Here is a 54,824-nt window from a genome sequence, read left to right as displayed (position 1 = left end):
CAGTCGTTCTTGAAGCTGACGCACCAGCCGCGCGACCAGTAGTGCAAGTTACCGTGCGCGGCCAGCTGGGCGCTCTGGAACTGCTGGCTGATCTTATATCCCTCCATCGCGGCGACCGGATCGGCCAGATAGCGTCCAGGATATCGGCGTGATCGCCCACAACATAGCGAAAGATCGACGAGTTGCCGACAGAATGCAGAAAGCGGTCACGTTCGGCGTTGATCCGGCGCAGGGGCTTAGGCCGGAACAGGTCGTCGTCGCGGATGGTGTGAAAAGCACCTTGCAGGTCGAAAAACGGCAAAATATCATTGACCACCACCAAGTCCAAGTCAAGAAACAGCGCCGCCATGCCGGCAAAGCCGCCCAGATCGCGGTGGAATAATGCCAGCTTGCGCCAGCGCGTGTCGCCATGGCCTTTGGGCAAGCCCAGCTCGGGCAAGGGCAGCGCTTCTACGCCCGGATCAATGCCCGCACTGTCGTCGGTAAAGCAGATGAACCGGTGCGGCCGGACCAAATGGCGGCGAACCTGTCGATACAGCCGGTTCACGTCATTGGCGCCGTAAAGCGTGCCCCACTTCATCGTCAGAATCAGAACAGGTTCGGTCATAAGGCCAATCATCAGAATTTTGCCGATAGCTTGAAGTTCACGCTGCGCGGCTCGCCGTAGAAGTTGAAGACCGAGGTTCCGCCGACGCGCTCGTAATAGGACTTGTCGAAGAGGTTGTTGACCGTCAGCGACGCGGCCACCTGATCGGTGATGTCATAGCTGGCCATCAGATCGACCACGGCATAGCCTGGTGCCTTGACTGCGCTGGATGTCCCCGCTGTCGTGCGTGTCACGTTCCTGAAACTGCTGAACGCCTTGATGCCGGCGCCGAGCTGCAGCCGATCCCAGCCGGGCTGCTGGAAGCGGTATTTCGACCAGATCTGCAGCATATGCCGGGGCGAATAGAATTCGGACCCGGCCGCCGTCTCGGTATCCTCGAATTCCGAGTCGGTATAGGTATAGCCCGCCGTCAGCTCCCATCCCGGCAGCGGCGAGCCGCTGGCCTCGAGCTCCAGCCCGCGCATATGCGCCTTGCCTTGCGCCAAGTAATAGCCGCTGTTCTCGGTGTCGGAGACGGCGCGGTTTTCGTCCTTGAGATCGAAATAGGCGGCCGAGGCGTTCACGCCGGGCAGGATTTCCGATTTCACACCGATCTCGTATTGTCGCCCGCTGCGCGGCTTGAGCATGTCACCCGAAGCATCGGTGACGTTCTGCGGCTGGAAGATCTCGGTATAGCTGGCATAGGCCGAGGTGGTGGCGTTGATGTCCTTGATCACGCCGAGATAAGGAGTGAACTCGCCCTTCTCCTCGACCTTGCTGGTCTCGACTGCACCGCTTGACAGAGTGGTGGTGCGCACCTCGCCCTCATACCAGCTGAGACGCCCGCCGGCGATCAGCGTCCAGCTCTCGGAGGGCTTGACCCGCCATTGCGCGTAAAGCCCGGTTTGCCGCACATCGCTGTCCTGCTTGCTGGAGAAGCTGGCATCCGGGCGCGCGACCGAGCTGTTCCAGTCGTCAAGGTCGAAACTCCCCGAGATCAGTCCCGAGCCGTTATACATGGTGCTGTCGTCGCGGTGGTGGTCGATGCCGACGATCAGGTTGTTTTCCAACCCGAACCACTGGAACGGTTTGCTGAGATGGGCATCCAGCGACAACGCGTTCTGATCGAAATCGCGGTAGAGATAGCGCATGCCGCTGACGGTGCCGTCCGTCGCGGCCCCGGCAGCATAGCCATAAAGGAAATCCGCATCGACCGTCGAATACAATGCCGAAACCTTGACGTGGCCGCCATCCTGGAAACGGTGCTCCAGTTCGGCGATGTAGTCGGTGACTTCATTCTCGAAGCGGTTCCAGTCCGCCCCGGTATAGGTCGAACGCGAGACATCCTGCAGGTTGCCGTCCGCATCCGTTGGCAGGCCGTTGAATGGGGTGATGTCGCGGGCGCGGTGGTTGATCGAGAAACTCGCGGTCGTGTCCGGCGTCAGGTCGGCAGCAAGGGTGCCGTAGAGCACGCGGCTTTCGTTCGTCACGCCATCGACCCAGGAATCCTTGTCGCCATAGGCGGCGACCAGGCGGCCGCGGACCGTGCCGCTGTCGTTCAGCTTGCCGGTCACGTCGGCCTCGACGCGGCGGTTGCTCCAGGATCCGACCTCGGAACTGAAGCGAAAGGCGCGCTCCTCCTGCGCCTGTTTCAGGCGCATGTTGATGGCGCCCGCCGGCTCGCCCGAGCCGGTGAACAGACCCGAGGGACCACGCAGGATCTCGACATGGTCAACCGTCGCCATGTCGGCCTGTGTGCCGTAGATGCTGGTCAGCGGCGTCGGCAACCCGTTGAGATGGAGCGAGTCGAACTCGAACCCGCGCGAATAGAGCGACGAGCGCCCGTCATCATTGGTCATCACCACGATGCCCGGCGTCTTGCGCATCGCGGTGTCGAGCGAGGTGAAGCCGCCGTCCTCGAGCCGCTCGCGGGTCAGCACGGTGGTCGATTGCGGGATCTCACGCGGGGCGCGGGTGTCCTTGTCGCCGACGCTGATCTGCTCGGTGGTGTAGCTGTCGGTGCCCTCGGTTTCATAGGTGGCCCGCAGCGTGACCGGATCCAGAACGACTTCCTCCGTGCCCTGGGCGCTGGCCTGAAGGGCTGCGACCATGCAGGTGCTTGCCAGAATGGAGGCATATGCCCGCGAAGAACCGGTGCGCGTCATGGAAATAATCCCGCTTGGTGATGGGTGAAGGGCGAACAGCCGAGTTTTTTTGTCGCCTACACCCGGAGAACGATGGAGATCAACCAGCCGACCCCCCTCATATCGCGGGTTATCCCCCGTTTTTACCTTTGGATACGTCCAGCAATATCGGGAAACATTGTTCGGGCTCACGCAGCCAGCGGCAGGCGGATCTCAACCTGAAGCCCATTCCGGGAGGAAAGCGCAAAGTCCATCCTCCCGCCGTTCAGCGCCACGATCTCCTGGGCGATACCCAGTCCCAACCCGTTGCCCCCCCGGCTGCGCTGATCCAGCCGGAGCGGCACGGATGACAGCGCATCAAGATCGGCAGCGGTCAACTTGCCGCTGTCGTCGGAGATCAGCAGCCGCGCCAGTTCGCCTTCGCGCCGACAGAGGATGCGGACCTCCCTCGCCGCCCATTCCGAGGCGTTTTCCAGAAGGATGCCGAGCAGCTCCACCAGGTCGTTGCGATCGATGTCGAGCCGCAGGCCTTCGTCGCAATCCACCTGCCAGGACAGGGGCTCGCCGCGCGCGGTCCGACTGACCACGGCAACGATCCGGGCCAGCACCTCCTCAAGGCCGGTATCCAGCATCTGACCGCGTCCGCGCTGGCGCAGCCGCGACAAGCGCAGCTGGTAGTCGATCCGTTCGCCCATCTCGGACGCCAGGTCGTCGATCAGGTCGGCATTCTTGTCGTCGCCCAGAGCGTGGAACTGGTCCGAGAGCGTGCCCAGCACGGCCAGCGGTGTTTTGAGCCCATGGGCCAGGTCCGCCGCGCGCCGGCGGGCGAACTCGATGAGACGCTGCTGAGAGGCAAGCAGCGCGTTCATTTCCCGCACCAGCGGCTGGACCTCGGCGGGATAGCCGGCATCCAGGGCAGGGCTGTCGCCGCGCCTGACCGTTTCGACATCGCGGCGCAGCGCCCGCAGGGGCCGCAAGCCCAGGCTGACCTGGGCGATGGCCGCCACGACCAGCGCAAGTCCCAGCACCAGCAAGGCGATCACCATGTCCCGGCCGAAGCGGGCGATCGACTCGTCTAAAACCGCGCGATCCTGCGCCACGATGATTCGGTAGGCGCGCGGGCCGCCCTCGACCTGGAACTTGACATCCAGCGCCATGGCCGAAAGCGACTGCCCCTTCGGGCCGGCGCCGATGAAATGCACAGCGCCGAGCGGCTTCGGCGGCGGATCATAGGGGATGGTGGAATCCCAGAGCGAACGCGATCGGATCACGTCCTTGCCGCCGCTTTCTTCGGCAGTGCCGATCTGCCAGTAGAAGCCACTGAGAGGCAGGTCATAACGCGGGTCCGGCGGCTGGCCGGTCAGTTGCACGCCCACGGCCAAAGGATCGATCAGCGCCGTCAGCAGGGCAGCCCCGGCCTCAAGATCAGCGCGAACTGTGCGTTCAACGGTTGCCACGAACAGATAGAGGATGGCCATGCCGGTCAGGATAAGTGCAAGCAGGATCCACAAGGCGCCTCCGACCAGCAACCGGACCCTGAGTGAATTCGCCCTCATTCCGCGTTGGCGTCCAGAACATAGCCGAAACCGCGGCGAGTCTGGATGATATCCGGTCCGATGCGACGGCGGACGCGGCCGACAAGCACTTCGACCGAGTTCGATTCACGTTCGTAATCCTGTGCATAGAGGTGCTCGACGATCTCGAGCTGCGACACGACTCGTCCCTTCTGATGCGCCAGATAGGCCAGCAGACGGTATTCCTGCGGCGTCAGGGGCAACGGTACGCCGTTGCGCTTGACCTGCATTAGCCGCGTGTCCAGCACAAGGCCGTGCCCTATGTCGATGCGGAAGGTGATTTCACGGGCGGCGCGGCGGATCAGGGCACGGATTCGGGCGACAACCTCTTCCATCCGAAAGGGCTTGACGACGTAGTCATCGGCACCAACCTCGATGCCCTCGACACGCTCTTCCCATTGGCTGCGAGCCGAGAGGATCAGTACGGGAGCCGGCCGCCCCACCTTACGCCACTCCTTGAGCACCGTCAGTCCGTCAAGCGTCGGCAGGCCCAGGTCCAGGATGATGGCATCGAAATCTTCGGTATCGCCACGGTGCCAGGCATCCTCGCCGTCACTCTCGGTTTCGACGACGAAGCCGGCGGCGGACAGGGCGGCGTCGAGCCGCTTCGCGATTCTTGGATCGTCCTCAGCGAGAAGAATGCGCATCGTCACTTCAACTCCACTGCTTCGCCGGTGCCGGCGACGAAATCCATTTCTCTCACCTCGCCCGAGGGTTCTAGTACGGTCAGGCGATAGTAGAGCACGCCCTTGTAGCGGACGAGGGCGGCATTGACGATCTGCCCTGCCGAATGCAATCGCAGCGAGGCGATGATGCGCTCCAACGGCAGCGCCTCGCGTCGCTCGACCGCGCGGCGCGCTGTGTCCTGATCGGAAAGTCCGCGCGGCCCAGGGAAGCGCGACTCCGGCCCCATCGATCCTGGCCCGTCGAACCTGCCCGGCCCCATGCCACCGCCCGGCCCGCTGCCTCCTCCGCCCGGACCACCGCGGCCCTGCGCGTATGCCAGACCGGGCGCGAGCAGTTGCGCCGCCAGAAAAAGCAGGACGAGAATCTTGCGAGACATGGACATGCTTCATCTCATAGCCGTGTGAAGATGAAAATTCGCTGACAGCGCGTTCAGCGATCGGTCAGGTTGCGTGGCCTATAGGGTGATTCGAGATCGACCGCAAAGGTCGCCGGTCAGACAGGATCATCCATGCCCTTCATGTCGAGAAGCATCTCCCAGGACTGCAGCCCGGCGCAGGATCAGTCGAACCGCATCGGCTATGACAACCGCATGGCAGGCCGGATCGGGCAGCTGCACCTGACGCTGCCTCTGGGCGACAGGCGCATCCGCTATGCCTATATCCGCAAGAACGGCTGTTCCTGCTTCAAGGCCGCCCTAGGATATCACCCCGCTACCAACGTCTCGGAGATCGCGCGACGGCATCGGTCGCACTGGTATCATCGGGTCGATGCATCCATTTTCGTCTGGCGGGATCCCGAGACACGGCTGGTCAGCCTTTATCGCAACAAGATCTTGGATGGTCGGAACAACGAAGATCTTCTGCGCCGCTACCGTGCCACCATGGGCGAGGAGCCTTCCAGTTTCGAAAGGTTTGCGGAGTTTGCAGCATTCGCGACCGATCCCCATTGCCTGCCCCAGACTGATCACCTTTATCCGATCGTCTATACGCATGCCATCCCGCTGCACGGTCTTCACGACTGGATGCAGCGTATCGTCGGAACTCGCGCCGCACAGCCCTTCGCAAGGCGCATCAATGATTCCGCCAGCGCGTCGGTCGAAGTGACCGCCCGCGCCCGGTCCCTGATCCGGTCGGTTTATGCCGCCGATTACCGGATGATCGAGACGCTGGTCTGAGCCTTGGCCCGGTTCTCGATCCCCGAGCAGTTCCCTGAAAACAACAAGGAAAGGTCAGCACATGACCCGATATCTTGCACCCCTGTGCACCGCCGCCCTACTGGCTTCTGGCCCCGCGCTCGCCCAGTCCGAGACCACAACCGGCGCGAACGTCTCGGGCCTGTCGGCTATTAACGAGCGGATGAACGACGTTGAGGACATCGTGCGCGACGATTTCGCCCGTTCAGCCGACCCGTCGCGCTTCGGCAATCCCAATTTACGGCAGGGGCTGTTCGGCTCGGTCGCGCTGACCTATTCGGGACGCACCGGCAATAGCGAGAACCAGGATTTCAGCCTGGCGGGACGGCTGAACTATAACCAGGGCCAGTTTGCGCAATCCCTGGGGCTGCTGCTGGAGTACGGCGAGGATGACGCAGGCGACGCCGATACGAAGGACACCTATGTCATCTACGAGGGGCAGTATTACTTCGACGACAACTTCTATGCCTTCGCCCTCGGGCGGCTGACCACGGACGGGCTTGCCGGCGATACCGCCGGAACGACCAGCGCCGAGATCGCGGACCAGGACGGCCGGCTGAAGCGCGATGCGTTCCTGGGTTTCGGGCCGGGCTATCGGCTGGTGAACACCGACGACACGACTTGGCGCCTGCAGGCGGGTGCCGGCATCCGCTACACCAAGGCTGTGCAGGTGGATGCGACCCAGGCCGTCAGCTACGATTCGAATACCGAGGCGGGCTATATCCTGTCCTCGCGCTTCTATCGCAAGCTGACCGACACGGTCTTCCTGACCAACGACACCGATTACCTGACCTCGGACACCAATGACACCGCGACCAACGAGCTAGGACTGAACTTCCGGGTCTCGGACAGGCTGGCCACGCGGATCTCCTACAAGACCGAATATGTCTCTGACCGCGCGGTGCGCACCGACAATACGCTGGGCGTGTCGCTGGTCTACGGCTTCTGAACCGCTTACCCCATCTCGCAAGCGAAGGCGTCCCGTTGGGCGCCTTCACAACCTCTGATCCTCCGAGGAAACATATGGATTCAGCCCTTTTCATCCTTCTGGGCCTGCTCGGCATCGTCGGGATCGGCGAACTCATGTCGGCCAATGACGACGATGAGGAAACCTATGAGGTCGACGACGATCCCTATGACGGGCGTGCGGTCACCGAGGGCACATCGGACGACGACACCATCACCGGAACCGACGAGGACGAAGCGATCCAGAGCTATGCCGGCGACGACTACGTCGATGCCGGAGCTGGCGATGACCTGGTATGGACCGGTTACGGAGCGGACACGGTGGTGGCCGACGCGGGCGACGACGAGATCTATCTCGGCTACGGCGACGATCTTTACGGAGCCTCTGACGCCGATGCCGAGGAGGGGAACGACACCATCCATGGCGGCTATGGCGACGACACGATCATTGTCAACACCGGAAAGCACACCCTCTATGGGGGTTATGGCGATGATCGTATCGAGGATTATGGTGGTACGATTTACGCCGAGGGCGGACGCGGGGACGATCTCATCCTGTCCTCGGACGATTCCGGCGAAGATGCCGCCGACACACTCTTGGGCGGCAAGGGCGAGGACACGATCTACGCGGGTGGGAATGACGTCGTGGACGGCGGTGCTGGCGACGACACCATCATTCTGAGCAGTTCCGCCACTGGCATAACGCAGATCACCTATGACAGCGACGATACCATCACCATTACACTCGAGACCGGCTACGACGGCGACGGCGCACTGACGCTGGTGCAGGTCGATGACGATGTGCAGGTCCTACTGGACGGCACTGTGGTGGCGCTGCTGCTGGATGCGGATGCCGACGATGTCACCACTGTAGGCGTCCGCTGGGCAGACAGCTAAAATACAAGCGTTATAGGTATGAACCGCGCAGAGTTTATCGGAGCTCCAGCTCCTGATGATGGAGGCTGTTTCCCCGCACTGGTGTTCTCAATGTCAGAAGGTTTCTGCCAATGGGAAATGCGCTGCGCAAAGTCTCGCAGGCCCACCGGAAACAATTTATTACAAAACTTTGCGTGCTTCCGGATGAGAGTGGGACAACATGGTCGTGGCTGGCTGCAAGACGCCGGGCCAAGATAGATGGTAAGGACAGGATCATGACCATCAATACCCTGGCCGAAGCCAGGCAACGCATGACGCTTTGCGTACCGCGGAATGACACCATCAGCGCCGGCGTACGGAAGATGGAACCGGTCTCGTTCAGCCTGATCGAGTTCGAGGGTGAAAGTTTGGTCTTTCGGTTGATCGATCAGCGTGGCGATCTCCTGGACCTCGTGCTGAACCCAATCGTGGCCGGCGCATTTCGCGAGTGCATTGCCTTGAACGAGGGCCTTAACGAGCGCCCGGACCCATCCACCGCACTTCATGAAGGCCGGGCCGAATGACTCTGGGCCGCGATCACGACTGGCCGACACGTCTGCTTGGCACACTGATCTGGCTCGTTATGTCGCTTGTGTTCAGCATTGAGCTTTGTGCAATGATTGGCTGGGCTTTCGGAAAGGCCGAATGTGGCTCCTGGTTTGGCGTGCTGCTGAACGGCCTGCTCTGGTTTTGGGCACTCTGGAACGAAACGGAGAGATAAAACTGCTCTTTCCCGCGTCCGTGGACGAAGGTTCTGATGACCCGGGCTGAGCGGCGTGATGACGGGCCTAGCGCCCTGCCGCGCTTGCGCCGTCGACCGATCGGCCGGTCGGGACCGCTCGAGGCGATGTCGACCCGGGTCCTGGCATCGGTCACGACCGGCATCCGCGCGCGATTCACGGCAGATCGCCCTCCTCCCCCTGCCCCATGATCGGCATGTCCGTCGCGATGTCGTCCTTCCCGAGCAAGCCCGCCGCCTCCATCGGGGCCAGATCGGGTAGATCCCGCAGGCTGTCGAGGCCAAAGTGTGACAGGAAGGTTTGCGCCGATACCCAGTATGGAGCGCGCCCGGCTCGGGGCTGCGCGGCTCGTGGACGATGAGACCCTGGCGCTGCAGCCGGGCGATCAGGTCGCGGCTGGGCGCGCGTCCGGTGCGCTGCGCGATGGCGGCCCGGGTCAGCGGCTGGTGAGCCTCGGTGCGGGAACCGGCGGTGCCTTCATTACCGAGTTGAAGGCGCTGATCGAGCGGCTGGAAGGCCAGGTTCGGGACTATCGGCGCACGAAGTTCGGGCCGAAGTCGGAGAATCTAGACCCGGCGCAATTGGAACTGGCGCTGGAAGATCTGGAAACGGCCATTGCCGAGACGCAGGCGCAGATCGCCGCTGTCGAGGACAGGATCGCGGCCAGCGAACCGGACCCCGAGAAGAGAACGCCCCGGGCGCCCGCAAGGGGCGGGCCCTGCCCGAGGGCCTGCCGCGCGCCCTGCGCGTGATCGAGCCCGACAGCCTCGTCTGTCCCTGCGGATGCGGCGATATGGTCCGGATCGGCGAGGACCGGGCAGAACGGCTGGATTACACTCCGGCGCGCTACCAGGTGATCGTCACGGTGCGCCCTCGATACGCCTGCCCCAAGGGACGCACGGGTGTGGTCCAGGCCAAAGCCCCGGCGCATCTTCTTGAAAGCAGCTGGCCCACCGAGGCGCTTCTGGCCCAGATCGCGGTCGCCAAATATTCCGAGCACATGCCGCTGAACCGGCAGGCCGTGGTGATGGCCCGTCACGGCGTGCCGATCGACCGCTCGGTCCTCGCCGACTGGATGGGCCGGACCGGCGCGCTGATCGCCCCTGTGGTCGAGCATATGGCCAAGCGCCTGATCGCGGACAGCACGCGGCTTTATGTCGACGAGACCACCGCCCCGGTGCTCGATCCCGGACGCGGCAAGACGAAAACCGGCTATCTCTGGGCGGTGTTGCGCGATGACCGTGGCTGGAACGGCCCGGCGCCGCCGGGAGTGGTGTTCCATTATCGGCCGGGGCGGAGTGGCGAATATGCCGCCGAGATCCTGGAAGGCTTCAACGGCACGATCCAGGTCGATGCCTATGGCGGCTATTCCCACTTGGCCACGCCGAAACGCACGGGCGGTGATCCACTCCGGTTGGCCTTCTGCTGGGCGCATGGGCGGCTGCCGCGCGACAAACAGGATGAGAATCAGCGTCAAACAGGATGAGACGGATCGGCGGGAGCGCGGCGGAGGGAGGGCGTAGCCCGACCGGAGGCGCGCTCCCGCCGATCTGCCCGATTTTCCCGGGGTCTGTGATCGCGGTCGGCTCGCCGGACCGAGCTTGCGGCAAACCGCACCGTCCTTGCTGCCGAGCGCACCTATGCGGCCTGGGTTCGGACAGGACTTGCGGCGCTCGCCTCAGGCATCGGAGCGCATTGCAAATGTACTTGCCAGCCCGAGTCAGTTCTGGCGCCGCATGAAAGCGGCGAAGAGCGGCACCGTGAAGTCCAGATAACCGTGATCCGTGCTGTAGATCATCCCCTTTGAAATGATGCTGGCCCTCGCCGGTCCGAGTGACTGCTGCGTGCGACCCATGGCCTTGGCGATGTCGGCCATGGCATAGGGACCGTCGCCCAACTCGGACATCGCCTTCACGAACTGGACTTCGGCCCTGGTCAGCCGGTCGATGCGCACCCGGAAGAAGCCCTCATCGAGTTGTGACAAGGTTTCTGCATAGGATCTATCCATATCGGCCAGGGTAATGTCCGGTCCGTCTGCGTTGTTCCACGCGACGGATGCCCATTCCTGCAGAAAAAAAGGATAGCCTTCTGTGCGTCCGACGATCGCTTTCAGTGCCTCGGGTTCAATGAACGCCTCTTCCTCTACGATCGGCTTTTCGACAGCCTGCGCCGCCGAAGCTGGATCGAGGGCGCCGACGGCGGGATAGAGGAAGAGCCGCTCTGCGTAAGATTTCGCCTCGCCGGCAAGGCGCGCGATCTGGGGAAGGCCGGCTCCGACAAGAAGAATGGGAAGACCCTCTTGCGACATTCGGTGCATGGCGACGATCAGCGCCGACAGATCGGCTTCGGAAAGATACTGGACTTCATCGATCAGAAGAACCCAGCCGCGCCCGGCGACTTGGGCGGCTTTTCCGATCAGGGCGAACAGATCGGGGAGGTCGTATTGTAGATCCCCGCTGTCGGCGAGACCAGGTTCGGCCTCGACGCCCACTTCCATCCCACCGACTTCGATCTTGAAGATCGAGGCGAAATTGCGCAATCCCCTGAGGCCGCGGGTTGCGAACTGCTTCGCTGCCTCGACTCCTGACAGTGATCGCATGACCTTGCGCATTTCCGGATAGAGAAGGCGTGCAAGGCTTTCGCCCTCGGGAGCCTCGACCTTAGAAACCAGCAGGCTCTCCTGCTCGGCGATCCGGCCGATCTCATTGAGAAGAACTGTCTTTCCGGTTCCGCGCAGGCCCAGCAACATGATCGAACGCGCGCTTCTTCCCTTCACAGCCCGACCGCAAGAGATCCGGGCAGCTTCTAGGATGGCGTCGCGACCGGCCAGTTCTGGTGGCCGACTGCCCGCCCCCGGTGCAAAAGGGTTTCTGTAGGGGTCCATTTGTTCTCACCGCAGCTTCTGGCGTACTCTACAGCTTTATAGGGAAGTCTAGTTTCGGGCGCTATACTTCTCTAGATTCCGCTAGCATCCGACCAGCGACGTAAGGTCGTTAGGCATGTATCACGCACCATGCGAGTTCCTGTCGCAGATACACAAGGCTGCGGTTGAGCCACGGCGTTGATGATGTGACCGCCCCCCCACGGCATCTGTGTGCCAGGGTGGGTCTGCAACGATCCACCCCAAGATCATGCCGGTAATCCTGACCACCGCGGACGAGATCGAGACCTGGATGACGGCCGATTGGCCGATTGCGCAACGCTTGCAGCGGCCCCCGCCGGACAACGCACTCCAGTTGGTGGCAACGCCTCGCCGGCACGGTCATGACTAGGGCGCCATTTCCGGCAAGTCACGGCTCAGCATCCTCGGCCGAGCAGTCAGTAGCAGCAATCTTCTCGCGGACGCCCAAGGCAGCGGCGCGAGCATGGAACTCTTGATGTATCTTGGATACCTCCTCTGCCCGCCGAAACACTGCCTGACGAGTGCGATCCATGCAGGCCGAAGAGGTCTCTGCCAGCCTGGGCAAGACCACGAAACTGTCGGTCAGCGACAGCCTGTCGCGTGACCATAACGGCATGCTGCGCCGCTCGATCTCGCGGCGCAACGAAGAACGCCCGTTGATGACGACGGACGAGCTGAAGAAGCTCGACCGCGACAAGGTGATCCTGATCCCCGAGCGACAGAACCCGATCATCGCGCGCCGGATCGTCTATTACCAGGATCCCGCTTTCCGCACGTTGATCGAAGCGCAGAAGGGTCCGCTGCCCTATCCCTCGCGCGAGGCCGAGGACATCCGGGCGCTCAAGGAGCAGGTCTCGCAGCTGACCAGTCAGCTTTCCGCCAAGCCGACCGCACAGGCGATTTCCTATCCGGCGCCGGAGAATGCAGCCAAGAGCGAATTGGCATCAGCGGAAGGCGCCGCAACGCAGTTACCGGAGGAAAGTCTCCAGGAACAGATCGCGGAAACGGCACCAGAGAGCAGCCGTCCCGTCTCAGGTGTGGTGATCAGCTTGCTCGATGACGATGAGCCAGGCTTGCCCGTTTTGTCAGACGAAGAACTGCTCGAGTCTCTCCGGCCGAGTGAACAGCGGGCACTGGAAACCATGATGCGCGTCGAGAACAAGATCCTCGGAAAGATCGCGCAGTAGCCGGTCGAGGCGCGGCGACTGCGGGCATAGCCCATGCAGCAGCATTACAACCCCGTTTTCCAGTTCCGACCAGCCGGGAAGACGCGCAGGATCATTACGGTGTCTTCCCGGACCACGAAGACAATGCTCAGTCGACCACTCTTCGGTCCGGCCGCGCAACCCCCTCCTTCCGGTTTCTCACGGGCTGAACCGGCACAAGGCGTGCCCAATGTCCAGCTGGATCGCGCGCGCTCCCCTCCGGCATCCCGCTGCCCATGGTGCAGATCGTATTTGGCATCGGGATCGCGGCCTTCACATCAGATGAAGTGGCCTTGGAGCCCCAGGTGTTCCTGGCCGTGATCGCGTGCCTGCTGTTCCTTGATGGATGGCGCATTCCCAAGGACGATTTCTTCCGAGACAGTCGTCCCATCCTTGGCCTTGCCGTCGGTCTGGTCTTCATGACCGTCCTCGGGCTTGGATACGCGATCCATTGGATCTTGCCTGTGATGCCGCTGCCAGTGGCATTTGCCCTTGCTGCGATACTCGCTCCCACCGACCCGGTGGCCGTGTCGGCAATCACGTCGAAGCTTCCGATGCCCAAGCGTCTTCTGCACGTCCTGGAGGGCGAAAGCCTGTTGAACGACGCCAGCGGCATCTCGGCCTTCCGCATCGCGGTCGCCGCCACGATGACCGGAACCTTCTCCCTCCAGGACGCCGCGACCGAGTTCCTGGTCTCGGCCCTCGGCGGCGTGGCGGCTGGCGTGACGATCACGCTCGCGATCCTCTACGTGCAGGGATTCATGTCGCGCCGGTTCGGCGAAGAGCCGGGCCTGCAGGTGATGGTCTCGTTGCTGATCCCGTTCGGGGTCTACTTCGCCGCCGAACACGTTCACGTCTCAGGGATCCTCGCGGCGGCAGCGGCGGGGATCACGATGAGTCTGGCCGAGATGCGGGGGACATCGCTGGCCGCCACGCGGATACGCCGGTCCGTCGTCTGGGACATGCTGTCTGTCTCGCTCAACGGTATCATCTTCGTGCTTCTGGGCGAGCAGCTTCCCGCCATCTGGCAGAGCGTGTCCCTCCTTGCCGAACAATCGGGCAGCGGGAACCCCGCTATTCTTGTGGGTCATGTCCTGGCCATCACGGCGGTCTTGCTGGTCCTGCGACTTGTCTGGATCTGGCTGAACCTCCGCTTCACCACATTCCGCCAGCGCCGGGCCGGTGACGATGTGGCACGCCTTGATTGGCGCATTCCGGCGGCAGCAACGGCGGCCGGGGTCCGGGGATCAGTCACGCTGGCGGGCATCCTGACGCTGCCGTTCGTGCTTCCAGAGGGCTCGGTTTTCCCGGCGCGTGATCTTGCGATCTTCATCGCGGCGGGGGTCATCATCGTCACCTTGATCGTGGCATCTGTTGCGCTGCCTGTTCTGCTGAATCAGCTCGAGGTGCCCTCGGATGACCATCAGGAGCGGCTCGATGCGGCCCGCGCCCTTGCCGCCCGCGCTGCGATCCGCGCCGTGGAGGAAGCGCTTCACGATCAATCCGAAGGGCGTGCGGATGCCGATCTCTACATGGATGCCGGCGCGCGGGTCACGGAGATCTATCGCGCCCGCCTGAATGCTGGCGGTTTCGGCACAGATGAGGCGGCGGCGGCTCGTCACGCGACAGAGGCGGAGCGGTTATTACGGTTGAAGGCAGTTCGCGCAGAGCGGAACGAGATATTCCGCCTTGGCCGGCACAGGCGCATCTCAAGCGCGATTGCCCAGAAGCTGATCCGCGAGCTGGATATTGCAGAGGCACGCCTGACCTCCAGAGCGTGAGGGAAAAGATGCTGGGCACGGCGCTGACCACCAGTTTTCCCAGGTAGGGTGAGCCGGATCATGGAGTATGGGCGAACTTGCTGGCTCAAATGGCTTATACTCAGCCGACCGGTCGCACATATCCGATCCGCCAATTCCTGGGCAGCCACGATCACTATCGTCAACTGCATCATCGGGATTTAAGCCTCAGTGATATCAGGTAATGAACACAGATCATAACCCTGTCGCGGTCAACACCGCGACAGTCGCGCCTGCGCGAGTCGAGCGGCAGGCGACCTTCAAGCCGGTTCGCGAATGAAAAGCCCTGTCTGTTGAGCAGCCGTTTAGGCGAACCCTGTCGGTGGCACGTCAGCCGCGCAGGCATCCGGACGGCGGATCGTTCGCGATGGAGTTGCAGGGTGCTCCCTCACGTGACGAGGCTCAGGCCCCCATCGACGACAAGGGTCTGACCCGTGATGAACCCGCATTGCATGAGGAACAGATAGGCCTGCGCCACCGCGACCGGCTCGCCCGTGCGGCTCAGGGGGATCTGTTCGGCAAAGTGGGCGCGGGTTTCCTCGATGTCAGAGGCGGCGACATCGCGCCAGAGCGGCGTCGGGGTCCAGGTGGGGGCCACGGCGTTCGCCCGCACGCGGGGCGCAAGCTCGACCGCAAGGCCCCGCACCAGCGTCCCGATGGCCTCGTTGCCCACGATGGCGCCCGAGGCATTGTCCGGCCGCCCGCCCGAGCCCGCAGTCAGGATCAGGCTGCCGTTCTCGGCCAGGAAGGGCGCGAGGGTGCGGGCGATGCCGAGATTGGCAAAGAACTTTTCCTCGATGGCCTGGCGGATTGTGGCGAGATCGGCACCCAGAAAGCCGCCGCCCATGGCGCCGCCGACCATCGAGACCGCGTGATCAGCGGGGCTTTCGCCCTCCAGTAGGCCCGACAGCGCGGCGGCGTCGGTCGCGTCCAGGCCAAAGCCCTGCGCCGAACCCCCGGCCTCGCGGAACCCTTCGGAGACGCGCGCCGCCTTTTCGGGGTCGCGTCCGACGATCAGAAGCCGCGCGCCGTGGGCTTGTGCCAGACGTGCGACCTCCAGCCCAAAGCCGGAACTGCCGCCAATCACCAGGACGGTCTTACCTTCCAAGGCTGCACGGTCCCCGGCCATCACAAGCCCTCCCGGAACGCCTGCACCACCGCATGTGCGATGGCCTCGTCGCCCTCGCCGGTCGAGCCGCTGATGCCGATGGCCCCAACCATCGCGCCGTCCACCTCGACCGGCTGGCCGCCGGCAAGGGGCACGGCACCGGGCACCGACAGCATCGAGGGCTTGCCGCCATCGATCATCTTCTCGAAGGCGCTCGCGGGCTTGCCCAGGAAGGCCGCCGTCCGCGCCTTGCCCATGGATACGTCGATGGAAACGAGACCAGCCCCGTCCATCCGGCTGAAGGCCAGCAACCGGCCGCTGGCATCGACAACCGCCACGCAGATGCGTGCAGATCGCTTGGTGGCCTCATCAATGGCTCGCGCCATCAGGGCTTCTGCCCCCGCCAGCGTAAGGGTCGGAATCGTCAGCGTCATGGTGTTCGACATTTGCAGTCTCGTTTCGTCGGTGAAGGTGGAGGGGCTGAATAGGTCGCGACCCGGCCACACGAAGGTGACGACCGCTTCCGCGCCCATCTGGTCGATCATCGCCTTGTGCAGCGACAGGGTGTTGGCGGGCGAGATATGCGGATCGGCCAGGCCGTGCCACAGGATCAGCTTGCCGCCTGCCTTTTCGAAGGCCGACAGGTCCGGGTTGGTCGCGTCGAACAGCGGATGGCGCGCGCGCAGCGCCTGCAGCGTGTCCTCGGTGAAGGCGAAGTCCTCCAGCGTGGCGTCGGGTCGCGGCGGCTCGAAGGCCAGGTTGCGGATCACCGGCAGCGCGGCCTGCGCGCTCATCAGCCCGTCCCCCGCGGCTTGCGGGACATAAACGCCCGCCCAGTCCAGTTCCGACCCGTATTGCGGCTGGCCCGCCGTCAGATGCGCGCCGGTCTGCGGGTCGGTCGGGCCTTCGTAGAACCGCCGGGCCACCTCGGCTACCGCAACAAATCAGCATGTCATTCGTCAGGCTTGTCGTGTTTTGGCCCTTTCACCTCGCGATGGGTCGAGTCGACGATCGACTATCCAAAGCAACAACGCGATGATCGCGGGGATCAAAATGCCGAGCGCAAGCGGAAGTGCGCTCGTGGAGATTGATGATGCCACAGCGGCCGAGCACACGAAGGCCACGCCAAATTGCAAGGCTCCCACAAGAGCTGATCCCACGCCCGATTGCCCTCGTGACGCTTCCATAGCAACAGATGTCCCGTTAGCACTTAACAGTCCCACCAATGCTACCGAGAACCAAAGTGGCACAATTAGAGGGCACCTCGATTTTTCACCGCTTCCCGCTGATCGCGGCCTGCCTCGCTGCCTGAAACCTGCCGAGAACGGCTTGTCAGGATGTTCGGGGGCGTGATCAGCCGCCGTTCCGCCCGGTCACGGCGTGCTTCGGCCCTCTCGGCCTGACGTCCACGCCCGGATCACGCCGGGCAGGGGTTCAGACTGCGCAGCTGGACGAGGCGACGCATGTTGTAGGCGAGGTTCTTCATCCCGATCTTGGCCTTCGCCCTCACCAAGCCGATGGTGCGCACCAGCGTGCCGCCCATGTCGTTGGTCTGCGCGCCGAAGACATGCTAGACCCGGGCGCGCACAGTGGATTTCGTCCGGTTGCTGGCCTTGCCTTGTTCGGTCAGTGGCTTGCCCCGCTTGCCCTTGCGGTGGACGTGGCTCTTCAGCCTGGATGCGCGGAGCCTCGCCTCCATCTCTGCGGACCGATACGCCGGATCAGCCCAGACCCCTGCGCCGGTGTTGCCCTTCATCAGCAGATGATCCACTGCCTGGCTGTCATGCAGGGCCGCATCGCTGACATGGTAACGCCGCACCAGCTTGTGCTGGCGGTCCACGTTGACATGGTTCTTGTAGCCGTAGTGGGATTTCCCGTGCTTCTTGGTCCAGCGGGCATCCACGTCCTTCTGCGATCGCTTGGCCTGCTTGTCGGACCAGCCCTCGGGCTCCTCGCCGGCCTTGATCGCTCGGTTTTCAAGGTCGAGGCGGGACTTTTTCAGCAGCCTGTTAAATCTGACACGCGCGCTCGACGTCATTCTTTTCCTTCAAAGGCGAGATTTGGCCGTCGCCTAGCAAGTTTTCTCCGTCTTTCTGCAACTACCTACCTGCACTCTATTTTAGGTTAAGTCCAGACCCTCCAGCCTGCAGGGTTCGAACTCCAGCTTCAATTGCCGACCATAGGTCGCTGCCGGCATGGTGAGATGTCGTCGGGGGGCGGCTGCCTCACTCTACCACATACCCGAGCGCCCGGTAGCCGGTTCTTCGTTTGGCGGCCATCCTGGCGAGGACAGGGACCGAACTGTCGACATAGTCGACTACCAACGCGTCTTTCTTGTCGTCATGCCGCCGGTGCAGCCTGCCGACATATTGCGCCAGCGTGCCTTTCCATGCGATCGGCATCGTCAGGAACAGGGTGTCGAGCCGCGCATCATCGAAGCCCTCGCCGATATAACGCCCTGTCGCGAGGATCAGCCGCTCTTCATCATCGGCAACGCTCAACGCCGTCTGCGCGGCCTTCCGATCCTTTGCCGACATGCCGCCCCGAAGCACAACGATGTTCCTGGCGAACCTGGAGAAGCGCTGTTGAAAGTAATCGAGGTGATCCTTGCGCTCGGTCAGCACGATAGGCGAGCGCTTGGCCTCCAGTGATTTCAGAACGTCGTCAAAGATCAGATCGTTTCTGGCTGCGTCTTCCGCCAATGCTGCATAGATCGCAGGCATGGATGGACGCTCGGCCATGGCGAGGGCCTCCGGCAATCGGAATCTCGTGTGACGTTCCCGCGCCCGATGGCGAAGGCCACTTTCGGCGGCCTGCGATTTGGCGGTCAACTGATGGCGCACAGGGCCGCATTGCATGAAGATGATCGGATGATGCCCGTCCTTTCGGGCGACCGTTGCCGATAATCCCGTGACATAGCGCGCCTTCGATCTGCGGGCGACAAGCTCAAAGCTTGCAGCGGACAGGTGATGGCACTCATCGACGACAAGATGGCCGTAATCGGCAATGATATCGTCAACTTCGCCCTTGCGAACCAGGCTCTGGATCAGCGCCACGTCGATCACACCGGTGGGTTTGCGCTTTCCGGCGCCGATGGTGCCGATCTGCTTCGGGTCGATCTGCAGAAAGGACCGAAGGCGCTCAACCCACTGGCTAAGGAGTTCGCGGCGATGGACCAGAACCAACGTATTGCGGGCACGATGTGCGATCAGCGCCGAGGCTACGACCGTCTTGCCGAATGCGGTCGTGGCGGCAAGCACGCCGGTATCGTGCTTGGCCAATGCATCAAACGCGCGCGATTGCTGCTGGCGAAGTTCGCCACGGAAGCGAACCGTCTCTGGCAAACAAGTTCCATCTTCGCGCAAATCGTCCAGATCGGCTGTCGCTCCGTGATCGGAAAGGAGCCCGGTCACTTCATCGAGGCAGCCGCGCGGCAGAGCGACGTGTCGGGGGTGCAGTTCGGCACAGGATACAACTCGCGGCTTTCCGAATGTCGGCAGCCGCATTGCTTGCGCGCGATAGAATTCCGGGTTCTGGAACGCCGCCAACCGCACCAACTGAGCGATCATAGCGGTCGGCAGATCCGACCGGTTGATATAGATCTGGTCGGCGAGCGTCACCTTGATGGTTTGCGGAAGGGACACATCGAGGCGTCGTGACGTGCTGCGGCGCGACGGGGGTATCTTCCAAGGCTCGTCCGCCTGCTCGTCATCCACCGGCATTCGCACTCCCAGCACCCGCCCGGAGAGCTCTGCCGCTTCGACGTGCTTGGTCACCGCCGCCAGGGACATTCTAGGCAAGGACGACAAATAGGCCCACTGATCCCCATATGGCCGCATGTCTGAGTCGACAAAGACGCTGTTGCCCGCCTTGCGCGCCCCGCTCTGGAGCGGCAGCGCGATCAGGTTGCCAAAGCCGCCAAGTGGCTTGGTATCCTGGTTTGGAAACAGTCGATCATAGGATGCGAAGCCGATTTCCGGCCGCCTTTCCATCGTTTCGGTGATCAGGACCGATCCGAGTTGACGTGCCAGACGAGCAGATATCGGTTCGGAGAAGAATATCCAGATATGACCGCCGTTCCCTGACCTCGATCGTTCCAGCGCTGCGGGGACTTCCTTTGCCCGACAGGCTTCGAGCAGCGCATTGGCGTCTTCCGCCCATGACGCCTTGTCAAAATCCGCCGCCAGGAACCAGCATGTATCCGCTGGCAGGAGCGGATAGACACCGGCGACAAAATCTCCGTTTCGGCCACCATCGCCGCGCAGGTGTTTTTCGATGATCGCATCATCGGGTGGGATGAAGCTCTGGTGAGGGCAATCACTGCATTTCACCGCCGGCTTTCCGCATACCCCTCTTACCCACTCATTGAAACAGGCAGGTGAGTAGCCGGATCGACCAGTTTTTCTGTTCTCCCATCGTAACGGGAATACATCGCTGCGCCCCGCAAAAAGAGACCGAAACAGATCGATTTTTTCCTGCGAGGATGAGCTATTCATCACAGCTGCACCCCCAAACGTCACTTGTTCCGCCCGAGTTTGCTCAACAGCATCCAGTTGCCGCTCGAGGGCTTCCAACTCACCCTGCAACGCAATTCGCTCGGCCTCAAGGCGGGACAATCGGTTCCGAACACGCGTGATTTCCGCCGTTATGCTGTCGGCATTCATCAAGCAAACCCCTCGCGCGACATATCCCGCCCACCATGGCATCGCAGACAGGATGGATCGCTGTGGCCGGATGAGCAACTATCCACATGGGCTTTTGCCCGCTCCACCAGTGCCGCCATGCAAGAATGACTGACAGTAACCCCGGTCAGTCCCCGCTTCCGCCGGTCGCGATACAGTGCTCCCAACATGTTCTGCAAATTGTCGATCCGCCGCTGATCGGTGATACCGTCCGTGTCCAACTCAGATTTCTGCTTGGCGGTCATGGTCGTTCCTCCTGCAGGCGCGTTTCATCTTGTTGCAAGCCTTGATCGGCGCATGGCCTTCATCGGTACCAGCCCTCCGACATCCGAGGGATCACATAGCGCAGGAACAGGCCGACACCGCCGGCGAACAGGATAAAGGGCGAAAGGAAGAGGAAGGCGATCAACCCGTCGAACCAAGTCGTCGAGTAATCCGACGCCACCAGCATGCCGAAGCCAATGCCGGCAAGAACGAAGAAGGCGGCCACGCCGAGCATGAAGGTCGATGCCCGGCGCCAGCTTTCGACCGAGCGGCCCCACACGCCGCGGATCGCCCCACAGGCCGGACAGGTCAGCCTCGGCGTGAATCTCGGTCATGCAATGCGCACATTGTTGGGGCATGGCACGCTCCTTGATGTCGAATGAATGTTAAAACAGGTAGAGTTAAAAACGTCGGCGCACAATAGCATTGTGCATGAAGGCCACCCCCAGAAGCCCCCTGCGAGACATCGTAGCGCGCAACATGCGCAGACTGCGAGCAGAGCGCGGCTGGTCGCAGGAATATCTGGCCCATGAATGCGGGCTGAACCGTACCTATCTTAGCGCGATCGAGCGGTCTGAGCAGAATATCTCAATCGACAACCTTTACCGGGTGGCGCAGGGCTTTGGCGTCGAGAGCTGGACGCTGCTCAAGGCGGAGTAGCTGGCAGAGCGGGCGGAAAGCCGACGGATGGCGGTCCGGCAGAGCAATCGCTGCGACACCGGGAAAGCGGTCGCTCAAGCAGCGCGTGGCGATGTAGACGCGTGCCAGCCTCAAGGGCGGGGAGCTGCTTGAAGGGGGTGCGGCATGGCACCCACAGAAAAACCAAGGAAGCGGTCGGTCGAGACGCCTGCGCGCTGGCCGCTGTCGACCTTGACCTTCTTGATCCAATCGCTCAGCGTGTTGGCTGAACAGCCAATCATCGCGGTGATCGACACAATGGCCTGCTAGCGCGATCTATGCGGACCCTCGCCATCGAGAACAATCCGCACTGCACACTCGTGTGACCTCAGGGAAACTCTTGTTCGTCGTCTTGCTCATAATACTCCATCCCACTCATGAGTTGGAGGCTCCGGCAAACCTAGCGCGGTTCAGACCACATCGCATTAGGCGCGCTGGTGAGGGTCTTGGATGACTGGACCGGCACATCAGAGCCATTGACGGTCCTCAATCCCCCGGAAAAGCGCATCGGCGCCCGAACCTGGGTATTCATTGATTGGCAGTTAGAGGCCTACCGCCGCGGTGCGCTGCGCGACTCCCAGCAGCGTAAGATTATTGGCTTCGGTCGCGCCCGAGGTAAAGACGATCTCGGATGGCGCCGCGCCAATTAGCGCGGCGACGTCCGCACGGCCATTGGCAATAATCCGCGCGGCTCGCTCGCCCGATGCATTGGGCGATCCGGCATTGCCCGGTTGCTCCCATACGGCGAGCATCGCATCGCGAGCTTCGGGCGCAAGTGGCAGCGTCGCAAAGCCGTCGAGATAGATGGGCGGCTCAGCCATCACGTATCTCCGCGCAAGGTGACGCGGGGCATGCTATGCAGCAATAAGAGGACCGCGTGATTCATGGACGAAGTTGTAGCGATAGTCGGACCCGATCAGAAGATCATTTAAGAGAACGCTGTCAGGACTTCCGGTCTCTCAACGGATTTTTGTAGCATTCGGCGCTGATTGTCATGTCGCTGGCAGGCGGACTGTGTTCGCGGTAGCAAGCTTCGCGCTCAGCAATGGCGCGTGCACCCTGCCGTCCGCGGTTTGCTGCGTCACCTCCCGAAGGGTAGCATTGGAGAATGCGGTTGCGCAGCATCCCTCCATGCCGAACGGCAGCAAAGGGCCAAACGTGACTAAAGACTGGGATGTGCTGTGCTGAGGGTGTGGCCCGCCGTGCCGTAGCGACGCGACTTGGCTCGGCACAAGCCAATAATGCACGTGGAGCTCTTCTCTGAGAGGCCGCTTTGTGAAACAGAAAGCAAACCTTCCTGAAATTTCGCACCACAAAACTGGTCGGAGCGAGAGGATTCGAACCTCCGACCCCCTGCTCCCGAAGCAGGTGCGCTACCAGGCTGCGCTACGCTCCGACCGTGGGGGGGCAGGTAACCCGGCGACGCGGGGAATGCAAGGGGCTTGGCGGCAGAATTTGCAGGGCCGCCAACCGTGCGGCACGCGGCACGACAAAGGCGCCGCGCCCCGGCCTGGGATGCGGCGCCTCAAACACTACGGGGATGCCAGTCAGACGGCTGACCGGGACTTCGATCCGGGCAGTTCGATGTTGATTTCCAGGCTCGACAGATCGTCGCTGCGCTCGAGCTTGACGTCGACCGCGTCGCTGTCGATCTCGAGGTGGCGGCGCACGACCTCGAGGATGTCGCGTTGCAGCAGCGGCAGGAAATCGGGGCTCGAGCCGCCGATGGCACGCTCATGGGCCAGCAGGATCTGCAGGCGCTCCTTGGCGGTCTGGGCCGAGCCGGGCTTGCGTTGGCGGAAAAGCGAACCGAACATGTCAGGCCGTCCGCCCCAGCAGCCGCTGGAAGAAGCCGCGCCGCTGTTCCGGGCTGGTGCGCAGCGCGATCTGTTCGCCGACCAGCCGGCCCACGGCATCGGCATAGGCTTTGGCCGCGGCCGAGGTCTCGTCCATGATGACCGGCGTGCCCTCGTTCGAGGCCTTCAGCACGGTGGTGCTTTCCGGGATGATGCCCAAAAGCGGGATGGCCAGGATCTCCAGGACGTCCTCGACGCTCATCATCTCGCCCTTGGCCGAGCGGGCGGGGTCGAAGCGGGTCAGCAGAAGCTGCGCCTTGACCGCGCTGCCATCGCCCTTTTCGGCCACGAAGGTCTTGGAGTTCAGCAGCCCCAGTACCCGGTCGCTGTCGCGCACCGAAGAAACCTCGGGATTGGTCACGACCACAGCTTCGTCGGCGTAATACATCGCCAGATGGGCGCCGCGCTCGATCCCGGCGGGGCTGTCACAGACGATATAGTCGAAGTCCTCGCGCAGCTCGTCCAGCACGGCCTTGACGCCTTCCTGGGTCAGCGCGTCCTTGTCGCGGGTCTGCGAGGTCGGCAGGACATACAGGTTTTCCAGCCGGCGGTCCTTGATCAGGGCCTGTTTCAGCTTGGCGTCGCCCTGGATCACATTGATGAAATCGAACACCACGCGGCGTTCGCAGCCCATGATCATGTCCAGGTTGCGCAGGCCCACGTCGAAATCGATCACGACCGTCTTGTGCCCGCGCATCGCGAGCCCTGCGCTGATGGCAGCGGAGGAGGTCGTCTTGCCGACGCCGCCCTTGCCCGATGTGACTACGATGACCTTGCTCACGAAACGATTCCTTATCCTGTGTTACTTGAGGGCTTCGACACGCAGGCTTTCGCCGTCCAGGAACGCCTGCACATAGTGACGCGGCACGTCCGCCGCCAGATTCTCGCTGGTCAGGTAAAGCCCGGCGATGGCCAGCAGCTCGGCGTCGAGCGCGTGGCAGAAGATGCGGGCGGTGGTGTCGCCCATGACGCCCGCCAGCGCCCGGCCGCGCAGCCGGCCATAGATGTGGATGTTGCCCGCAGCGATGACCTCGGCCCCGGAACTGACCGGGCCCACGATGACCAGATCGCCCTGCTCGGCCAGCACCGTCTGGCCCGAGCGCACGGGCTGGGTGATCATCTTGGCCGGCGCGGTGGCCGGGGCCTCGCCCGGAGCATCGCGTCCCCCCTGCCCGGCTTTCCGGCCACGGCTTTCGGCACGCGCCGCCACCTGTTCGACGGGAACGCTGCGCCCGCCCGGCAGGGCGATCAGCCCGGCCGAGGCCGCGGCCGCCACCTGCTGGGGCGTGCCATGCTGGATGCCAAAGACCGACAGCTTGCGCGCCCGCAATTCCTGCGCCAGCAGCATCAGCTCGCGTGGATCGTCCAGGCCGTGGGACTGTTCCAGGTCGATGACCAGCGGGGCGTTCTCGAAAAAGGCCGGCGTCTCGCGCAGCTTGGCGTCCAGCGCCTCAAGAAAGCGGTCGTCGACCGGCCCCGCGGGTTGCAGCGCGATCGCCGTGAAAAAGCGACCCCTGATCTGAAGTGGCCTGACGGTCGCGACACGCGAGGCCGCGTTTTCCCTTGGTCCTTGTGCTTGCACGCTCGACTCTGTCCGGTTCTTGTGCGCGCAGGCGGGTGTCAGGCGCGCAGGGTTTTTCCAATTCTCCCTAATGCGTGAAGGCGCCTGCGTCCATGACGATTCCCAGGCCCAGACAAAAGCCGGCGGCTGTCGGCGGGTTCGTGCCCGCCCCACCGCCGATCAGGCGTGGCTGGAAAAGCCACGGGATGAACGTCCAATCCTTTGATTTCCTTTCGCTTGGTCCCGGCGCGGCGCAGGCCTGCGGGAGGCCGGACCACGCCGGTCCAACGGAATCAAGGGATTGCCCCCTGCCCCACGGCAGTCGGCTGCGGCAGACATCACTTCCGCGTGACCGCAGCACGCCCTGCCCGGGAACCCGGCCTTTCTCCGCGGGTTTGGCCCCAGAGGGAGGAACCTGCCATGGATGAGACAACGCCTTGTCCTCCGGTCAGAAAAGACGGGCTGCAGTTGCACGAGGACCGCGCCTTTCAGCGCCGGCTCTGGCGTGCCCAGCGGGTCGCCTGGGTATGCTACCTGCTGATCTGCGTGGCCGCCCTGCTGGGTCTGACAGGCAGTGGCGGGCTGTGGCAAAGCCAGCGGATCGCCTTTGCCGGGGCCGAGGCGCAGGTCCCCCGCGTCAGCCGGTGGGAGGGCAGCGACCGATTCATGCTGCGCTTTGACAACGCGGCGGACCGCCACAGCCTCTGGCTGGGGCATGAATTCCTGGACCGCTTTGCCGTCGACGGCATCCAGCCCGAGCCCGCGTCGAGCCGCATGGCCTCGGGCGGGCTGCTGCTGGACTTCGACACCGGCGGTCCACCGCCCCATACCGTCGTCATTGACGTCAGCCCCATGCACTATGGCGTGACCCGCTTCGACCTGCGCGTCGGGGACGAGCAGCGCCGCGTCACCACCGTCATCCTGCCATAGGACCGGTCATGGACTCTGTCATCCGAGGCGTCGCCATCTATCTGATCCTGATGGTCCTGACCCGCCTGACGGGCCGGCGCACCATGGCGCAGATGACCCCCTTTGACTTCGTCCTGCTGCTCATCATCGCCGAGACCACGCAGCAGGCGCTGCTGGGCGACGACTTTTCGCTGATAAACGCCTTCTTGCTGATCGTGACGCTGTTTGCCACCGACGTGGCGCTGTCGCTGGCCAAGATGCGGTCGCGCCGGCTGGGGCTGTGGCTGGACGGCAATCCGACAGTGCTGATCTCCAAGGGGCGGATCGACCACGAGGCGCTGCGCCGGGCGCGCGTCAGCCTGGGCGACATCCTCGAGGCGGGGCGCATCACGCATGGACTGGCCCGGCTGGACCAGATCGAGGCCGCGGTACTTGAGGTCAGCGGCGCCATCAGCATCATTCCCCGCGAATAGGGAATCTGCTTCCCTTTCGCGGGGGTGGCGCAGCGCAGCCCTTCCCCCGCGAGGCGCCAGTTTGGAATGGCCCGCCGCCCCGGCTTGGGGGGATAGTCTGCCCTGAAGACCATCCGGGCAGGAGCACGCCAGTTGCGCGATCATCAGGAAACCACCGGGACGGATGTCCTGTTCTGCTCGTTCCACACGCCGGACGACTATTATGCGGGGGCGGCCGACCGGCTGCGCCAATCGCTGGACCGGCTGGGCATCCGCCACCACATCGCCCGCGTCGAAAAGGCCGAGGGCGAGGAGTGGCTGGAGATCTGCCGCCGCAAGATCCCCTTCCTGCACGGGGTCTGCCAGGACAATCCCGGCAGCCGCGTGTTCTGGATCGACGTGGACTGCGATATCGACTATCTGCCCGGCTTCGTCGCGGGCTTTTCGGCCGACATCATCGGCTTTCAGCGCGGCTTCGGCCATCCCATGCGGATCGGCTATGCCAACAGCGCCCGGTTCTGGGAACCGTGCTTCTGGGGGATCAACGCGACGCCCGCCGCGCGCGCCTATATCCACGACGCCAACCTGGCCTGCGAAAGCATCTCCCTGCGCGCGACTGACGATTATTTCTTCGAGGAAGCCTGGCGCAAGAACGCCGACCGGCTGAGCTTTCAGATGATCCCCGCGACCATGGTGGTCGGACGCGCGGCCGAGGCGGGGCAGCGGCCGTTCTTCTGCTTCGGCGCCAGCGGCAATGTGGCGGCCTTCAAGGGCAAGGCCGCGCAGCACAGCCGGCAGCCGGGCGCACGCGCGACGCCCGCCCGGCAGGCGCGGTCGCGCGGAATGCGCGCGCTGGCCCTGGAAACGGCCAGGCAGGTGCAGGGCGCCCTGCCCGACGGGCTTTCGGTGCCGCTGCGCCGGCTGTCGGACCGGATCGGCTTTACCGAATACCTCTCGCCCAGCCAGCCCCGGCCGCAGGGCCTGTCCGCGGGCAGCATCTACCGCATCATCCATGACGCGCGCGAAGGCGACGCCGCCCAGGTCCGGACGCGCATCGCGGCCGCCAGCGCGCGCCGCCTGCTCGGGCCAGCGGACCAGGCGGTGATCGGGGCGGCGCAGGCCTTCCTGGACTATGGCGCCGGCCCGGGCGCGCCGCTGCGGCTGCACTGGTGGGACAAGCCCTATCCCGGCAACTATGGCGACTGGCTGTCGCCCCTGATCCTGGCCACGGCGACCGGTCGGCCCGTCGTCCACCAGCGCCACGACGAACCCGGCGCGGCGCCCCATCTGATGGCCGTCGGCTCGGTCGGGCGGTTCGCACAGGGATCGACCATCGTCGTGGGCACCGGCATCAGCCGCGCCGACACGGCGCTTCCGCCCGATGCGCAATACATCTCGGTCCGGGGGCCGCATACCGCGCAGGCGGTGGCACTGGCCGGCGGGCCCCGGATCGAACGCTTCGGCGACCCGGCGGTGGTGCTGCCTCGGCTGTTTCCGGTTCCGCGCCCGGCCTCGACCAACGGGCGGCTGGCGCTGGTGCGCCATTTCGCCCACCGCTCGATCCCGCTGCGCCTGCCCGAGCCGGTGGACGAGCTGTCGATCCTGCGCGCCGGCCGGGCCGAGATCCTGGACCTGATCCAGCGCCTGGCCGGCTATGACGCAGTTCTGACCAGCGCCATGCATGTCCACATCACCTGCCAGGCCTATGGGATTCCGGTCGGGCTGATCACCTTTGAAGGGCACGAGGACGCGGTCCACGGCGACCGCATCAAGTATCGCGACTATGCCGCCGGGGCGCTGGTCCCCGAACACCTTCCGGTGCCGGTGGGCCTGGACCTGCGGCATCGCCGGCTTGAGGATCTGGTGGAACACGACCGCGTGCCGCAGGGCATCGTCGACGACGTGGCCTCTGCCCTGGCCGATGCCGCCGCTGCCTTCGACCGCGCGCAGGAACGGGTCGGGGGCCGGGGGCGCGGCAGGGTCGCGGCGGCATCGTGAAGGACCTCGAGGCGCCAGCCCCGCCCGCGCGGGTCCGCTCGGCCAATCCGCGCATCCCGCCCCCGGTCGCGCGGGCGCGCTGGACGCGCGGGCACAGCCTGGTGCTGGCCAGCTTCCTGCTGGGGTTCCTGCTGCCGACGCTGCTGGTCGGGGTCTACATGGTGGCGGTCGCGCGCGACCAGTATGTGTCCGAAGTCTCGTTCGTGGTGCGCGACGACGAATCGCCGAACATGGGCATGCTGGCGGGTCTGGGCCTGTCCTCGGTCGGCAACACCACGACCGACGCCAAGATGCTCTACGAATATCTGCGCAGCCCCGGCTTCGTGCGCATGATCGACGCAGAGCTGGACCTGCGCGCGATCTTTGCGCGGCCGGGCGATCCGGTCTTTGCGCTGAAGGACGGCGCCACGCTTGAGGATCTGGTCGCCTATTGGCGGCGCATGGTCACGATCAGCGTGGACAGCGCCACCGGCATGATCGGGATCGAGGCGCGGGCCTTCGCCGCCGCCGATGCGCAGCGCATCGCGCAAGCCATCCACCAGGCGGCGGGGCGTCTGGTCAACACCGTCTCGGACGAGGCGCGCGAAAACAGCCTGCGGCACGCCGAACGCGACCTGGCCCAGATGGAGCAGCGCCTGACCCGGGCCCGCCTGGCCATCGCCCGCTTTCGCGACGAAAACCGGCTGATCGACGCCCAGGCCGCCGTCAACATCAACTCGGCGGTGATGGCCAGCCTGTCGCAGGACCTGACCGAGGCGATCCTGCAACTGGAAACCATGCGCGAACAGGGCACCGCCGACGTGCGCCTGACCCAGGCGCAAAAGCGCGTGGACGTGCTGCGCCGACGGATCGAGGAGGAACGCCAGGGCTATGTCGCCGGCGCCAAGGGCGACGTCAGCTTCAGCGCGGTGCTGGACGGCTATACCAAGCTGCAACTGGACCTGGAACTGGCCGAGAAAAGCTACAGCCTGGCGCTGGCGGGGGTCGAGGCGGCGCGCTCGAAGGCCGAACAGGACAACCGCTATCTTGCGACCTTTGTGCAGCCCGGCCTGCCGCAGACCGCGACCCGGCCGCGGCGTGCCATGATCATCGGACTCGCGGCCTGCTTCATCTTCATCGCCTGGCTCAGCGCCGTGCTGATCGCGCTCAGCAACCGGGACCGGACGGCATGATCCGGCTTGAGAGCCTGTCGAAAAGCTTCACGGTCAAGGGCCGCACCACGATCGTCGCGCGCGACGTGACCGTGACCTTTCCCAGCCGGGAATCCATCGCGCTGCTGGGCCACAACGGCGCGGGCAAGTCCACCCTGCTGCGGATGATCGCCGGCGTGGTGCGCCCCGACCGGGGCCGGGTCGCCACCACCGGCAGCGTGTCCTGGCCGGTGGGCTTTTCGGGCAGCTTCCATCCCGACCTGACCGGGGCGCAGAACACCCGCTTCATCGCCCGCGTCTATGACGTGGATGCCGAGGCGCTTTTGGATTTCGTCGCCGGGTTTTCCGACCTGGGCCACCACCTGCACCTGCCGTTTCGCAACTATTCCTCGGGGATGCGGTCGCGGCTGGCCTTCGGCGTCTCGATGGGCATCCATTTCGACACCTATCTGGTGGACGAGGTGACCAGCGTCGGCGACGGCTATTTCCGGGAAAAAAGCAAGGCCTACTTCCGCAACCGCCTGCTGAACAGCGGCGCCATCATGGTCTCCCATTCCATGAGCATGGTGCGGGCGCTGTGCACCTCGGCCGCGGTGCTGCACCGGGGGCGGCTGACCTATTACAGCGACGTGAACGAGGCCATCGCCGTCCACCAGGCCAACATGGGCACCGCGCCCGGGGACGACGATGACGACTGAACGCCGCCACCCCCTGGGCCGTACGCCCGGCCTGCGCACCGTCACCGCGCTGGTCTTTCGCGAGATGGCGACCACCTATGGCCGCTCGCCCGGCGGTTTCCTGTGGACGGTGCTGGAGCCGGTGGGCGGCATCGCGCTGCTGACGCTGATCTTTTCGCTGGCGGTGCGGGTGCCGCCAATGGGGTCCAGCTTTGCGCTGTTCTATGCGACGGGCCTGCTGCCGTTCCTGATGGTGCTCGACATCAGCCGCAAGATCGCCCAGTCGCTGAGCTTTTCCAGGCAGCTGCTGTTCTATCCCGGCGTCACCTTCGTCGATGCCATCGCGGCGCGCTTCGTGCTGGCCTGCGTCGTCCATGCGCTGGTCTTTGCCATCGTGCTGACCGGCATCATCCTTTACGACAATGTCGAGCCGATCCTGGACCTGCCCCGCATCGTCGCGGCCTTCTGCATGGCGGCGGGGCTTGGCCTGGGGCTCGGCTGCACCAACTGCTTCCTGATGCGGCGCTTTCCCCTGTGGGCGAATGTCTGGTCCATCGCGACGCGGCCGCTGTTCCTGCTGTCCTGCGTCTTCATCCCGTTCGACGCGCTGCCGCAGAGCTTTGCGAACGTGCTGTGGTTCAACCCCATCGTCCACATCATCGGCATGAACCGCGCGGGGGTCTATGCGACCTACCGCGCGGAATATGTCCAGCCGGTCTATGTCGCGCTGGTCGCGGCGGTGCTGTTCCAGGTCGGTCTGGCGCTGCTTTACCGCTGGCACCGCGACCTGGCGCTGCGCTAGGCGATGGCGCCCTCCGGCGCCTGCATCGCCTTGGCCTGCAACCGCCGCTGGCTGGCCGCGATCAGCGACCGATAGCGCCGGTTGCTGAACCCCCAGGCCGTCGAGGACAAGAGGTCGCTGTGATCGACCAGGAAATCGCGCGTGGTCACGACCCGCATCCCGGGCATCGCCTCAAGGTGGCGGTCGATGGTCACGCGCCGGGCGCCGTGGTCGTCCATGCGCCAGTCCGCCAGCCATTCCAGCGCGCGGCGGTTGAAGATGTTGAAGACCATCCCCGCCGTGCGGTCCAGGTGCAGGAAGGTCTCGCCCCCGAACCGCGCCACGCCTTGCAGGGCATAGTCGTCGCGCACATGCGTCGAGAGCCCCGAGAACACGTCCCATTCGACCCCGCGCAGATAATCCTGCACGACTTGCAGCCGGGCCTCGAACTCCGGGGCGGCCAGCATGTCGTCCTCGCAAAAGATGGCCCAGGGCGCGCCGGCGTCCAGGCAGGCCCGCGCCATGGTGCGAAAGCTCAGCGCCGCGCCGATCCAGCCGGGATCATAGCGCAGCCCGTCGAAGACGCGGAACCCCTGCACCGGCTGGCGCTGGAACGAGGCGCGCCGGGCCGGCGTCTCGGGCAGGCCAAGGCACAGGCGCGGCACCGTCGCCGGGGCGATTTCCGGCATCACGCTGCGCCAGTCGATGGCATCGGGGTCGACCGCCCGACCCGCCACCAGAAAGCGGAACAGGCCGCGGCGAAAGCCGGTGACATCCTCGGCCGCCAGGAACAGCCGCTCGGCCGGCAGGCCCGAGGCGATCAGCGCATCCAGCCGCGCCGGCACCGTGTCGATCAGCGCGTGGCAGCCCCGGCCGTGCAGGATCACCTGCGCCAGATCCGCCCGCGTGCGCGAGGTCAGGATCAGCACGTCGCGTTCGTCATGCCGGCTTGCGGCGGTGAAATCGGGGTCGATGTGGAACCGCGTCGTGCCCGGCGCCGCGCCTTCGGGCAGGGTGGGCCGACCGGCCATGCGCAGCATCTGCCGCAGGCTGGCGGCCAGCGTCGCGTCGCCGCCGATCACCTGCACCCGTGCCGCGATGGGGGGCAGGTCATGCGTCGCCGTGCGGCCCTTGGGATAGCGCAGCCGCGAATAGATCCCGGCCAGGCCCTCGTCATGCAGGATTTCGGAAATGCGGTTCATCGTCGAAACCTTTCCTGTGCGGGCCTACAGCCAATGGCGGCGTTCGGCGTGGCGGGGAAGCGGGCGGTGGCGGTCGGCAAGCAGCCCGGCCTCGGGCCAAAGGGCGGGGCGCGCCTCGGCCGGGGTCCACAGGCCCGAGGGCATCCCTTCGCGGGGTTTCGGGGCTCCGGCCTGCCGCGACGGCAGGGGGGCAAGGCGCAGCGGGCTGAAAAGGGCGCGGATCATGGTCTTGCCTTTCCTGGTCGAAGGGTTCGGATCAGGAAATCCTATCAGCCGCCGCCAAATCACGATAGATAAGGTCGTTTTATATCGCGCGCCGCGACAGCAGTTCCCTTGCCTTTTGGAACGGGGTTGAGAAGGCCCGTTCTATCGCCCGCCCCGTCAGTCCGGCGCGGGCAGGCTGTCCAGCTTGGGGCGCGCCTGCGTCACCACGGTTCCCGGCGCGACCGACTGGGTCAGCCAGACCCCGCCCCCGATCACCGCGCCCCGGCCGATGGTGATGCGGCCCAGGATCGTCGCGCCCGCATAGATCACCACATCGTCGCCGATCACCGGATGGCGCGGCTGGCCCTTGACCAGCGAGCCGTCGCCCGCCTCCTCGAAGCGCTTCGCACCCAGGGTCACCTGCTGGTAAAGCCGCACGTTCCGCCCGATCACCGCCGTTTCCCCGATGACGACCCCGGTGCCATGGTCGATGAAGCAGGCGGGACCGATCCGCGCGCCGGGATGGATGTCGATGCCGGTCACGGAATGGGAATGCTCGGCCATGATGCGGGCGATCATGGTCGCCCCGGCTCCGTACAGTTCGTGCGCGATGCGGTGCCGCAAGGCGGCGGCGACCCCGGGATAGCAGAACACGATCTCGTCCAGGCTTTTGGCCGAGGGATCGCCGACATAGGCGGCAGCGATGTCGGTGTCGTGCAGGTCGCGGATGCGCGGCAGGGCGCCCATCACCCGGTCGGCTGTCTGGCGCGCGCGGTCATGGCAGTCGGCGGGCTCGGCATCGATGGCCAGCAGGAACTCCAGTTCGACCTGCCGGGCCAAGCGTTCGCGCAGCGCCGGCAGCAAGGCCACCACATAGCCGTCGGTGCGATCGGGCGGCAGTCCCGAGGGGCCGTAGTGGCGCGGGTAAAGCGCCGCGATCAGGCCGGCCAGCAGGTCGGTGATCTCGGCCCGGACCGGCAGGCGCGGGACCGGGCGCCCCGCATAGCGGCGCTGCTGGGACACCAGCCGCAGCAGGCGCAGCTGTTCGGCAACCTGGCCCAGGTCCAGGTCCTCGGGTGCGTCGCGCGGGGGCAGGCCGTCCATCGGCGGCTGTCGTGCCAAGGGCGGCTCAGCCGCGCCGCCCGGCGCGGGCGGGCGGGGCCGGCGGGGCAAAGGGCAGGACGCGCGCGCGCAGGTCGGCAAAGGCGCGCTGCCATTCCGCCGCGGCCCCCGCCAGATCGAACAGCGCCGCCCGCGGGCCCAACCCGTCCAGAAAGCGCCGCCCCGCCGCGCGGTCCAGCATCGCCCGCACCGGCGGCTGCCCATAGGCCTGCGCGATGCGCGTCCGGCAGGCGGCCAGCCCGTCGCCCAGATGCAGGCCGAAGCGCCGGTCCAGGATCGCCGCGCGCCACAGCACCGGCGCCAGCACCAGATCGAGGTTGGTCAGCGCGGCCCCGGTCTCGCCCGCGATCCCCCGGTCCAGCCGCGCCAGCGTCTCGCGCAGCGCAAAGACCGCGATGTCGAGATCGCGCAGGTTCCGCGCCGCCGTCACCCGCCCCAACTCGGCCCGCGCCGCGCCCACCAGCGCGATCAACTCGCGGTGCCGCGCCCGGGCGGCGGGGTCGCAGGGGTGCAGGGGATGGCCGGGGTGCAGATCCTCGATCAACTCGATCATCGCAGCGGGGTCCTCGATCGTCAGGATCACGTCGGGCTGGGTTTCGACCAGCAGGCGCGTGGCCTGGGCCTGCCCGGCGGCGCCGGTCGGCCAGCCGCGCAGGGCCAGGGCAAGCCGGGCGCCTTGCGCCACCGCGCAATCCTGCGGACCCGTGACGCGCAACCGGGGAAACTGTCGCTGCATCGGCTCTGCCTCCTCTTCGCCGCGATACGGGGCCAGAGTGGCACAAAAACACGATAAAGCAAGACGTGTTTTTCGGAGGGCTTTCCCGGGCGTAGCGTGATGAAACCAGACGGCTTTCTCGCTCAGGACTCGCCCCCGCCGCGCGCCCGGTCGCGGCGGGGCGCGGCTTTTGTCATTGCCAGCCCCGGCCGATTTCCACGGCAGTTCGGTAAAGATCGCGCTCGGAGTCGGTCAGATCCGACAGGATGTCGGCCTGCACGCCGACGGGACCGACTCAAGGGTCAAACCACGCGCATCACCCCCGCGTCGCAATCCGACAGCGCGGCGCGGACCTTCAGCGGCAGGACCTGGGCGACAGACTGCTTGGGACAAACCAGCAGCAGCCCCGCGCCCGGTCGGTGCCGCGCCTGCCATGGATGTCGGCCACCGGATCCGCGCAAAAGGCCTTTTCGCAAATGCTTCAGCCCGTAGCGGCCCCTTTCCGGCCACAGGAGGGCGGGCAGGTCGTCCATCGACACAGGGACGGGCGCGATTGCTGCGGCACGGCGGCCAGCCGGTCCCGTTCGACGCAGAGCCGCACCAATTCGCCGTGCGGAACGGCGCGGCCCGCCCGCGGGTTTCCCCCGCGACATGCAGAAAGGCAGACCGATGGACGACGACATACCGTTTTCGCTTGGGATCGAAGAGGAATATCTGCTGGTCGATGCCGAAACCGGCGCCCTGGCCTCGGCCCCGGATGCGCTGATGGCCGCCTGCAAGCAGGATCTCAAGGATCAGGTCAGCCCCGAATACCTGCGCTGTCAGATCGAGATCGGCACCCCCGTCTCCGCCAATATCGCCGAGGCGCGCGATCACCTGGCGCGGCTGCGCCGCTCGATCGCGGATCATGCGGCGGAATTCGGGCTGGCGCCGATCTCGGCCGGCTGCCACCCGGCGGCGGACTGGCGCGACCAGGTCCATACCGACAAGGACCGCTACAACCAGCTGTCACAGGAAATGGCGGGCATGGCCCGGCGCATGCTGATCTGCGGCATGCATGTCCATGTCGGCATTCCCGACCAGGCCTTGCGCATCGACCTGATGAACCAGATGACCTATTTCCTGCCCCATCTGCTGGCCCTTTCGGCATCAAGCCCGTTCTGGCAGGGGCAGGACAGCGGCATGGCCTCGTATCGCACGACGGTCTTTGGCGGCTATCCCCGCACCGGCCTGCCGCCCCAGTTGACGGGATGGGAGGAATACGACCGCATGGTCGGCGCCCTGATCGATCTGGACATCATCGAGGACAGCAGCAAGATCTGGTGGGACCTGCGCCCGTCGTCGAAATTCCCGACGCTGGAAACCCGGATCTGCGACGCCTGCCCGCGCCTGCGCGACGCGCTGACCATGGCCGCCCTGATCCAGGCGACGCTGCGGATGCTGTGGCGCCTGGCGCGGCGCAACATCCGCTGGCGGCAATACGACAACTTCCTGCTGGCCGAAAACCGCTGGCGCGCCGCCCGCTATGGCGTAACCGAAGGGTTGATCGACTTTGGCCACCGCACGATCCGGCCCCAGACCGAGGCGGCCGAGGAATGGCTCGCGCTGATTTCCGAGGACGCGGATGCGCTGGACAGCCAGCCCGCCACCGCCCGCCTGCGCGGCATCCTGGCCGAGGGCAATTCGACCCAGCGCCAGCGCCGGGTCCATGCCGCGGCGCTGGCCGCCGGCGCCTCGCGCGACGAGGCGCTGCGCGCCGTCGTCATGCACCTGATCGAGGAGTTTCGCCTGGATCTCGACTAGGCGGGACCCCTAACGCGGGCGCCGGGGACGCGGGGCCTGTTCCAGCGGCTCGACCTGGGTCTGCCAGTGCGGGCCGCTGCGCCCGCGCAGCAACTCCGCCACCGCGCGCCGGGGCGACCGGGTCAGCAGGCTCAGCGGATTGCCGTTCACGCGCGGCACCTCGCCGGTGCGGCGGTCGATCAGCCGGACCGCGAACATAGGCCCGTCGTCGTGCTCCAAGGCGGTGTTTTCCTGGCTCATCTCGGCTCCGTCGGCTGTCCCGTGGTATGGGACGATAATACACGAGTTACACGCTAGACAATACTGTTTATTTGCGCGACAAAAAGAAAAGACCATTCCTTTGCCAAGGCAGCGAGATGTCCGACCTTGACCTGATCGACCGCAAGATCGTCGCGGAACTGATGCGCGACGCAACCCTTCCGATTGCCCAGATCGCCGAGAAGGTGGGGCTTTCGCAGACCCCGTGCTGGAAGCGCATCCAGAAGCTCGAGGCCAACGGGGTCCTGACCGGACGCGTCGCCTTGGCCGATCCGGCGCAGCTGGGCTTCGGCATCATCGTCTTCGTGGAAATCGAGGCGCCGAATCACTCCGCCGAATGGCGCCGCGACTTTACCGCCGCCGTGGACGCCATGCCGGAAATCATGCAGTGCCACCGCATGGCCGGGCATATGGACTACCTGCTGCTGGTGGCCGTGCCCGACATGGAGGCGTTCGACCAGTTCTACAAGCGCCTGACGGACGCGGTACCCATCAAGAACGTGACCTCGCATTTCTCGATGGAGCGGATCCGCTTTACCACCGCCTATCCGGTGGACACGCGCCGACGCTGATGGGATCAGTATGTGCCCAGCAGGACCGACAGCCAGAACCCCGCCCGCTCGCGGTTGCGCTGGTGATACACGCCCGAGCGCAGCATGCCCCCCAGCCGCATCGGCAGCGGCTGGCGCAGGGCGGCCGCGAAATCCTGCAGCCGCCTGCGGTTTTCCGGCGTGAAGCGGGCTTGCGAGGTCGCGAGCCCCGCGCAGTTCTGCCGCGCCCAGCGTCCGTGCGTGCCCGCCAGATAGCGGCCCAGGCGGCGGTGCAGGCTGCGCAGGCCGCGGTTCGCGCCGATCACATTGGCTCCATGCTGGCGATAAAGCAGGCCGGGCCGGGGGTCCATGACCGCCTGCCCGCCCGCGCCGGTGATGATCTGATAGGCCCACCAGTCATGGACGATCATCGGCCCGCCGTCCCGCTCGGCCGCCTGCAGCAGCGCGGCGGCGGCAGGGCTCATGATCTGGGTGTTCCCGCTGATCACGTTCTGGACCAGCGCATTGCGAAAGCACAGCGGCCGCGACGGCAGCGGCGACAGGCCGACCGGATTGAGGCCGGCGTCGCAAACCTGCACCCGGCTGCCATAAAGCGCCAGGGGATTGGCGATGCCCGCCAGCGCCTCAAGGCCGCGCGCCAGATGCTCGGGGTGCCAGACATCGTCCTGGTCGCAGAAGGCCAGGCATTCGCCCGAAAGCCGCGCCTGCCGGATCAGGCTGCGGAAATTGGCGGCCGCCCCCCGTCCCGGACCCGACACCAGCGTGACCTGTCCCGCCGGGCGCGCGTCGCGAAACGCCTGCAAGACCGCAGGCGTGTTGTCCGACGACGCATCGTCCGACACCATCAGCCGCCAGTCCGCATGGCTTTGCGCCGCGATGCTGTCCAGCTGCTCGGCCAGAAAGCTGCCGCCGTTGTGCGTCGCCATCAGGATCAGAACCGTGGTCACTGGCAAACCTTGCGCATCAGCGGGCAATCAGCTCGTGAAATTTCCGTCCCGACTGCTTGGCAACTGGGCCACCATTTCCGCAATCCCCTCGCGCAGGCCGATGCGCGGTTCCCAGCCGAACGGGCCCGCCGCTGGCTTTTCAGGCGCTTTCCCGGGCCAGCCGGGCCAGATACTTGCCGTAGTCGTTCTTGGCAAAGCGGGCGCCTTGGGCGCGCAGCGCCTCGGCGTCGATCCAGCCCTGGGCGAAGGCGATCTCCTCGGGGCAGCCGGTCTGCAGGCCCTGGCGCTGCTCCAGCGTGCGCACGAAATTGCCGGCGTCCAGCAGGCTGCCGTGGGTGCCGGTGTCCAGCCAGGCAAAGCCCCGGCCCATGCGTTCGACGGTCAGGCTGCCTTCGTGCAGATAGCTTTCCAGAAGCGTGGTGATCTCGATCTCGCCGCGGGCCGAGGGCTTGACCGCCCGCGCGCGGGCCGGCGCCGTGCCGTCCAGGAAATACAGGCCCGTCACCGCATAGTCCGACGGCGGCACCGGCGGCTTCTCGATGATCTCGCGCACGTTGCCCGCCTCGTCGAACCCGACCACGCCATAGCGCTCCGGGTCGTGGACGCGATAGCCGAAGACCGTGCCGCCCGAGGCGCGCGCATCCGCCGCGTTCAGCAGCTGGGGCAGGCCGTGGCCGAAAAAGATGTTGTCGCCCAGGACCATGGCCGAGGCCGCGCCGGCCAGGAAATCCTCGGCCAGGATATAGGCCTGCGCCAGCCCGTCGGGCGAGGGCTGGACGATGTATTCGAATTGCAGGCCCCATTGGCTGCCGTCCCCCATCAGGCGCTGGAACTGGCCCTGGTCCTCGGGCGTGGTGATGACCGCGATCTCGCGGATGCCGGCCAGCATCAGGACCGAGATCGGGTAATAGATCATCGGCTTGTCATAGACCGGCAGAAGCTGTTTCGACACGCCCATGGTGATGGGATAAAGCCGCGTGCCAGAGCCGCCGGCCAGAATGATCCCCTTGCGTGCGGTTCCCGTGGTCATGCCTGAAGCTCCGTAATGACTTGTGCCAGTCCCACGCGCCAGTCGGGGCGCAGGATGCCGAAATCGCGTTCGATCGCACTGCAATCCAGCCGCGAATTGCCGGGCCGCCGCGCCGGGGTCGGATAGTCGCTGCTGGCGATATCCTCGATCCGGCAGGACAGCCGGCCCTGTTCCATGATGGCGCGGGCGAAATCCGCCCAGGTCGTGTCGGGCGCGCCGGCCATGTGATAGACCCCGCCCCGGGCGCGGTCCGCCTGCATCGCGCCCAGCATGGTCAGGCAGTCGCGCGCGATGTCGGCGGCGGGCGTCGGACCGCCGTGCTGGTCGGCGACCACGCGCAGCACCTCGCGCTCGGCCCCCAGCCGCAGCATGGTCTTGACGAAATTCGCCCCATGCGCCGAAAACACCCATGAGGTGCGCATGACCGCCCATTGCCCGCCCGCCGCGGCAATTCCCTGTTCTCCGGCAAGCTTGGTCGCGCCATAGACGCCCAGGGGCCCGGTCGGATCGGATTCCCGCCAGGGCCGGTCGCCCGAGCCGTCAAAGACGTAGTCGGTCGAGACATGGACAAAGGGCACACCCAGTTCGGCCGCCGCCCGCGCCATGGCGGCCGGGGCCTCGGCATTGACGGCGCGCGCCAGGTCCGGTTCCGACTCGGCCCGGTCGACGGCGGTATAGGCGGCGGCGTTGATGATGCCCGCGGGCAGCAGCTCCCGGATCGTGGCGGCGCAGGCCTCGGGGTCGGACAGGTCCGCCCGGGCGCGGTCCAGGAAGGTCGCCTCGGGCGCCAGCCGCGCCAGTTCCGTCGCGACCTGCCCCGAACGGCCAAAGACCAGAAGCCCACTCATGCCGTGCCCAGCCGCTGGCCCACGCCCTGCCGGGTCAGCAGCGGGCGCCACCAGTCCTCGTTCTCAAGGTACCATTCGACGGTTTTCGCCAGCCCCTCCTCGACCGTGACCGAAGGGCGCCAGCCCAGTTCCTCGCGGATGCGGGTCGGGTCGATGGCATAGCGGCGGTCGTGGCCGGGGCGGTCCGTGACAAAGGTGATCAGCCGGTCGTGCGGCGCGGCGTCGGGCCGCAGCCGGTCCATATGCGCGCAGATCGTGCGCACCAGGTCGATGTTCCTGGCCTCGTTCTCGCCGCCGATGTTGTAGCTGCGGCCCAGTTCGCCCTTGTCCAGGACCAGCAGCAGCGCGTCGGCATGATCCTCGACATACAGCCAGTCGCGGACATTGCCGCCGTCGCCATAGACCGGGATCGGCCGGCCGTGCAGCGCGTTCAGGATCACCACCGGCACCAGCTTTTCCGGGAAATGGAACGGCCCGTAATTGTTGGAACAGTTCGTCAGCACCACCGGCAGGCCATAGGTCTCGTGCCAGGCGCGGACCAGATGGTCGGACGCGGCCTTGCTGGCCGAATAGGGGCTGCGCGGATCATAGGGCGTATCCTCGGTGAACTGCCCGGTCTCGCCCAGGGACCCGAACACCTCGTCGGTCGAGATGTGGTGAAAGCGGAACCCCTCGGGCCGGCCCTGCCCGACCCAATAGGCCCGCGCGGCCTCGAGCAGGTTGTAGGTGCCGGTGATGTTCGTCTCGATGAAATCGCCCGGCCCGTCGATCGAGCGGTCGACATGGCTTTCCGCCGCCAGGTGCATGATGGCGTCGGGCTTGTGGTCTGCCAGCACCCGGTCCAGCGCCGCGCGGTCGCGCAGATCGGCCTGTTCGAAGGCGTAAAGCGGGCTGTTCGACACCGGGGCCACGTTTTCCAGATTCGCGGCATAGGTCAGCGCGTCCAGGTTCACCACCTGATGCCCGCGCCGGACCGCCAGCCGCACCACGGCCGAGCCGATGAACCCGGCCCCGCCGGTGACCAGGATCTTCATAGTTTGGCCTCGTAGTCGAAGGGTCCGTCATAGGAAAAGGGGCTGTCGAAATCGGCCAGCGCGGGCGCGGCCGCGTCCTTGGCGCTCAGCACCGGCGCGCCGTCCAGGCCCCAGTCGATGCCGACACTGTCCCAGGCGACCCCGCCGTCGCAGTCCGGCGCGTAATGGTCGGTGCATTTGTAGCAGATCTCGGTGTCGGGCTCGCGCGTGACGAAGCCGTGCAGGAACCCGGCCGGGATCCACAGCTGGCGGCCGTTCTCGAAGGACAGCTCCTCGGCCACCCAGCGGCCATAGGACGGGCTGCCCCGGCGCACGTCCACGGCGACATCCAGCAGCCGGCCGCGCCCGCAGCGCACCAGCTTGCCCTGGGCATGGGGCGGCGCCTGGAAATGCAGGCCCCGCAGCGTGCCCGCGGCCGCCGACAGCGAGTGGTTGTCCTGCACGAATTCGGGCAGGTCCAGCCCGGCCTCGCGCAGCGTCCGCCGGTTCCAGCTTTCCGCGAAGAAACCGCGCGAATCACCGTGCCGCGGCGGGACAAGGATCAGCACGCCTGGCAAAGCGGTCTTCTCAATCTGCATCGGTCAACGCCTCTGAAAACCCGCAAACCCTATCGCAAACCCCATGCGCCGGGGCAAGATGGCAGCGAAAACTAATCGCGCAAATGCAAAGTTGAATTGTTGAGGATTTCGCTTGGTTGTAGGGTCGCCCCGACAACGACAGGAGCGCGCCATGTTTCCGATCCGCCCGCATCGCAGCACCGGGTCCCTTGCGACAGCCTCGGGGGCGGCGGCAGCCATCCTGCGCGCCCGCGCCGCCGAATGGGAGGTCGAGCTGATCGAGACGCCCGACAGCCTGACCCTGCACGTCTGGGGCAGCACGCTGGCCCTGATCCCCGAAGGCGGCGCCGTGCGGATCGAGCTTTCCGCCCCCGAGGCGCGGCTGATCGGCACCCTGCAGGACAGCGCGACCGAGCTTTTCGAAAGCCACGGCATGCAGATCGCCTGGGACCATGTGGACGAAGGCGCGCTGGCCCCCGGCCTTGCGCTGATGCGCGTGGCCAGCGTCGCCCGCCGCACGCCCGGCTTCATCCGCGTGCGGCTGACCGGCCCCGAGGCCACGCGCTTTGGCCAGGGCAGCCTGCATTTCCGCCTGCTGCTGGCGCCGGCGGGCCGCGCGCCGCAATGGCCCCGCGTTGCCGCGAACGGCCGCACCCGCTGGCCCGAGGGCGCGGATGCGCTGCATCGCCCGGTCTATACCGTGGCCGCCCAGCAGGACGACTGGCTGGACTTCGACATCTTTCGCCACGACGGCAGCCCGACCTGCGACTGGGCCGAGGCCGCGCGCCCCGGCGACACCGTGGGCGTGATCGGCCCCGGCGGCGGCTGGTGCCCCGAAGCGCCGCGGCTGTGGCTGTTCGGCGACGAGACCGCGCTGCCGGCCATCGCGCGGATGCTGGACCTGGCCCGGGGCGAGGTGCGCGCCCATCTGCGCTGCGCGCCCGAGGACCTGGGCCCCCTGGCCGACGATCCGCGCGTCACCGCCTGCCCGGACCTGCTGGCCCAGCTTGCCACCATCGACCCCGGCCCCGACGATCACGTCTGGTTCGCCGGCCCGGCGACCGAGGCGCGGCGCGCGCGCCAATTCCTGACCGTGTTCGGGGTGAACAAACGCCAGTTCACCGCAGCCGCCTATTGGGGTCAGCCCGACAGCCGGGCATAGATCCCGCCCTGCGCGATCAGCGCGCCATGCTCGCCCGTCTCGACGATGCGCCCGCCCGCCATCACCACGATGCGGTCGGCATGCCGGATCGTGCCCAGCCGGTGGGCGATGACGAGCGTCGTGCGCCCCACGGCCAGGGCGTCCAGCGCGGCCTGGATCTCGCGCTCGGTCTGGCTGTCCAGCGCGCTGGTCGCCTCGTCCAGGATCAGGATCGGCGGGTTCTTCAGGAAGGCGCGGGCGATGGCGACGCGCTGCTTCTGGCCGCCCGACAGCATGACGCCGCGTTCGCCGACCAGCGTCTCCAGACCCTCGGGCAGGCTTTCGATCAGCGGCCCCAGCTGGGCCTGCCGCGCCGCCTGCATGATCTCCTCCTCCGAGGCGCCCAGGCGTCCATAGGCGATGTTCTCGCGCAGCGTGCCGCCGAACAGGAACACGTCCTGGCTGACCAGCCCGATCTGGCGGCGCAGACTGTGCAGCTGCATCCGGTCCAGCGCGATGCCGTCCACGGTAATGCGCCCCGAGGTCGGTTCGTAGAAGCGCGGCAGCAGCGCCAGCAGCGTGGTCTTGCCCGCGCCCGAGGGACCGACGAAGGCCACCGTCTCGCCGGCGCGGATCTCCAGGTCGATGTTCGACAGGATGGGACGGCCGCTGTCATAGGCAAAGCCCACGCCCTCGAAGCGGATGTCGCCGCGCAGCGCCGGCGCGGGGATGGCGTCGGGCGCATCCGCGATCTCGGGGTCGGTCGCCAGCAGCTCCTGATAGCGGCGGAAACCGGCGATGCCGCGCGGATAGGTCTCGATCACGGCGGCGATCTTTTCCAGCGGGCGATAGAAGACGCCGACCAGCAGCAGGAAGCCCACGAAGCCGCCGGTGGTCAGCTCGCCCGACAGCACGAAGCCCGCGCCCACCACCATGACCACGACCTGCACCAGCCGCAGCCCCATGTATTGCAGCGCCGAGGACGCGGCCATCACCCGATAGGCTTCCAGCTTGGTCGCGCGATAGCGCTGGTTGTCGACCGCGAACAGCTCGCTTTCGTGGGATTCGTTGCCGAACGCCTGCACGACGCGGACGCCGCCCAGGGCTTCCTCAAGCCGGACGTTGAAATCGCCGACGCGGGAATAGATCGCCCGCCAGGTCCGCGTCATCCGCGCGCCATAGACCATGACCAGCACCATCATCGCCGGCACGATCAGCGCGACGATCAGCGCAAGCTGGGCGTTGATCGCGAACATCAGCAGGAAGGCCCCGACAAAGGTCATCAGCGCGATGAAGGCGTCCTCGGGGCCGTGATGGGCGACTTCGCCGATCTCCTCCAGGTCGCGGGTCACGCGCGCGACCAGCTTGCCGGTGCGGGCGCGGTCGTACCAGCGCCAGGACAGCCGCGTCAGGTGGTCGAAGGCGCGGGCGCGCATCTCGGTCTCGATGTTGATGCCCAGCTTGTGGCCCCAGTAGATCACGATGGCCATCAGCCCCGAGTTCACCAGGTAAAGCACCAGCAGGCCCACCGCGGCGGCGACCGTCAGCGTCCAGTTGCCCTGCGGCAGCAGGTGGTCGATGAAGGCGGTGATCGCCAGCGGGAAGGCCAGCTCCAGCAGGCCCGACAGGACCGCGCAGCCGAAGTCCAGCCAGAACAGCCCCATCCAGGGCCGGTAATAGGCAAAGAAGTCGCGCAGCATGGTCGTCCCCCTTCGTCAGGCGGGGACGGCCACCATGCCGCCATCCTCGCGCCGCAGGACCTGCATCGGCAGGCCATAGATCTGCCCCAGAACCTCGGGGCGCATCAGGTCGGCGGGCGTGCCCTGCATGGCCAGCCGGCCCGCCTTCATGGCGACGACATGGTCGCAGAACCGCGCCGCCATGTTGACCTCGTGCAGCACGACGATGGCGCTGCGCGCCTGCTCATGGCACATGCGGCGGACAAGCGAAAGCACCTCGACGGCATGGGCGATGTCGAGCGCGCTGATCGGCTCGTCCAACAGCAGCGTCCCGGCCTCCTGCGCGACCATCATTGCCAGCCAGGCGCGCTGGCGCTCGCCCCCCGACAGGGTATCGACCAGCCGGTCCGCGAATCCCTCGACGCCGCATTCGGCCAGCGCGGCATCGACGGCGGCATGGTCGCGCGGGCCAAAGCGGCCAAGCGCGCCGTGCCAGGGATAGCGCCCCAGCGCGACCAGCTCGCGCACCGTCATGCCCTCGGCCGGAGGCGTGGTCTGGGGCAGGAAGGCCAGCGCGCGCGCATGGTCCCGCGCCGAGCGCGCGGCGATGGCGCGCCCCTCGAACGCGACCCGCCCGGCCGAAGGGGCGACCTGCCGCGCCAGCACCTTCAGCAGCGTCGACTTGCCCGACCCGTTGTGCCCGATCAGCGCGATCACCTGCCCTTGGGGCAGGTCCAGGTCCAGGTCGTGGATCAGCCGGCGGCCCGGCACGTCCACGCACAGCCCGGACAGGGAAAACAGCGGCTCGGTCATCGCCTCGTCCTCATCATCAGCCACAGCAGCCAGGGCGCCCCCAGAAGCGAGGCGAACAGGCCCAGCGGCAGTTCATAGGGAAAGCCCGCCATGCGCGCGCCGAAATCGGCCGCGATCATCAGCAGGCAGCCGATCAGCGCCGCGCCCGTCAGATGGTCCTGCGCGCGCGCAAGCCCGATGCGCCGCGCCAGATGCGGCGCCATCAGCCCGACAAAGCTGAGCGGCCCGACCAGCACGGTCGCAGCCCCCGTGGCGATCCCCGCCAGCGCGATCAGCCCGACCCGCGCAGCCGCCAGCGGCAGGCCCAGCCCGCCCGCGACCTCGGGGCCCAGGGGCAGCAGCGCCAGCCAGCGCCGCGTCAGCCAGCCCAAGGCCCCGACCATGGCCGCAAGCCCCGCCAGGGCCGCCGCCGCAAGCGGTCCGACCTTGCTCGACGACCCGCTCAGCCAGGCCAGCACCTGCCAGGCCTGCGCGCTGCCCGTCGCCATAATCGCCGACAGGACCGCCGCCGCCATGCTGCTGACGGCGATCCCGGCCAGCAGCACGCGCTCGGCCGGCATCTCGCGCCGCCGCGCATAGACGGCGACCAGCGCCAGCGCCAGCGCCGCGCCCAGCATGGTGCCAAGCGCCAGCACCCCCTGCCCCGGCGCCGCGACCAGAAACAGCACCGCCGCATAGCCGATCGAGGCGCCGCCCGACACGCCCAGCACCTCGGGCGAGGCCAGCGGGTTCGCCGTCAGCCGTTGCAGCACCGCCCCGGCCAGGGCCAGGGCCGCCCCCGCCGCCCCCGCCGCGACCAGGCGCGGCAGCCGCAGCGGCAGAAAGGCGCGGAAACTGTCCCAGTCGAGCACCGCCCAGCCCCCCGGCACCCGCCCGACCCAGACCAGCACCAGCGCCAGCGCCACCACCGCCAGCGCCAGCCCCGCCAGCACCGGGGCGGGACGCGACAGGCGCGGCGCGGGCCCCTCGGCCGCCTCGGTCCCCGGCGGGGTTGATCCGCGCAGGCGCGGCAGCAGCCACAGCAGCAGCGGTCCGCCGATCAGCCCGGTCAGCGCGCCGGTCGGAAACATCTCGCCGCCGGCGCCGGCCAGCGCCAGCACCACCCCGTCGCAGACCGACAGGATCAGCGCCCCGATCAGCGGCGCCAGGGCCAGCACCTGCGCCATGCTTCGCGCGCCCAGGGTCCGGGCCAGCGCGGGCGCGGCCAGCCCGACAAAGCCGATCAGCCCCAGCTCGGCCGAGACGGCGGCCGCCAGCCCGACCGCCACCGCAACCCCCGCCGCGCGCACCAGCGCCACGTTCATGCCCAGACCCGCCGCCCCCGCCGCGCCCAGCGACAGCACCCGCAAGGGCCGCGCCAGCAGGGCCGAGGCCAGGGCCCCCAGCGCCAGCACCAGCACCAGAATGCGCACCCCGCTCCAGTCCTGCTGGACCAGAGAGCCGCCGTTCCAGATCACCAGCGACAGCAGGTATTCGCCCCGCGCCAGCGTGACCGCCGTGGCGATGGCCGATGCGGTCATGCCGACCAGCATCCCCGCGATCACCATCGTCACCGGCGCAAAGGCCCGCCGCGCGCCGATGGCCATGACCAGCGCGGCCGCCGCCCCCGCGCCCGCCAGGGCCACGGGCCAGCGGCCGTGCTCCAGCAGCCCGGGGGCCAGGATCGTCGCCATGACCAGCGCCAGCTGCGCGCCGGTCGAGATGCCCAGCGTCGTCGGGTCGGCCACCGGGTTGCGCAGCACCGCCTGCAGCAGCGCGCCCGACAGTCCCAGCGCCGCGCCCGCGACCAGCGCGATGACGCCGCGCGGCATCAGGCCGAAGGCCAGCAGGATCTGGCGCAGGTCCATGGCAGCGGGGTCGAAGGGCCAGGAGGGCCAGCCCGCGGGCAGCAGCCGGATCGCGGCCAGCCACCACAGGCCCAGGGCCAGGCCCGCCGCCCCGGCCAGCACAAGCGCCCGCCCCATCATGCCGCCTCCGGCTCCGCACCTGGCCACGCACCTGGCCCCGCGTCCAGCGCATCGGCCAGCAGCCCGGCAAAGCGCAGCGCCGCCGGCACGCCGCCAAAGGCGTTGACCTCGGGCAGGTGATAGACCCGGCCCGCCGCGACCGGCGGCAGCGCCCGCCACAGGATGCTGCGCGACAGGCCCTGCCGCGCCTCGACCGGGATGCCGCCCAGGATGACCAGCCGCGCCTCGGGGGTGTCGGCCAGCCGCTCGATGGGCAGGGGCGCGCGAAAGCTGAACTGCGTGCGGTCGGTCCAGGCGTTTTCCAGCCCCAGCCGGGTCAGCACGCTGCCGAACAGGCTGTCATGGCCGAAGGACCGCAGGTGGCGCGCGTCGCCGATGCCGATCAGGCTGAAGGGCCGGTCGGCATGGCGCTCGAGCCGCGCGGCCAGGGCATCCAGCCGCGCCTCGGCGCGCGCGCGGGCCTGGCGGGCGGCGGGCCGGTCGTCCACCGCCTCGCCCAGCCGGTCCAGCGCCGCAAGCGCCTTGGGCAGGGGCGGCTCGCCCGGTGTATAGACGTCGACCGACAGCACCGGCGCGATGGTTTCCAGCCGCGCCCGGTGCTGGACATAGAACGGAGAGCTCAGGATCAGGTCCGGCCGCGCCAGCTGCAACAGCTCATAGTTCGGGGCGCCGCGCAGCCCCAGGTCGATGACCCCGGGCGGGATCTCGGGCCGGGCGGCGTCGATGCGAAACCGGATCAGCTCGCAGGCCGCGACGGGCATGTGGCCGATGGCCACGGCGGTTTCCAGCATCGCCCAGTCGACGGCGGCAAGGCGGGGCGGGGCCGCCCCCTGCCCCCGCGCCGCGCCCGCCGCCAGCACCCCGGCGGCCAGCCCCAGGACAGCGCGCCGGCCCGGACGGGCCGCGCCGCCTACCACTTGTAGCTCAGCCGCGCCTGGATCTCGCGCCCGTCGCCATAGTTGCAGTAAAAGCTGCTGCAGCTGGTCAGGAACACCTTGTCGGTGATGTTGGTAACGTTCAGCGAGGCCTCGATATTGTCGCGGGTATAGCTCGCGCCGATATCGGCCAGCGTCACCGCGTCCAGGCGATAGGTGTTGGCGTCGTCGCCATAGCGTTCGCCGACATGGCGCACGCCACCGCCCAGCCGGACGCCGTTGCCAAAGTCATAGGACACCCACAGGCTCGCCAGATGATAGGGCGAGTTCGCCATCCGCAGCCCCTCGAACGCGCCACCCTCTTGCCGGGCGTCGGTATAGGTATAGGCCGCGCGCATGTCCCAGCCCTGGGCCAGCTCGGCCGTCGCCTCAAGCTCGAAGCCGCGGGAATGGACCTCGCCGATCTGTACGGGGAAGTCATCGATTATGCGGGTGACGTTGGTCTGCTTCAGATCATAGAGGGCGGCGGTGACCAGGATGTCCTGGCCTGTGGGCTGATATTTCACCCCCGCTTCCCATTGCTTGCCCTTGGTCGGCTCCAGCGTGTTGCCGTCGCGGTCGGTGCCGATTTCCGGATCGAACGAGGTCGAATAGGCCAGATAGGGCGCGATCCCCTGGTCAAAGACATAGGACAGGCCGACGCGGCCGGTCGTCTCGTTGTCCTTTTGCTTGGCGTCGGTCACGCCGGCGAAATTGGTATAGACGGTGCCGGTCTGCCGGACCCAGCTGTGCCGCAGCCCCAGCGAGGCGCGCCAGTTGTTCCACGAAATCTCGTCCTGGGCGTAAAGCCCGATCTGGTCGATGGTGATGTCTTCGTTCTTGATGTACCACGGCGCGCTGGCGACATAGGCGCCGCGATCCGGGTCGCGCCAGTCCAGCCCCGGCGGGGTCGAGAACTGCGTCGTGTTGTCGAAATCGTAATGCGTGATGTCCAGGCCCAGCAGCACCCGGTGCGTCGCGGCCCCGGTCACCGCCTCGCCGATCAGGCGCGTATCAAGATTCAGCGCCTTGCTGGTCTCGAACTGGTCGGTCTGGCCGATGCTGACGGTGGTTCCGTCCTCGCTCAGCCCGCTGGCGTAGAAACCGACATAATCCCAGTCGAATTTCTGATAGCGAAAGCTCTGTTCGAACCGCCAGCCGTTTTCCAGGTCGCGGCGGTATTCGACGCCAAAGTTGAACTGGCGACGGTCGCTGTCGTCGATGTCGGGATAACCGGCATAGAATTCGCGCAGATCCTCGCCATCCGCGATCCGGGTCAGCGCATAGGGCACCCCGGCCGGGGAAATCGGCCCGTCGTTCTGATAGGACACCAGCACGTCCAGCGTGCTGACCTCGTCCATCTGCCAGCGCAGCGCGCCGGCCAGATAGCCGCCCTTGTTCTCGACCTCCTCGACCTGCTCATGGCTGTCGCCCACGATCCCCGTCAGCCGCCAAGCCAGCGTGTCAGAGGCCGCCCGGTTCACGTCGAAGAACAGCTTGCGGTCCTTGAAGCTGCCATAGGACAGCCCGGCCTCGGCGAAATCCTCGGGCTGGGCGTGCTTCTGGACCAGGTTGATAATCCCCGCGGGCGAGCCTGCCCCGTAAAGCGAGGACGACGGGCCGCGCAGCAGCTCGACCCGCTCCATGCCGTACAGTTCCTGCGCCGGGGCGCCGAACTTGCGGATCAGCCGCAACCCGTTCAGATATTGCGAGGTGTTGCTGCCAAAGCCGCGGATGTTGGGTTCGTCAAATCGCGGATCGGCACCAAAGGGCTGGGCGTTCACCCCCGCCGAATAGCGCAGCGCCTGGCCCATGTTCTGCGCCCCCTGGTCGCGGATCTGCTGGCCCGTCACGACCGAGACGGACTGCTGGGTTTCCAGCACGCTGGTCTCGGTCTTGGTCGCGATCTGGGTCGTAGGCACCACATAGCCGCGCGTCGGCGCGGTGGCATCCAGCACGATCTCGTCCAGGACCACCGTTTCGGTGTCGGTCGTGTCTGCGGTCTGCGCGGCGGCCGGGATCGCCAGGGCAAGCGCGCTGGTGCCGGCCAGGAACAGGAAACGGGCGGAAAGCATCAAGGGTCCTTTCAGGGCGGAGGCGAGGGGAAAAGCCTGACCAATTTTGTTAACCTTGCCATTTCCCGGCGCGTGCGGGCAAGCGGCCGGTCCCGCGCGATGGCCATCCCGTCCCGCCCGTCTGGCATTTTTGCAACGAGCCAGGGCCTGATGCGCGATGGCCGCCATCCGGCATCGCGCCCCGGTTGCGCCCTAGATCAGCTCGGTCGCCCCGCCATAGGCCGCGACCATGCGGTCGGCGGTCAGCAGCACCATGCCCTCGGCCGCGGCCTGCACCACCAGCATGCGGTCGAACGGATCGCCATGCAGCGGCGGCAGGGTCGCAAGGCCCAGGCAGTGCCGCCCCTCGACCGGCAGTTCCTGATAGCCGTTCGCCAGCAGCCCCGCGCGCAACACGCCCGGATCGACGCGAAAATCGGGCCGGTCCAGCGCCCGCTTGATCGCCACCTCCCAGATGGATGCCGCGCTGAACCACAGCGCGTTGCCCGGATCCGACAGCCGGCGCACCGTGGCCTGCGGGATGCGTTCGACCGCAAAGGCCGACCACAGCAGCAGATGCGTGTCCAGAAGCAGGTTCAAGACGGCTCGCCACCCTCGAACAGCGCGCGGATGGGGTCCGCCCCCATGCTGTCGAAATCCTCGGGGACGCTGGCCTGGCCCTGCAGGAACCCCAGCCGGCGCGGCGTCTCGGCCTCAAGCCGCGTGACCTTGACCAGGGGCTTGCCGGCGCGGGCGATGACAAAGCTTTCGCCCGCCGCCGCCGCCTCGACCAGGCGCGACAGATGGGTCTTGGCCTCGTGGATGTTCACGGTCTTCATCGGCTGGCCCCTGGCTTAGTTCACCGAACCTAGTCCACTCGGGACGGAAAATCAACCACCGGCGTCCACAGCACGTCCTCGATGCGCGGCGCGCCGGTCGCCAGCATCACCAGCCGGTCGAACCCCAAAGCGCAGCCCGAGGCGGCGGGCATGACGTCCAGCGCCGCCAGGAAATCCTCGTCCAGCGGATAGCGTTCGCCATAGACGCGGGCCTTCTCGTCCATCTCGAGAACAAAGCGCCGGCGCTGCTCGGCCGGGTCGGTCAGCTCGCCGAAACCATTCGCAAGCTCGACCCCGCAGGCGTAAAGCTCGAACCGCTCGGCCTCGCGCGGGTCGGCGGCGGGCCGCGCCAGCGCCGCCTCGGCCGCCGGATAGCGGTCCAGGATCAGCGGCCGGTCCCGGCCCAGATGCGGCTCGACCTGTTCGACCAGCACGCGCGACAGCATGTCAGACCAGGTGTCGTCCTCGGCCAGCCGGATGCCCTGGACCTGCGCACGCAAGGCCGCCGCGTCGGTTTCGGCGCCCTCGCAGGTCGCCAGCAGGTCGATGCCGGCGAATTCGCGGAATGCCTCGGCCACGCTCATCACCTCGGGCGCGGCAAAGGGGTCGCAGCGCATCCCCCGGTGTTGCAGCACCTCGGCCCCCGCCGCCTCGGCCGCCAGCCGCAGGAAGGCGGCGCAGTCCTGAAACAGCACCCGGTAATCCTCGGCCACGCGATACCATTCCAGCATGGTGAACTCGGGGTGGTGCAGCGCGGTGCGCTCGCGGTTGCGCCAGACATGGGACAGGGCAAAGATCCGCCTCTCGCCGGCCGCCAGCAGCTTCTTCATGGCGAATTCGGGACTGGTGTGCAGATAGGCCGGGTGGCCCTCGCCGTCGTTTCCGATCAGCGTGGTGGCAAACCCGTGCAGATGCGCTTCGTTGCCCGGGCTGGCGGCCAGGGCGGCGGGGTCCACCTCCAGGAAGTCGCGCGCCGCGAGCCAGGCCCGAAGCGCGTCGCGGATGCGACCCCGCGCCAGCAGCAGCGGGCGCCGCCCGGCATGGCGGTCGGGATCCCACCAGGGCGTGTTCTGCGGGGTGTCTTGCGGATGCCTCATGGCCCGGACTCCTTGCGATTGCGCGCCCGCCCGCTTGCGGCTGGCAATGCGCCGCGGAAAACGCTATGGGACGCCATCCCGCCGGCAGGCTTAGCCGGCCCTTCGGTATTTGAAAAGCACGCAAGGAAACCGCCCTTGAAAGTCATCGCCTCCAGCCTTCGCAAAGGCAATGCCGTCGAAATCGACGGCAAGCTCTATGTCGTCCTGACCGCCACCAACTTCCACCCCGGCAAGGGCACGCCCACGACCCAGGTCGACCTGCGCCGCATCTCGGACGGCAACAAGGTGTCGGAACGCTGGAAGACCACCGAACAGGTCGAACGCGCCCATGTCGACGAACGCGCCTACAACTTCCTTTACGAGGACGGCGAAGGCTTCCACTTCATGGAGCCCGAAAGCTACGAGCAAGTCACCGTTTCGCCCGATGTGGTCGGCGACGACAAGGTGTTCCTGGAAGACGGCATCAGCGTCTTCCTGCAGGTCCACAACGGCGTCGCCATCGCCATCGAACTGCCCCAGAAGGTGACGGTCGAGGTGGTCGAGACCGAGCCGGTGGTCAAGGGCCAGACCGCCTCGTCCAGCTACAAGCCCGCCGTCGCCCACAACGGCGTGCGCATCATGGTGCCGCCCCATATCGGCGTCGGCACCAAGGTCATCATCAACACGGCCGACCTGACCTACGTCGAACGCGCCAAGGCCTGACGCGCCCGGCCAGGGACGCGGCGGGGGCCGACTGCCCCCGCACCCCCGTGGGTATTTGCAAAACGGTGAAACACGGGCGGGCCGCTTCCCGGCTTCTTTCTTGTTTCAAATATCCCCGCCGGAGGCACCGGCAGCCGCCAGGGGCGATGCCGGCGCCAGGGGGCGGGGCCCTCAGAACGGGCTGTCGGGGTAATAGAACTGGCTGGCGTTTTCCGGCGTGATCAGTTCCGAGCCGATGATGAAGCGCCCGGTCATCGGGGCCTTCGACACGAAACGCAGCGCCGTCATCTCGATGGCCGAGGAGATCAGCGCCGGCGGATAGGTCACGTTCACCGGCAGCTGCTTGTCGCCGTCCATGATGCGCTTGACGATCTCCTTCATGCCGGCGCCGCCGACCACCCACATCTCGTCCTGCCGGTTCGCGGCCGAGATCGCCTCCAGGACGCCGGTCGCCATGTCGTCGTCGGCCGCCCAGACCGCGTCGATCTGGGGATATTTCGCCAGATAGTCCTGCATCACCGCGAAGGCGTCGTCGCGGTTCCAGTTGCCGTGCTGCATGTCGAGGATCTCGACCTCGGAGCCCTCCAGCGCCTTCTGGAACGCCTCGACGCGTTCGTTGTCCAGCGTCGTCGGGATGCCGCGCAGGACCACGATCTTGGCCCCGGGCTTGAGGTTCGCCTTGAAATACTCGCCCGCGACGCGGCCGAAGGCGGCGTTGTCGCCGGCGACATACAGGTCCTCGATGCCGTCCTGCGACAGGCCGCGGTCCACGACGGTCACGAACTTGCCGGCGTCCTTCACGGCCTTTACGGGCGCGGTCAGCGGTTCGGATTCAAAGGGCAGCACGACCAGCGCGTCGATGTCGCGCGTGGCCATCATGTCCTCGATGTCGTTGACCTGCTTGGCGCTGTCTCCGGCGGTCGACAGCACGAATTCCAGGTTCGGATAGGTTTCACCCAGCCGCTTGATGGTGTCCTGCGCGTGCCAGTTCAGCCCGCCCATGAAGCCATGCGTGGCCGAGGGGATCGAGACGCCGATGATCGTCTTTTCCCCCTCTTGCGCCGCGACCGGGCCGGCCAGTCCCAGCGCCGCCGCCAGCGCCGCGGCTTTCATCAAGTTTCTGCGTTGCATCCTTTTCCCCTCCCCATAAGGGCCGCTATTCGGCAGCCCGCTTTTCCCGCTGCAAGACGACAGCCAGGACGATGATGACCCCCTGGATCGCCCCGTTCAGATAGGGGCTGACCAGGTCGGCCAGATTCAGGATATTGTCGATCAGCGACAGGATCAGGACGCCGACGACGGTGCCCCAGACCCGGCCGCGCCCGCCCTTCAGCGCGGTGCCGCCGATGATGACGGCGGCAATCGCCTCAAGCTCCCATAGGACGCCCGTCGAGCCCGAGGCCGAGCCCAGGCGCGGCACATACAGAACCACCGCCAGCCCGACCAGCATGCCAAGGCCCACATAGGTCAAAAGCCGCACCCGGTTCACGTCGATGCCGGAATAGCGCGCCACCCGGTCGTTCGATCCGATCGCCTCGACATGGCGGCCGAAACGGGAATGGCGCATGACCCATTCGCCCAGGACCGCGACCACGGCAAAGGTGATGATGGGCCAGGTCAGCCAGCCGATGCCGCCGTAATAGACCGGACGGTACAGCGTCCGCAGCCCGTAGTCCAAGGACAGCGTGCCGCCGTCGGCCAGCCAGGTGACCAGGCTGCGGAAGATCCCCATGGTGCCCAGCGTGACGATGAAGGGCTCGATCCGGGCCTTTGTGACCAGCGCGCCGTTCAGATAGCCCGCCGCCAGCCCGCCCAGAATGGCGACCCCCATGCCCAAAAGGACCGTGCCCCAGTTCGCCCCGGTCAGGGGCAGCGCGCCGTTCATCGCCAGGATCGCCAGCCCCGCCAGAAAGGCGGCCATCGCCCCCACCGACAGGTCGAGCCCGCCCGAGGTGATGACAAAGGTCATGCCGACCGCGATCATCCCGATGAAGGCCGAACGCGCCAGCACGTTGGTGATGTTGGCGGGCGCCAGGAACGCGGGGTTCAAAAGCGCCCCCAGCACGATCAGCGCGACCAGCGCGACGATGGGTCCCAGGGTATGCAGGTCGATGCGCCTCATGCGGCCTCCTTGACGCCCATGGCGAGGCGGACGATGGTTTCCTCGGTCAGCGCGTCGCCCTCGACGATGCCGGCGACGCGGCCCTCGCGCATGACCAGCACGCGGTCGGACAGGCCGATCACCTCGGGCATCTCGCTGCTGATGACGATGACGCTGCGCCCCTCCTCGGCCAGGCGGCGGATGAAGGCATAGATCTGGCGCTTGGTGCCGACGTCGATGCCGCGCGTCGGCTCGTCGATGATGACGATGCGCGGCTCGGTCAGCATGGTCTTGGCCAGCAGCAGCTTCTGCTGGTTCCCGCCCGAGAGCTTCCCCGCCGCCATGTCGCGGCTGGGCGCGCGGATGTCGAAATCGGCGGTGGCGCGGTCCAGCGCGGCGTCCTCGGCGGCGGTGTCGAT

Annotated in this window: 58 protein-coding genes, 1 tRNA gene and 3 pseudogenes (2 of these 62 only partly in view); 23 read left to right on the top strand and 39 right to left on the bottom strand. The window is 66.4% G+C overall.

What is annotated here, in order from left to right; genetic code table 11:
- Positions 1-107: the beginning of a hypothetical protein gene (locus tag BU28_RS26300; RefSeq protein WP_028719359.1), read on the bottom strand. Its footprint begins 109 nt before the window's first position; only the first 107 of its 216 coding nucleotides appear in the window; its start codon is at positions 105-107; its stop codon lies off the left edge, out of view.
- 41 nt (positions 108-148) lie between these two features.
- Here BU28_RS26300 and BU28_RS26295 point away from each other — a divergent pair, with 41 nt between their 5' ends.
- Positions 149-382, top strand: a complete 234-nt coding sequence (locus BU28_RS26295) for a hypothetical protein (protein WP_233145002.1) — start codon at positions 149-151, stop codon at positions 380-382.
- Positions 383-618: 236 nt separating this feature from the next.
- On the opposite strand, the gene BU28_RS0110000 is transcribed toward BU28_RS26295, so the two are convergent.
- The 4 genes from BU28_RS0110000 to BU28_RS0109985 form a co-directional block, all read right to left on the bottom strand.
- Positions 619-2,697 carry a TonB-dependent siderophore receptor gene (locus BU28_RS0110000; RefSeq protein ID WP_051578110.1) on the bottom strand — a complete coding sequence of 693 codons (2,079 nt, stop codon included), beginning with the start codon at positions 2,695-2,697 and terminating at the stop codon, positions 619-621.
- A 221-nt stretch (positions 2,698-2,918) separates the two neighbouring features.
- Entirely contained in the window at positions 2,919-4,208 is a 1,290-nt protein-coding gene (locus tag BU28_RS0109995) for a sensor histidine kinase (RefSeq protein WP_162176558.1), read from the bottom strand.
- A 74-nt stretch (positions 4,209-4,282) separates the two neighbouring features.
- On the bottom strand, positions 4,283-4,951 hold the full coding sequence (locus BU28_RS0109990; protein ID WP_028719355.1) for a response regulator transcription factor: 669 nt from the start codon (positions 4,949-4,951) through the stop codon (positions 4,283-4,285).
- Positions 4,952-4,953: 2 nt separating this feature from the next.
- Positions 4,954-5,367: a PepSY domain-containing protein gene (locus tag BU28_RS0109985; protein WP_036762554.1), complete on the bottom strand. Its 414-nt coding sequence runs from the start codon at positions 5,365-5,367 to the stop codon at positions 4,954-4,956.
- Positions 5,368-5,499: 132 nt separating this feature from the next.
- Here BU28_RS0109985 and BU28_RS0109980 point away from each other — a divergent pair, with 132 nt between their 5' ends.
- From BU28_RS0109980 to BU28_RS26610, 7 genes and pseudogenes are all read left to right on the top strand, one after another.
- Positions 5,500-6,165: a sulfotransferase family 2 domain-containing protein gene (locus tag BU28_RS0109980; protein ID WP_028719353.1), complete on the top strand. Its 666-nt coding sequence runs from the start codon at positions 5,500-5,502 to the stop codon at positions 6,163-6,165.
- Positions 6,166-6,226: 61 nt separating this feature from the next.
- Positions 6,227-7,132: a DUF481 domain-containing protein gene (locus tag BU28_RS0109975; RefSeq protein ID WP_051578108.1), complete on the top strand. Its 906-nt coding sequence runs from the start codon at positions 6,227-6,229 to the stop codon at positions 7,130-7,132.
- A 74-nt stretch (positions 7,133-7,206) separates the two neighbouring features.
- Positions 7,207-8,046, top strand: a complete 840-nt coding sequence (locus tag BU28_RS0109970; protein WP_028719351.1) for a calcium-binding protein — start codon at positions 7,207-7,209, stop codon at positions 8,044-8,046.
- A gap of 254 nt (positions 8,047-8,300) precedes the next feature.
- Positions 8,301-8,588 (top strand): hypothetical protein, encoded by a 288-nt coding sequence (locus tag BU28_RS0109965; RefSeq protein ID WP_028719350.1) that lies wholly within the window; start codon positions 8,301-8,303, stop codon positions 8,586-8,588.
- The gene (locus BU28_RS0109960) at positions 8,585-8,785 is read left to right on the top strand and encodes a hypothetical protein (protein ID WP_028719349.1); all 201 of its coding nucleotides are present in this window, start codon (positions 8,585-8,587) and stop codon (positions 8,783-8,785) included. Before BU28_RS0109965 ends, BU28_RS0109960 begins: the two co-directional genes overlap by 4 nt.
- A gap of 492 nt (positions 8,786-9,277) precedes the next feature.
- A pseudogene (tnpC, locus tag BU28_RS22585) lies at positions 9,278-10,245 on the top strand (IS66 family transposase); the annotation flags it as partial.
- 183 nt (positions 10,246-10,428) lie between these two features.
- A pseudogene (locus BU28_RS26610) lies at positions 10,429-10,611 on the top strand (DUF202 domain-containing protein); the annotation flags it as partial.
- On the opposite strand, the gene BU28_RS0109945 reads toward BU28_RS26610, so the two are convergent.
- Positions 10,525-11,688 carry an ATP-binding protein gene (locus tag BU28_RS0109945; protein ID WP_028719348.1) on the bottom strand — a complete coding sequence of 388 codons (1,164 nt, stop codon included), beginning with the start codon at positions 11,686-11,688 and terminating at the stop codon, positions 10,525-10,527. The pseudogene BU28_RS26610 and the gene BU28_RS0109945 sit on opposite strands and share 87 nt — an antisense overlap.
- Before the next feature lie 548 nt (positions 11,689-12,236).
- On the opposite strand from BU28_RS0109945, the gene BU28_RS0109935 reads away from it, so the two are divergent.
- Together BU28_RS0109935 and BU28_RS22580 are read left to right on the top strand one after the other, a co-directional pair.
- Complete coding sequence (locus BU28_RS0109935; protein ID WP_028719347.1) at positions 12,237-12,893, top strand: type IV secretory system conjugative DNA transfer family protein; 657 nt, start codon at positions 12,237-12,239, stop codon at positions 12,891-12,893.
- Positions 12,894-13,135: 242 nt separating this feature from the next.
- Positions 13,136-14,692 (top strand): Na+/H+ antiporter, encoded by a 1,557-nt coding sequence (locus tag BU28_RS22580; protein ID WP_332908362.1) that lies wholly within the window; start codon positions 13,136-13,138, stop codon positions 14,690-14,692.
- A gap of 406 nt (positions 14,693-15,098) precedes the next feature.
- Here the strand turns inward: BU28_RS22580 and BU28_RS0109925 are convergent, their stop codons facing one another.
- From BU28_RS0109925 to BU28_RS26290, 6 genes and pseudogenes are all read right to left on the bottom strand, one after another.
- Complete coding sequence (locus BU28_RS0109925; protein WP_028719346.1) at positions 15,099-15,839, bottom strand: SDR family oxidoreductase; 741 nt, start codon at positions 15,837-15,839, stop codon at positions 15,099-15,101.
- The gene (locus tag BU28_RS25840) at positions 15,839-16,744 is read right to left on the bottom strand and encodes a heme-binding protein (protein WP_028719345.1); all 906 of its coding nucleotides are present in this window, start codon (positions 16,742-16,744) and stop codon (positions 15,839-15,841) included. Before BU28_RS25840 ends, BU28_RS0109925 begins: the two co-directional genes overlap by 1 nt.
- A 491-nt stretch (positions 16,745-17,235) precedes the next feature.
- Positions 17,236-17,796: pseudogene (locus BU28_RS22575) on the bottom strand (IS5 family transposase); the annotation flags it as partial.
- Between the two features lie 247 nt (positions 17,797-18,043).
- Complete coding sequence (locus BU28_RS0109910) at positions 18,044-20,482, bottom strand: TOTE conflict system archaeo-eukaryotic primase domain-containing protein (RefSeq protein ID WP_028719344.1); 2,439 nt, start codon at positions 20,480-20,482, stop codon at positions 18,044-18,046.
- A complete protein-coding gene (locus BU28_RS25390) occupies positions 20,482-20,745 on the bottom strand; it encodes a hypothetical protein (protein WP_143809726.1) in 264 nt (87 codons plus the stop codon). Before BU28_RS25390 ends, BU28_RS0109910 begins: the two co-directional genes overlap by 1 nt.
- Positions 20,746-20,804: 59 nt before the next feature.
- Positions 20,805-20,999, bottom strand: coding sequence for a hypothetical protein (locus BU28_RS26290; RefSeq protein ID WP_233145001.1), 195 nt, complete (start codon positions 20,997-20,999; stop codon positions 20,805-20,807).
- Here BU28_RS26290 and BU28_RS26285 point away from each other — a divergent pair.
- The 3 genes from BU28_RS26285 to BU28_RS26790 all read left to right on the top strand — a co-directional run bounded on the left by BU28_RS26285 (position 20,998) and on the right by BU28_RS26790 (position 21,712).
- Positions 20,998-21,147, top strand: a complete 150-nt coding sequence (locus BU28_RS26285; RefSeq protein WP_233145000.1) for a hypothetical protein — start codon at positions 20,998-21,000, stop codon at positions 21,145-21,147. The genes BU28_RS26290 and BU28_RS26285 overlap by 2 nt on opposite strands.
- A 97-nt stretch (positions 21,148-21,244) precedes the next feature.
- Positions 21,245-21,424 carry a helix-turn-helix domain-containing protein gene (locus BU28_RS0109900; protein ID WP_233144999.1) on the top strand — a complete coding sequence of 60 codons (180 nt, stop codon included), beginning with the start codon at positions 21,245-21,247 and terminating at the stop codon, positions 21,422-21,424.
- A 144-nt stretch (positions 21,425-21,568) separates the two neighbouring features.
- Positions 21,569-21,712 (top strand): hypothetical protein, encoded by a 144-nt coding sequence (locus BU28_RS26790; RefSeq protein WP_155992530.1) that lies wholly within the window; start codon positions 21,569-21,571, stop codon positions 21,710-21,712.
- 272 nt (positions 21,713-21,984) lie between these two features.
- Here BU28_RS26790 and BU28_RS0109890 read toward each other — a convergent pair whose 3' ends face one another.
- From BU28_RS0109890 to minC, 5 genes are all read right to left on the bottom strand, one after another.
- Positions 21,985-22,263 carry an aminotransferase class V-fold PLP-dependent enzyme gene (locus BU28_RS0109890; protein ID WP_028719342.1) on the bottom strand — a complete coding sequence of 93 codons (279 nt, stop codon included), beginning with the start codon at positions 22,261-22,263 and terminating at the stop codon, positions 21,985-21,987.
- Positions 22,264-22,761: 498 nt separating this feature from the next.
- Positions 22,762-22,838, bottom strand: a tRNA-Pro gene (locus BU28_RS0109885).
- Between the two features lie 151 nt (positions 22,839-22,989).
- Entirely contained in the window at positions 22,990-23,259 is a 270-nt protein-coding gene (gene minE, locus BU28_RS0109880) for a cell division topological specificity factor MinE (RefSeq protein ID WP_028719341.1), read from the bottom strand.
- 1 nt (position 23,260) lies between these two features.
- Complete coding sequence (gene minD / locus BU28_RS0109875; protein WP_028719340.1) at positions 23,261-24,079, bottom strand: septum site-determining protein MinD; 819 nt, start codon at positions 24,077-24,079, stop codon at positions 23,261-23,263.
- A 21-nt stretch (positions 24,080-24,100) separates the two neighbouring features.
- Positions 24,101-24,880: a septum site-determining protein MinC gene (gene minC / locus BU28_RS0109870; RefSeq protein ID WP_028719339.1), complete on the bottom strand. Its 780-nt coding sequence runs from the start codon at positions 24,878-24,880 to the stop codon at positions 24,101-24,103.
- 399 nt (positions 24,881-25,279) lie between these two features.
- Here minC and BU28_RS22565 point away from each other — a divergent pair, with 399 nt between their 5' ends.
- The 6 genes from BU28_RS22565 to BU28_RS0109840 all read left to right on the top strand — a co-directional run bounded on the left by BU28_RS22565 (position 25,280) and on the right by BU28_RS0109840 (position 30,848).
- A complete protein-coding gene (locus BU28_RS22565) occupies positions 25,280-25,789 on the top strand; it encodes a hypothetical protein (RefSeq protein WP_143809725.1) in 510 nt (169 codons plus the stop codon).
- A gap of 8 nt (positions 25,790-25,797) precedes the next feature.
- Positions 25,798-26,241, top strand: a complete 444-nt coding sequence (locus BU28_RS0109860) for a DUF421 domain-containing protein (RefSeq protein ID WP_028719338.1) — start codon at positions 25,798-25,800, stop codon at positions 26,239-26,241.
- A 132-nt stretch (positions 26,242-26,373) separates the two neighbouring features.
- Positions 26,374-28,218 carry a polysaccharide pyruvyl transferase family protein gene (locus tag BU28_RS22560; protein WP_051578102.1) on the top strand — a complete coding sequence of 615 codons (1,845 nt, stop codon included), beginning with the start codon at positions 26,374-26,376 and terminating at the stop codon, positions 28,216-28,218.
- The gene (locus BU28_RS22555; protein ID WP_036762552.1) at positions 28,215-29,390 is read left to right on the top strand and encodes a KpsE/RkpR family capsule polysaccharide export protein; all 1,176 of its coding nucleotides are present in this window, start codon (positions 28,215-28,217) and stop codon (positions 29,388-29,390) included. The genes BU28_RS22560 and BU28_RS22555 overlap by 4 nt, the downstream gene beginning before the upstream one ends.
- Positions 29,387-30,067: an ABC transporter ATP-binding protein gene (locus BU28_RS0109845; RefSeq protein WP_028719337.1), complete on the top strand. Its 681-nt coding sequence runs from the start codon at positions 29,387-29,389 to the stop codon at positions 30,065-30,067. The genes BU28_RS22555 and BU28_RS0109845 overlap by 4 nt, the downstream gene beginning before the upstream one ends.
- Entirely contained in the window at positions 30,057-30,848 is a 792-nt protein-coding gene (locus tag BU28_RS0109840) for an ABC transporter permease (RefSeq protein ID WP_081791336.1), read from the top strand. The genes BU28_RS0109845 and BU28_RS0109840 overlap by 11 nt, the downstream gene beginning before the upstream one ends.
- Here the strand turns inward: BU28_RS0109840 and BU28_RS0109835 are convergent.
- The 5 genes from BU28_RS0109835 to BU28_RS0109815 all read right to left on the bottom strand — a co-directional run bounded on the left by BU28_RS0109835 (position 30,845) and on the right by BU28_RS0109815 (position 34,603).
- Positions 30,845-32,029, bottom strand: coding sequence for a glycosyltransferase family 25 protein (locus tag BU28_RS0109835; RefSeq protein WP_028719335.1), 1,185 nt, complete (start codon positions 32,027-32,029; stop codon positions 30,845-30,847). The two genes, BU28_RS0109840 and BU28_RS0109835, sit on opposite strands and share 4 nt — an antisense overlap.
- Positions 32,030-32,053: 24 nt before the next feature.
- Complete coding sequence (locus tag BU28_RS0109830; protein ID WP_028719334.1) at positions 32,054-32,254, bottom strand: hypothetical protein; 201 nt, start codon at positions 32,252-32,254, stop codon at positions 32,054-32,056.
- A gap of 156 nt (positions 32,255-32,410) precedes the next feature.
- Positions 32,411-33,355, bottom strand: a complete 945-nt coding sequence (locus tag BU28_RS0109825) for a serine O-acetyltransferase (protein WP_233144998.1) — start codon at positions 33,353-33,355, stop codon at positions 32,411-32,413.
- A 7-nt stretch (positions 33,356-33,362) separates the two neighbouring features.
- A complete protein-coding gene (locus tag BU28_RS0109820; RefSeq protein WP_143809724.1) occupies positions 33,363-34,091 on the bottom strand; it encodes a glutathione S-transferase family protein in 729 nt (242 codons plus the stop codon).
- A 281-nt stretch (positions 34,092-34,372) separates the two neighbouring features.
- Positions 34,373-34,603, bottom strand: a complete 231-nt coding sequence (locus BU28_RS0109815) for a hypothetical protein (protein WP_028719331.1) — start codon at positions 34,601-34,603, stop codon at positions 34,373-34,375.
- Positions 34,604-34,739: 136 nt separating this feature from the next.
- Between BU28_RS0109815 and BU28_RS0109810 the strand changes: the two genes are divergently transcribed.
- Entirely contained in the window at positions 34,740-35,873 is a 1,134-nt protein-coding gene (locus BU28_RS0109810; RefSeq protein ID WP_028719330.1) for a carboxylate-amine ligase, read from the top strand.
- 9 nt (positions 35,874-35,882) lie between these two features.
- Here the strand turns inward: BU28_RS0109810 and BU28_RS0109805 are convergent, their stop codons facing one another.
- The gene (locus tag BU28_RS0109805) at positions 35,883-36,113 is read right to left on the bottom strand and encodes a hypothetical protein (RefSeq protein WP_036762551.1); all 231 of its coding nucleotides are present in this window, start codon (positions 36,111-36,113) and stop codon (positions 35,883-35,885) included.
- 116 nt (positions 36,114-36,229) lie between these two features.
- On the opposite strand from BU28_RS0109805, the gene BU28_RS0109800 reads away from it, so the two are divergent.
- Positions 36,230-36,703, top strand: a complete 474-nt coding sequence (locus BU28_RS0109800; RefSeq protein ID WP_028719328.1) for an Lrp/AsnC family transcriptional regulator — start codon at positions 36,230-36,232, stop codon at positions 36,701-36,703.
- Between the two features lie 5 nt (positions 36,704-36,708).
- On the opposite strand, the gene BU28_RS0109795 is transcribed toward BU28_RS0109800, so the two are convergent.
- From BU28_RS0109795 to rfbC, 5 genes are all read right to left on the bottom strand, one after another.
- Complete coding sequence (locus BU28_RS0109795) at positions 36,709-37,629, bottom strand: glycosyltransferase (RefSeq protein ID WP_051578098.1); 921 nt, start codon at positions 37,627-37,629, stop codon at positions 36,709-36,711.
- A 139-nt stretch (positions 37,630-37,768) separates the two neighbouring features.
- Positions 37,769-38,659, bottom strand: a complete 891-nt coding sequence (gene rfbA / locus BU28_RS0109790; RefSeq protein WP_028719326.1) for a glucose-1-phosphate thymidylyltransferase RfbA — start codon at positions 38,657-38,659, stop codon at positions 37,769-37,771.
- Entirely contained in the window at positions 38,656-39,507 is an 852-nt protein-coding gene (gene rfbD / locus BU28_RS0109785) for a dTDP-4-dehydrorhamnose reductase (protein WP_028719325.1), read from the bottom strand. The genes rfbA and rfbD overlap by 4 nt, the downstream gene beginning before the upstream one ends.
- Complete coding sequence (gene rfbB / locus BU28_RS0109780) at positions 39,504-40,541, bottom strand: dTDP-glucose 4,6-dehydratase (protein ID WP_028719324.1); 1,038 nt, start codon at positions 40,539-40,541, stop codon at positions 39,504-39,506. Before rfbB ends, rfbD begins: the two co-directional genes overlap by 4 nt.
- A complete protein-coding gene (gene rfbC, locus BU28_RS0109775) occupies positions 40,538-41,119 on the bottom strand; it encodes a dTDP-4-dehydrorhamnose 3,5-epimerase (RefSeq protein WP_028719323.1) in 582 nt (193 codons plus the stop codon). Before rfbC ends, rfbB begins: the two co-directional genes overlap by 4 nt.
- 151 nt (positions 41,120-41,270) lie before the next feature.
- Between rfbC and BU28_RS0109770 the strand changes: the two genes are divergently transcribed.
- On the top strand, positions 41,271-42,260 hold the full coding sequence (locus tag BU28_RS0109770) for a siderophore-interacting protein (RefSeq protein ID WP_028719322.1): 990 nt from the start codon (positions 41,271-41,273) through the stop codon (positions 42,258-42,260).
- Here BU28_RS0109770 and BU28_RS0109765 read toward each other — a convergent pair.
- From BU28_RS0109765 to epmA, 8 genes are all read right to left on the bottom strand, one after another.
- The gene (locus BU28_RS0109765) at positions 42,239-43,939 is read right to left on the bottom strand and encodes an ABC transporter ATP-binding protein (protein ID WP_028719321.1); all 1,701 of its coding nucleotides are present in this window, start codon (positions 43,937-43,939) and stop codon (positions 42,239-42,241) included. The two genes, BU28_RS0109770 and BU28_RS0109765, sit on opposite strands and share 22 nt — an antisense overlap.
- Before the next feature lie 15 nt (positions 43,940-43,954).
- The gene (locus tag BU28_RS0109760) at positions 43,955-44,731 is read right to left on the bottom strand and encodes an ABC transporter ATP-binding protein (RefSeq protein WP_028719320.1); all 777 of its coding nucleotides are present in this window, start codon (positions 44,729-44,731) and stop codon (positions 43,955-43,957) included.
- Positions 44,728-46,698, bottom strand: a complete 1,971-nt coding sequence (gene fhuB / locus BU28_RS0109755) for a Fe(3+)-hydroxamate ABC transporter permease FhuB (protein ID WP_416171847.1) — start codon at positions 46,696-46,698, stop codon at positions 44,728-44,730. The genes BU28_RS0109760 and fhuB overlap by 4 nt, the downstream gene beginning before the upstream one ends.
- Positions 46,695-47,615, bottom strand: a complete 921-nt coding sequence (locus BU28_RS22550; protein WP_051578097.1) for an ABC transporter substrate-binding protein — start codon at positions 47,613-47,615, stop codon at positions 46,695-46,697. Before BU28_RS22550 ends, fhuB begins: the two co-directional genes overlap by 4 nt.
- Positions 47,609-49,687 (bottom strand): TonB-dependent siderophore receptor, encoded by a 2,079-nt coding sequence (locus BU28_RS0109745; protein WP_036762549.1) that lies wholly within the window; start codon positions 49,685-49,687, stop codon positions 47,609-47,611. The genes BU28_RS22550 and BU28_RS0109745 overlap by 7 nt, the downstream gene beginning before the upstream one ends.
- Before the next feature lie 192 nt (positions 49,688-49,879).
- Positions 49,880-50,266, bottom strand: a complete 387-nt coding sequence (locus BU28_RS26275) for a type II toxin-antitoxin system VapC family toxin (RefSeq protein WP_028719317.1) — start codon at positions 50,264-50,266, stop codon at positions 49,880-49,882.
- Positions 50,263-50,505: a type II toxin-antitoxin system Phd/YefM family antitoxin gene (locus BU28_RS0109735; protein WP_028719316.1), complete on the bottom strand. Its 243-nt coding sequence runs from the start codon at positions 50,503-50,505 to the stop codon at positions 50,263-50,265. The genes BU28_RS26275 and BU28_RS0109735 overlap by 4 nt, the downstream gene beginning before the upstream one ends.
- A 29-nt stretch (positions 50,506-50,534) precedes the next feature.
- Positions 50,535-51,602, bottom strand: a complete 1,068-nt coding sequence (gene epmA / locus BU28_RS0109730; protein ID WP_028719315.1) for an EF-P lysine aminoacylase EpmA — start codon at positions 51,600-51,602, stop codon at positions 50,535-50,537.
- A 135-nt stretch (positions 51,603-51,737) separates the two neighbouring features.
- On the opposite strand from epmA, the gene efp reads away from it, so the two are divergent.
- Positions 51,738-52,304 carry an elongation factor P gene (gene efp / locus BU28_RS0109725; RefSeq protein ID WP_028719314.1) on the top strand — a complete coding sequence of 189 codons (567 nt, stop codon included), beginning with the start codon at positions 51,738-51,740 and terminating at the stop codon, positions 52,302-52,304.
- 171 nt (positions 52,305-52,475) lie between these two features.
- Here efp and BU28_RS0109720 read toward each other — a convergent pair whose 3' ends face one another.
- The 3 genes in view from BU28_RS0109720 to BU28_RS0109710 are tightly spaced (at most 25 nt apart) and all read right to left on the bottom strand, a layout consistent with a single transcriptional unit that may run on beyond the window.
- Entirely contained in the window at positions 52,476-53,435 is a 960-nt protein-coding gene (locus tag BU28_RS0109720) for an ABC transporter substrate-binding protein (RefSeq protein ID WP_028719313.1), read from the bottom strand.
- A gap of 25 nt (positions 53,436-53,460) precedes the next feature.
- A complete protein-coding gene (locus BU28_RS0109715; protein WP_028719312.1) occupies positions 53,461-54,426 on the bottom strand; it encodes an ABC transporter permease in 966 nt (321 codons plus the stop codon).
- Positions 54,423-54,824, bottom strand: the end of a protein-coding gene (locus tag BU28_RS0109710) for a sugar ABC transporter ATP-binding protein (protein ID WP_028719311.1). Its footprint extends 1,080 nt past the window's final position; only the last 402 of its 1,482 coding nucleotides appear in the window; the start codon falls outside the window, past its right edge — the gene reads right to left on this strand; its stop codon occupies positions 54,423-54,425. The genes BU28_RS0109715 and BU28_RS0109710 overlap by 4 nt, the downstream gene beginning before the upstream one ends.

The sequence above is a fragment of the Paracoccus yeei ATCC BAA-599 genome, from assembly GCF_000622145.1.
GTDB lineage: Bacteria > Pseudomonadota > Alphaproteobacteria > Rhodobacterales > Rhodobacteraceae > Paracoccus > Paracoccus yeei.
Note: the sequence above shows the minus strand (reverse complement) of the source record. Positions and strands in the feature narration are given on the sequence as shown.

Excerpts from the sequence above, each read along its gene's own strand:
- BU28_RS0110000 (WP_051578110.1), bottom strand. The coding sequence starts at position 2,697 with ATGGTCGCAGCCCTTCAGGCCAGCGCCCAGGGCACGGAGGAAGTCGTT.
- BU28_RS0109995 (WP_162176558.1), bottom strand. The coding sequence starts at position 4,208 with ATGGCCATCCTCTATCTGTTCGTGGCAACCGTTGAACGCACAGTTCGC.
- BU28_RS0109990 (WP_028719355.1), bottom strand. The coding sequence starts at position 4,951 with ATGCGCATTCTTCTCGCTGAGGACGATCCAAGAATCGCGAAGCGGCTC.
- BU28_RS0109985 (WP_036762554.1), bottom strand. The coding sequence starts at position 5,367 with ATGTCTCGCAAGATTCTCGTCCTGCTTTTTCTGGCGGCGCAACTGCTC.
- BU28_RS0109980 (WP_028719353.1), top strand. The coding sequence starts at position 5,500 with ATGCCCTTCATGTCGAGAAGCATCTCCCAGGACTGCAGCCCGGCGCAG.
- BU28_RS0109975 (WP_051578108.1), top strand. The coding sequence starts at position 6,227 with ATGACCCGATATCTTGCACCCCTGTGCACCGCCGCCCTACTGGCTTCT.
- BU28_RS0109970 (WP_028719351.1), top strand. The coding sequence starts at position 7,207 with ATGGATTCAGCCCTTTTCATCCTTCTGGGCCTGCTCGGCATCGTCGGG.
- BU28_RS0109965 (WP_028719350.1), top strand. The coding sequence starts at position 8,301 with ATGACCATCAATACCCTGGCCGAAGCCAGGCAACGCATGACGCTTTGC.
- BU28_RS0109960 (WP_028719349.1), top strand. The coding sequence starts at position 8,585 with ATGACTCTGGGCCGCGATCACGACTGGCCGACACGTCTGCTTGGCACA.
- BU28_RS0109945 (WP_028719348.1), bottom strand. The coding sequence starts at position 11,688 with ATGGACCCCTACAGAAACCCTTTTGCACCGGGGGCGGGCAGTCGGCCA.
- BU28_RS0109935 (WP_028719347.1), top strand. The coding sequence starts at position 12,237 with ATGCAGGCCGAAGAGGTCTCTGCCAGCCTGGGCAAGACCACGAAACTG.
- BU28_RS0109925 (WP_028719346.1), bottom strand. The coding sequence starts at position 15,839 with ATGGCCGGGGACCGTGCAGCCTTGGAAGGTAAGACCGTCCTGGTGATT.
- BU28_RS0109910 (WP_028719344.1), bottom strand. The coding sequence starts at position 20,482 with ATGAATGCCGACAGCATAACGGCGGAAATCACGCGTGTTCGGAACCGA.
- BU28_RS25390 (WP_143809726.1), bottom strand. The coding sequence starts at position 20,745 with ATGACCGCCAAGCAGAAATCTGAGTTGGACACGGACGGTATCACCGAT.
- BU28_RS26285 (WP_233145000.1), top strand. The coding sequence starts at position 20,998 with ATGAAGGTCGATGCCCGGCGCCAGCTTTCGACCGAGCGGCCCCACACG.
- BU28_RS26290 (WP_233145001.1), bottom strand. The coding sequence starts at position 20,999 with ATGCTCGGCGTGGCCGCCTTCTTCGTTCTTGCCGGCATTGGCTTCGGC.
- BU28_RS0109900 (WP_233144999.1), top strand. The coding sequence starts at position 21,245 with ATGCGCAGACTGCGAGCAGAGCGCGGCTGGTCGCAGGAATATCTGGCC.
- BU28_RS26790 (WP_155992530.1), top strand. The coding sequence starts at position 21,569 with ATGGCACCCACAGAAAAACCAAGGAAGCGGTCGGTCGAGACGCCTGCG.
- BU28_RS0109890 (WP_028719342.1), bottom strand. The coding sequence starts at position 22,263 with ATGGCTGAGCCGCCCATCTATCTCGACGGCTTTGCGACGCTGCCACTT.
- minE (WP_028719341.1), bottom strand. The coding sequence starts at position 23,259 with ATGTTCGGTTCGCTTTTCCGCCAACGCAAGCCCGGCTCGGCCCAGACC.
- BU28_RS22565 (WP_143809725.1), top strand. The coding sequence starts at position 25,280 with ATGGATGAGACAACGCCTTGTCCTCCGGTCAGAAAAGACGGGCTGCAG.
- BU28_RS0109860 (WP_028719338.1), top strand. The coding sequence starts at position 25,798 with ATGGACTCTGTCATCCGAGGCGTCGCCATCTATCTGATCCTGATGGTC.
- BU28_RS0109845 (WP_028719337.1), top strand. The coding sequence starts at position 29,387 with ATGATCCGGCTTGAGAGCCTGTCGAAAAGCTTCACGGTCAAGGGCCGC.
- BU28_RS0109840 (WP_081791336.1), top strand. The coding sequence starts at position 30,057 with ATGACGACTGAACGCCGCCACCCCCTGGGCCGTACGCCCGGCCTGCGC.
- BU28_RS0109835 (WP_028719335.1), bottom strand. The coding sequence starts at position 32,029 with ATGAACCGCATTTCCGAAATCCTGCATGACGAGGGCCTGGCCGGGATC.
- BU28_RS0109830 (WP_028719334.1), bottom strand. The coding sequence starts at position 32,254 with ATGATCCGCGCCCTTTTCAGCCCGCTGCGCCTTGCCCCCCTGCCGTCG.
- BU28_RS0109820 (WP_143809724.1), bottom strand. The coding sequence starts at position 34,091 with ATGCAGCGACAGTTTCCCCGGTTGCGCGTCACGGGTCCGCAGGATTGC.
- BU28_RS0109815 (WP_028719331.1), bottom strand. The coding sequence starts at position 34,603 with ATGGACGACCTGCCCGCCCTCCTGTGGCCGGAAAGGGGCCGCTACGGG.
- BU28_RS0109810 (WP_028719330.1), top strand. The coding sequence starts at position 34,740 with ATGGACGACGACATACCGTTTTCGCTTGGGATCGAAGAGGAATATCTG.
- BU28_RS0109805 (WP_036762551.1), bottom strand. The coding sequence starts at position 36,113 with ATGAGCCAGGAAAACACCGCCTTGGAGCACGACGACGGGCCTATGTTC.
- BU28_RS0109800 (WP_028719328.1), top strand. The coding sequence starts at position 36,230 with ATGTCCGACCTTGACCTGATCGACCGCAAGATCGTCGCGGAACTGATG.
- rfbA (WP_028719326.1), bottom strand. The coding sequence starts at position 38,659 with ATGACCACGGGAACCGCACGCAAGGGGATCATTCTGGCCGGCGGCTCT.
- rfbD (WP_028719325.1), bottom strand. The coding sequence starts at position 39,507 with ATGAGTGGGCTTCTGGTCTTTGGCCGTTCGGGGCAGGTCGCGACGGAA.
- rfbB (WP_028719324.1), bottom strand. The coding sequence starts at position 40,541 with ATGAAGATCCTGGTCACCGGCGGGGCCGGGTTCATCGGCTCGGCCGTG.
- rfbC (WP_028719323.1), bottom strand. The coding sequence starts at position 41,119 with ATGCAGATTGAGAAGACCGCTTTGCCAGGCGTGCTGATCCTTGTCCCG.
- BU28_RS0109770 (WP_028719322.1), top strand. The coding sequence starts at position 41,271 with ATGTTTCCGATCCGCCCGCATCGCAGCACCGGGTCCCTTGCGACAGCC.
- BU28_RS0109765 (WP_028719321.1), bottom strand. The coding sequence starts at position 43,939 with ATGCTGCGCGACTTCTTTGCCTATTACCGGCCCTGGATGGGGCTGTTC.
- BU28_RS0109760 (WP_028719320.1), bottom strand. The coding sequence starts at position 44,731 with ATGACCGAGCCGCTGTTTTCCCTGTCCGGGCTGTGCGTGGACGTGCCG.
- fhuB (WP_416171847.1), bottom strand. The coding sequence starts at position 46,698 with ATGATGGGGCGGGCGCTTGTGCTGGCCGGGGCGGCGGGCCTGGCCCTG.
- BU28_RS0109745 (WP_036762549.1), bottom strand. The coding sequence starts at position 49,687 with ATGCTTTCCGCCCGTTTCCTGTTCCTGGCCGGCACCAGCGCGCTTGCC.
- BU28_RS0109735 (WP_028719316.1), bottom strand. The coding sequence starts at position 50,505 with ATGAAGACCGTGAACATCCACGAGGCCAAGACCCATCTGTCGCGCCTG.
- epmA (WP_028719315.1), bottom strand. The coding sequence starts at position 51,602 with ATGAGGCATCCGCAAGACACCCCGCAGAACACGCCCTGGTGGGATCCC.
- BU28_RS0109720 (WP_028719313.1), bottom strand. The coding sequence starts at position 53,435 with ATGCAACGCAGAAACTTGATGAAAGCCGCGGCGCTGGCGGCGGCGCTG.
- BU28_RS0109715 (WP_028719312.1), bottom strand. The coding sequence starts at position 54,426 with ATGAGGCGCATCGACCTGCATACCCTGGGACCCATCGTCGCGCTGGTC.